The sequence below is a fragment of the Kitasatospora sp. NPDC089913 genome, assembly GCF_044748625.1.
Classification (GTDB): Bacteria; Actinomycetota; Actinomycetes; order Streptomycetales; family Streptomycetaceae; genus Kitasatospora.
On record NZ_JBIVGI010000003.1, the window covers coordinates 265,003 to 322,673 of the forward strand.

Consider the following 57,671-nt stretch of genomic DNA (forward strand, 5'->3'; position numbering starts at 1 on the left):
GGGGGGGGGGGGGGGGGGGGCGGCCCGGGGGGGGGGGGGCGCCCCCCCGGGGGGGGGGGCCGCCCCCCGGGGGGGGGGGGGGGGGGGGCCCCCCCGCCGGGGCCCCCCCCCCACCGCTCGGGTGCCCCGGTCCGGGGGATCCATGCCACCCGGTCGTCGGGAGGTGTGGCCGGCCCCGGGCGGGAAAGGCGAGGCGGCGGACCGGGCGCGGTGGCCCGGCGGTGGAGCGGACGGAGAGCGGGACATGGGGTGGAGTCCGGTACGACTGCTGGTGGCGGTGCTGGCGGCGGTGCTGCTCGCGTACGGCCTGGACCGGGCCGAGCGGGCGGTGGTGCGGCGGGTGTCGGCCGACGGCGGGGCGACGGGGGTGCCGCGGGTGCTGGCCCGGTGCCGGCGGCCGCTGCTGGCGCTGACGGCGTGCCTGCTCCTGCTCGGAGCGCTGCCGTGGATCGACGCGCCGCCCGCCCTGCGGGACGCGCTGCGGCACCTGGTGGTGATCGTGGCGATCGCCGCCGGCGGCTGGCTCGGGGCCCGGGTGGTGGCGCTGCTGGTGGACGGGACCGTGCGGCTCGCCGTGCACCGCCGCGACCCGGCGTGGGCCGGCCGGGCGCGGACCCAGGCCGATCTGCTGGGCCGGATCTGTCAGGCGGTGGTGGCGCTGGCGACGCTGGGCGCGATCCTGATGACCTTCCCGGCGGTGCGCGGGGTCGGGACGAGTCTGCTCGCCTCCGCGGGTCTGGTCGGCCTGGTGGCGGGCGTGGCGGCGCAGAGCACGCTCGGCAACGTCTTCGCCGGGGTCCAGATGGCGTTCGGGGACCTGGCCCGGATCGGTGACGTGGTCGTGGTGGCGGGCGAGTGGGGGACGGTGGAGGAGATCACGCTGACGGCGGTGGTGATCGCGACCTGGGACCAGCGGCGGATCGTCATGCCGATGTCGTACTTCGTGGGCCGACCGTTCGAGAACTGGTCCCGCCGGACCAGCCGGATCACCGGCACAGCGCTGCTCCACCTCGACCACCGCGCGCCGGTCGGGAAGCTGCGGGAGGAGTTCGACGCGTTCCTGTCCGGGCACCCGCTGTGGGACGGCGAGGGCAGCGCCCTCCAGGTGGTCGACACCACGCCCACCACCATCGTGGTCCGGGCGCTCGCCACCGCCGCGAACGGCGAGAACGCCTTCGAGCTCCGCTGCCAGCTGCGCGAGCACCTGATCGGCTACCTGGTCGAGAACCATCCGCACGCCCTGCCCCGGGTCGCCGTGACCGACGCGGCACCCGGCCCGGTCCCCCCGCGGTGGGGGACCGGGCCGGCGGAGGGGCCTCGGAGGGAGGGGCCTCGGCGGGAGGGCGACCGGCGGGAGGACCGGGGTCCGGGAGCGACGCCCTAGACCGGCTCGTTCTCGCCCTCGGCGTCGATGTGGGGCAGGATCCGGTCCAGGAAGCGGGGCGTCCACCAGGCGGAGGCGCCGAGCAGGGTCATCACCGCCGGGACGAGCAGCAGCCGGACGATGGTGGCGTCCACCAGCACGCTGACCGCCAGGCCGAGGCCCATCATCTTGATCACGATGTTGTCGCTGACGATGAAGGCGGCGAAGACGCTGACCATGATCAGCGCGGCGCAGGAGATCACCCGGGCGGTGATCTCCAGGGCGTGCGCGACGGCGTCCTGGCTGCGGCCGGTGCGCAGCCAGGCCTCGTGCACCCGGGAGAGCAGGAAGATCTCGTAGTCCATGCTCAGCCCGAAGACGATCGCGAACATCATCATCGGCACGTAGCTCTCGATCGGGACCGTGCCGTTCACCCCGAGCGCCGGGCCGCCCCAGCCCCACTGGAAGACCGCCACCAGGACCCCGTACGAGGCGGCGATCGACAGCAGGTTGAGCACGGCGGCCTTGACGGCGACCAGCAGGCCGCGGAAGACGGCGAGGATGATCAGGAAGGCGAGTCCGACCACCACCGCGATGATCAGGACCAGTCGGCTCGACACGATGTCCAGGAAGTCCACCTGGGCGGCGGTGTTGCCGGTGACGTAGGTCTTCGCGCCGGTGCCGGCGACCGAGTCCGGCAGCACGGTGTCCGACAGGCGGTTGACCAGGTCGGTGGTGGCCTGCTCCTGCGGCGACGTGGTGGGGACGACGGTGTTGAACAGGACCACGCCGTCCGGGCTGAGCTGCAGCGGGCCGACGCTCGCCGCGCCGGGCAGGCCGGTGAGGGCCTGCTGCACGGCGCTCTGGACGCCCGGCCGGTTCTCGGCGGGCACGGCGCTCTGGTCGACCACGAGGGTCAGCGGCCCGTTCGATCCGGGACCGAAGGCCTCGGACATCAGGTCGTAGGCGCGCCGGTCGGTGAAGTCGGTGGAGTCGGCGCCGTCCCCGATGTGGCCGAGCTGGATGGAGAACAGCGGGATCGCCAGGATCCCGAGCGCGACCACGCCGGCGATCAGGTACCACCAGGGGCGCCCCTCGACCCGGCGGGCGTAGCGGTGCCAGACGCCGGTCTCGGCGCCGTCCTCCCCGTTGCTCTCGGCGATCGGGCGGCCGACGGTGATCCGGTCCATCCGGCGGCCGATCAGCCCCATCAGCGCCGGCAGCAGGGTCAGCGCGCCGAGGACCGCCGACACCACGGTGACGGCGGCGGCGATCCCGAGTTTGGCCATGAAGGAGATGCCGGACACCGACAGTCCGGACAGCGCGATGATCACGGTGCAGCCCGAGACCAGCACCGCCCGGCCGCTGGTGGCCACGGCCTGTCCGGCCGAGGACACCGGATCCACCCCGTCCATCAGGTTCTGTCGGTGCCGGGTGAGCAGGAAGAGCGCGTAGTCGATGCCGACCCCGATGCCGATCATGGTGGCCAGGGTGGGCGCGACGGTCGCGAAGGTCGACAGCGCCGCGATCAGTCCCAGCGCGCCGAGGCCGACCACGGCCGCGAACAGTGCCGTCACCAGCGGCAGTCCGGCCGCGATCGCGCTGCGGAAGCCGATCAGCAGCACGATGATCGCCACCGCGAAGCCGATCACCTCGCTGAGGCGGTCGTCGGGTTCGGGCTGCGCCAGCTCGCCCAGCGGACCGCCGTACTCGACCTGGACGCCGGCCTCGCGCAGCGGGGCCACCGCCGCGTCCACGCCGTTCAGGTAGTCCGGGTCCAGGAGGGTCGGATTGGTGTCGAAACGGACCGTGATGTAGCCGGTCAGACCGTCCGGGGCCAGCGGCCCGCCGGGCGGGGCGGGCTGCCCGGCCGGCGGCAGCGGGCTCTGCGCGCCCAGCACGTGCGGCAGCTGCGACAGCGAGGCGACCACCTGGGACACCTGCGGGGCGAAGCCGGTCAGGGACTGGGCGTCGTGCAGCACCACCTGGGAGCTGGTGCCGGCGGCGGCCGGGACGTGCGCCTGGAGGACCTGCTGGCCCTGCTGCGCCTGGGAGCCGGGCAGCGAGAAGTCGTCCGAGTAGTCGCCGCCGACCGTCTTGTTCGCCGTCTGGACGGCGGCCAGCGCCACGATCCACAGCACGATGACCAGCACCGAGTGGCGCGCGCACCACTCGCCGAGCCGCCGGAGCCCCGAGCGCCTGGCCGGTGGCGCGGCGGCGGAGGGACCGCGGCGGCCGGACGGCGGTGCGGACCGCGGGTCGGGCCGCGGCCCGGAGTTCGGAACGGACTTCGGCGCGGACCGCGGGTCGGGCGTGGGATCGGACGGCGGGTCGGACGGCGGCATGAACGGCTCCCGGTCTTCGGCGCGGTTGCGCATCGATCCGGAGCAGCGTCCCCGGGCCGCCGCGCCGAGCACGCCGTACTCGCCGGTAGTCGCCCCGCCGGCGGTGTCGCCCGCCGACGTCGGTCGGTGTCCCCGCCCGTCGGCGGTGCAGCCCCGCCCACGCCGGTCGGTCCCCCACGCCGGTCGGTCCCCTGCCGCCCGTCGGCGGTTCCGCCCCCGCCGGGGTCGCCGGGGCCGCGCACGGCGACCCCGGCGGCCGGGTCAGGACGCGGTGGGCACCGCCGCCTCCCGCAGCCCGCCCTCGGACAGGTGCAGTCGGCGGGTCACCCCGATCCGTTCCAGGAACCGCTCGTCGTGGCTGACCACCACGAACGCGCCCCGGTAGGCGGTCAGGGCGCTCTCCAGCCGGCCGACGCTCACCAGGTCGAGGTTGTTCGTCGGCTCGTCCAGGAGCAGCAGGTGCGGCGCGGGGTCCGCGCACAGGACGCACGCCAGCGTGGCGCGCAGCCGCTCGCCGCCGGACAGCAGCCCGACCGGCAGCTGGGCGCCGGGGCCCCGGAAGAGGAACCGGGCCAGGAGGTTCATCCGCTCGGCCTCCGGGCGCTCCGGGGCGAACGCGGCGAAGTTCTCGGCGACGGTGCGGTCCGGATCGAGCAGGTCCAGCCGCTGCGACAGCCGGGCGATCCGGCCCTCGGCCCGCCTGGTCGTGCCGCCGTCCGGGGCCAGGCTCCCGTCGAGCAGCCGCAGCAGGGTGCTCTTGCCCGAGCCGTTGGAGCCGGTCAGCGCGATCCGCTCCGGGCCGCGGACGGTCAGGTCGACGCCGGGCCCGGCGAACAGCTCCCGGTCGCCGAGCCGGACCCGCAGCCGCTCGCCGAGGAACAGGGTGCGTCCGGCGGGCACCTGGGTGTCCGGCAGCTCCACCACGATCCGCTGCTCGTCGCGCAGCGCCCGCTCGGCCTCGTCGAGGCGCGCCCTGGCCTCGCCGACCCGGCCGGCGTGCACCTGGCCGGAACGACCGGCGGACTCCTGGGCGCCGCGCTTCATGGTGCCGGCGAAGATCTTGGGCAGCCCGGCGTTCTTCAGGTTGCGGGCGGCGTTGCTCTGCCGGCGCTCGGCCCGCTCGCGGGCCTGCTGCAGCTCCCGCTTCTCCCGCTTCAGCTCCTGCTCGGCGCTGCGGACCGTGCGCTCCGCGGCCTCCTGTCCGGCCCGGACGGCCTCCTCGTACGCGGTGAAGTTGCCGCCGAAGAAGTGCAGCCCGCCCCGGTCGAGCTCGGCGATCCGGTCCGTCCGGTCGAGCAGTTCGCGGTCGTGGCTGACCAGCAGCAGGCAGCCGTGGAAGTCGTCCAGCGCGTCGTAGAGCCGGTGCCGGGCGTCGCGGTCGAGGTTGTTGGTGGGTTCGTCGAGCAGCAGCACGTCGGGGCGCCGCAGCAGCCGGCCGGCCAGGCCCAGCGAGACGATCTGGCCGCCGCTGAGGGTGCCCAGGTCGCGGTCGAGGGCGAGGTGGCCCAGGCCGAGGCGGTCGAGCCGGTCGCGGGTGCGCTCCTCGATGTCCCAGTCGTCGCCGATGGTGGTGAAGTGGCGTTCGTCGACGTCGCCGGACTCCACCGCGTCGATGGCCCGGACCACGTCGGCGATGCCCAGGACCTCGGCGACGGTGAGCCCGGACGTGAGGGGGAGGGTCTGCGGAAGGTGGGCGAGGAGGCCGTCGACGGTCACCGACCCGGCGGAGGGGCGCAGTTCACCGGCGAGGAGCCGGAGCAGGGTGCTCTTCCCGCTGCCGTTCGGGGCGACCAGGCCGGTGCGGCCGGGGCCGACGGCGAAGGAGAGGTCCTGGAAGACGGGGGTGTCGTCGGGCCAGGAGAAGGACAGGTTGGTGCAGACGACGGAAGCGCCGGACATGGCGGTGACCTCGTGGAGTGACGGGGCGGGGGAGGACACACCCGCCCGGGTGTCGGACAAAGGGGAGAAGGGGACGACAGCCGGGCCGCGGCAGCGGTGCTTCGATGCACCGGCGAGCGGCCTGTCGGCTCCGGGTGATCACCCGGAGATGTCGTCGTCCACCACCATGTCCGGTCTCCTTGAGGACGTGGCCCGGGGAAGGGCCACCGAAAAGATCAACGTTCCCGGCAGGCTAACAGCCGGGGATGCCGGTCGCCACCCGATTTCCGCCGGCGGCGACCCGAAGTATCTGATGAACCGTCACCGTCCGTGCCGCACAGGCCCTCTCGACGTGACCGGGCACGCGACGGCATGCTCGTCCCCGTGCGCGGCCCGCGCGCCGCGCGCCTCCGTCACCCGACCGAAGGAGCCCCCCGTGGAACGACTCGTGCTGGACCCGACCGGTCGAAACCGCGATGCCGAGACCGCCGAGCTGTTCGAGCGCGGGCCGGCGACGCCCGTCGACCTCCTGGGAGTGCGGGCCTGGGCGGTGGCCGACCCGGGGCTGCTGGAGGAACTGCTCAAGGACCCCCGGGTGTCCAAGGACGGCCTCCAGCACTGGCCTGACTTCGCCGAGGTCGTCCCCACCTGGCCGCTGGCGATCTGGGTGGCCGCCCGCAACATGTTCACCGCCCACGGTGCGGAGCACCGGCGGCTGCGCCGGCTGGTCGGCACCGCGTTCTCGGTCCGCCGGATCACCGCCATGACCGGGCAGGTCGAGCAGCTGACCGGCGCCCTGCTGGACGACCTGGCCGCGATGCCTCCCGGCACCCCCGTCGACCTGCGCGAGCACCTCGCCTACCGGCTGCCGATCCAGGTCGTCGCCCGGCTGCTGGGACTCCCCGACGCCCTCACGGACAGCTTCCGCACCACCGTCGACCGGGTCTTCGACACCACCCGCACCACCGAGGAGGCCGTCGCCAACATGACGACCTTCTACGCGATGCTGGACGAGCTGATCGCCACCAAGCGCCGCGAGCCCGCAGACGACATGACCTCGCTGCTGATCGCCGCCCGCGACACCGGCGACGGCGAGGACGGGCCGCAGGGGGAGGGCGGGGCGGCGGTGACCGCCGGCGCCTCGGCGCTGACCGAGGAGGAGCTGCGGGACACCCTGCTGCTGGTCGTCTCGGCCGGCTACGAGACCACCGTCAACCTGATCGACAACGCCATCGCCGCACTGCTCACCCACCCGGAGCAGCTCGCCCTGGTCCGGGCCGGCAAGGTCGGCTGGGGCGACGTGGTCGAGGAGGCGCTGCGCCGCGACGCGCCCGTGGCGCACCTGCCGCTGCGCTTCGCCGTCGAGGACATCGAGCTGCCCGGCGGGGTGGTCCTCCGCAAGGGCGACCCGATCCTGGCCTCCTACGCCGCCGCCGGCCGCCATCCCGTCCGCTACGGCGAGGACGGCGCCGTCTTCGACGTGACCCGGCCGGTCAAGGAGCACCTGGCCTTCGGCCACGGCCCGCACTTCTGCCTCGGCGCCCCGCTGGCCCGGCTGGAGGGGGCGACCGCCCTGCGGATGCTCTTCGAGCGGTTCCCGGACCTCGCCCTCGCCCCCGATGCCGACCTGCGGCCGGTCGAATCGCTGATCTCCAACGGGCACCGCGAACTCCCGGTCCTGCTCGGCGGGGTGCGGTAGACCGGCGGGCGGCCGCGCGTCGCGTCCCCGTTCCAGCAAGGACGGGGACGCGACGCGCGGGAGGCCGGGTCAGTGCGCCCGACGGCGCGGCCGACGGCGCGTCCGGCTCACTGCCCCATGACGTACTTGACGGTCGGCCCGGTGGTCCAGCCGCCGTCCACCGCGAGCTCGGCGCCGGTCACGTAGGAGGCGTCGTCCGACAGCAGGTACACCACGGCGGTGGCGATCTCGGGGGCCTCGCCGACGCGGGCCATCGGGGTGTTGGGGTAGTTGCCCTCACCCTGCTGGATGCCGACGGCCGCCGTCATCGGGGTGTAGGTCATGCCCGGGTGCACCGAGTTGACCCGGATCCGCTCGGTGCCCAGCTCGACCGCGCCGATCTTGCTCAGGCCGCGCACGCCCCACTTGGAGGCGCCGTAGCCGGCGGTCAGGGCGAGGCCCATCAGGCCGGCCGCCGAGGAGATGTTGACGATCGAGCCGCCGCCGGCCGCGCGCATCGCCGGGACGACGGTCTTCATCCCGATGAACACCCCGGTCAGATTGACGTCCAGCACCTTGCGGAAGTACGCGACGCTCTCGTCCGCGAGCAGGGTGCCGGTGGAGATCCCCGCGTTGTTGACCAGGCCGTGCACCGCGCCGAACTCCGCCACCGCGTGGTCCACCACGCGCTGCCAGTCCTCCTCGGAGGTCACGTCGTGCCGTACGAAACGGGCCTGCTCGCCGAGCTCGGCGGCGGTGGCCAGGCCGTCCTCCTCCAGGACGTCGGTGATCACCACATTGGCCCCGGCGGCGACGGCGAGCCGGGCCGCCTCGGCGCCGAGGCCGCGGGCGCCGCCGGTGATGATGACGGTCTTGCCGGTCAGGTCGTTCATGACGTGCTCCTGGAGGGGGTGGGGGCGGAGAGCATGGCGGCGGACACCGTCACCAGGTCGGCGAGGAAGGTCTCCTCGTCCGTCAGCGGGGTGGATCCGGTGAGGTACTGCTGCGCCCGGTCGGCCAGCGCCGCGCCGATCAAGGTGAGGGCGAGGTCGAGCCGCTCCAGCCGGATCGGCTCCGGCAGGCCGGAGATCCGCTGCTCGGCCAGCTCGATCAGCCGCCAGTAGCCGCCGCCCGCGAGGGTGGGGTGCGGGGTCCGGGTGCGGACGCCGCTGCTGTGGCTGATCTGGGCCGAGATCCGCAGGCAGTGCCGGCCCTGCTCGGTGCGCAGCTCGGTGGCCTCGGCGGTCACCAGGGCGTCGAGCAGCCCGGGGAGGTCCTGTTCCGCCAGGGCGGGGAGCCTCGGCGCGAGCGCCCGCTCGGTGCGCTCCTGCCGGGCGGCCATGATCGCGTCCAGCAGCCCTTCGCGGGAGCCGAAGTGGTACTGCACGGCGGACGGGTTGCTCTGTCCGGCCAGCCGGACGATGTCCTTGGTGAGCGAAGCCTCGACGCCCCGGGTGGCGAAGAGTTCCTCCGCCGCCCGGATCAGCCTCTCGCGGGTCTCGTGGCCCGCCGACGTCCTTGCCATGGGACCAAGATTAATACTGGGCATTATTAATCGCAAAGCAGGGTCGTCCGTCCCGGTCGGGCCGTGCGGCCGGGGACCGGGGCGTCCCTCGCGCTGTCCCCGACGGCGAGCGGGCCCGCCCGGCCGGTGCGGCCGGACGGACCCGCGAGGTCCCGTTCCCTCGGTCAGCCGTTGTCGTCCTCGCCCTGGTCGTCGCCGCCGCCCCGGTGGTGCCCGACGGAGGCCGCGAAGGCCTGGGAGTCCTCGGCCGCCGGAGCGCCGGGGCCGGTCACCAGGTTGCGGCTGGTCGAGCCGAACACCACCGTGCGGCCCGCGGCGTCCACGAAGGGGGCGTTCGACGCACCGTTGCCGAGCGAGCCGTCGGCGGCCGTGGAGACCCGCTCGGTCCGGCCGGTGCGCAGGTCCTGGCGGTAGATGTCCCACTCCGCGTGCTGCGGGCCGGCCACCAGGTTGTCGGCGGCGGACTCGAAGTAGAGCCAGCGGTTGTCGGCGGTGATCGAGCCGTGGTCCGAGGAGCCGACCGAGCTGGTGCCCGGCAGGCCGCCGCTGACCTTGGTCACGGTGCCCGTCCGCAGGTCCCGGACGTGGAGCACCGTGTGGTAGCGGTGACCGTTGGTCGAGCCGCCGGGCTCGGGCAGGGTGTAGATCGCGCGCCGCCCGTCGGGGCTGATCGTCGCCTCGAAGCTGGAGGCGCCCACCGTGCCGTCGGTGCCCGTGCTGGCGGCGGTGAGACGCCGGCCGGGCACATCGTAGACGTAGTAGGTGGCGGCGGTCGGGTGGGCGGCGAGCGAGGCCGCGGCCCCCTGTGGAACGATCCGGCGCGCGGCCTCGGCGGCGCCCGGGGTCGTCTCCACGTCCTCGGGGGCGGGCGGCTGGTCCTGCGGCAGCAGCTCGGAGAGCGAGGAGAATCCGATGGTGCGGCCGTCGGCACTGATCGTCGGGTGCACCGACAGGCTCTCGCCCGGCTTGCCGTTGAGGTCCCGGGAGATCAGCCGGGTGGTGTGGGTGCGCCGGTCGGTGAGGTAGACGTTGTACTTCCAGGTGTACGGCCGGGCCAAGGAGGGCCCGGCTCCGGCCGTCGGCGGCTCGGTGTCCACCACCGTCGGGTCCAGGTCGGTCCGGGAGGACACGAACGCCACGAACCGGCCGTCCGCGCTGATCGAGGGCGCGTACGAGGAGTGGTACTGGTCGGTGTCGGTCCTGGCCGCGCTGCCGCTGATCAGTTCCGTGCGTCCGGTCCAGCGGTCGCGCAGGTACACCTCGGTGCGCCCGGTCACCCTCGGGTCGGCCGTCACGCCCTCGGAGTCGCTCTCGAAGGCGACGTAACGGCCGTTGGCGTTGATCGCCACGTAGTCGGTGAAGCCGGTCAGCGGCTCGTCGGAGTCGGAGAGGTTGACCCGCTCCGTGCGCCCGTTGCGCAGGTCCGTCACATAGGCGTCGCGCCCGCCCTTGCTGGGCTGCCCCACCAGGTTCGTGCCCCAGGAGGTGAACAGGGCGAAGCGGCCGTCGGCGCTGACGCCCTGGCCGAACGACTGCCCGTCGGGCGCGGTGCCGTTCACCCCGGTGCTGATCTGGACGGTGCCGTGCGCCACCGGCCGGGCCGTGGCCTGGGCCGGAGCGGCGGTGGCGGCGATCACGGCGGCCGCGGCCAGCGCACCGCCGCCCGCGAGCCACCGGTTGCGGGTCGTCCGGGTGGTACGTGTCATCGAGTTTCCCCTCGGATCGCCCGGCCGGGCTCCCTCCCGGTGGCGGGCTTCCCGGCAAAGCCAAGCCCCCACGGTGTCCGGTCGTCAACGATCGAGGGGGAAGGGGAGCGGAAGATACGTCAACTGACTGATAACACAACGTAATGACCCGATCCTGGCACGGTCGGACGCCCCTCGACGGCCGGACCGTCGCGCCGCCCTGACGTCCTCGGCTGTCCCCCGCCCCGCGCGGGCCCCGGGGGAACGCCCTCCCGCCGCCGCCCGGCGGCCGATGTCACAATCACCGCCGCTGCGCAGTCATAGAGGGGAGACCGGGAGAACGGAGTACACCGTGCGGGAGACGAACTGGCGGGCGTCGGCCGGGTGCCGGGGTTCGGACCCCGAACTCTTCTTCCCCATCGGGAGCGGCACCAGCTTCGCGACACTCGCGCAGAGCGACGAGGCGAAGGCCGTGTGCGGCCGCTGTCCGGTGGCGCGGGAGTGCCTGGAGTGGGCGCTGAACGTCGCCGTGGAGGGAGTCTGGGGCGGGACGACGGAGACGGAGCGCCGTGCGATCCGCCGGCGCCGGGCGTGACGCGGGCGGCGCCCTCCGGCCGGTTCTCCGCCCGTCTTTCCGGTCGGTTCTCCGGTCGGTTCTCCGGACGTGGGCTCAGGGGCGGTCCGGGAGGACGGCGACGGCGAGGGGCAGGTGGCCGACGGGGAGGCGGGAGGTGCGGCCGGTGGCGGTGTCGACCACGGTGAGCCCGTCCCGGCCGCCCTCGCGGGTGAAGCCGCCGGACACGTAGGCGGTGCGGGCGTCGGGCGACAGGGTGACGGTCTCGTGCGGGCCGTCGAGGGGGACGAGGCGCTCGCGGCCGTCGGGGGTCCGGACGGTGAGGGACGGTCCGGCGTCGGTGGCGGGGTCGATCGGGCCGGTGCCGACGACGTAGAGGGTGCCGTCGGGGGCGGCGGTGACGCCGTGCTGATGGGTGTTCGCGGTCATCGGCTCGACGTCGACCCGGCCGGTGGACGGGTCCACGACGGCGAGCCGCTCGCCCTCGAAGGGGAGCAGCAGCGCGCCGTCGGACGGGCGGACGGCGGCGTAGTGCGGCTTGAGCCAGGAGCCGAGCCCGCCCTCGGTGCCGTAGGGCGCGACCTCGATCCGGCGGGTGGCCCAGGTGGCCGTGTCGACGGTGGTGACGTCGAAGGAGTCGTGGTCGGTGACGTAGACCCGGCGGCCGTCCGCGGAGACGTCCACGTCGAAGGGCCGGCGGCCGACCGCGACCACCTGGACGACCGTCCGGGTCGCGGTGTCGACGACCTCCAGGGTGCCGTTGCCGCCCGGCACGTTGACGCCGACGTAGGCGCGGGAGCCGTCCGAGGAGAGGGCGATGCCCATGCCGCCGCCCCGGTACTCGCCGGTGGTGACCGGCCCGGTGCGGGTGGTGTGGGGGACCAGGGCGGTCCGCGTGCGGGCGCGGGTGTCGACGACGGCGACGCCCTCGGCGGTGGCGACCCAGGCGGTGCCGTCGGGCGCGACGGCGAGGCCGTACGGGGCGGTGCCGACCCGGACGGAGCCGAGGTCGGCGGCGCGGCCCGGGCGGGAGGGGTCGACGAAGGTGACGGTGTCGGCGCCGAAGTCGGTGACGAGCAGGGTGGGGGAGGGGGCGACGGAGCCGGCGGCCGGCGTGGGCGTGGCTGCTGTGGGTGCTGTGGATGACGCGGTGGGGGCGGACGGCGGCGTGGCCGTCGGCTCCGGGGTGCTGCAGGCGGAGAGCAGGACGGCGGTCAACGCGGTCAGCGCGGTCAGCGCGGTCGGGGCAGCGGTGCGGGTGCGTGCGGCGCGGGTGGTCACGGATCCTCCTCGGGCTGGGCCGCCCCCAGCCTCCGTCCTCGGGCCCCCGCGGGGAATCGGCTGCCCGGCCCGTCCGGGGGCGACGGCCGGTGGACCGCGGTGTCGTCCGATCGGTCGATCCCCCGCGCGGGAATCGGCGGGACACTGGGGGTTTCCCGTGCTCAACGCCCCCGTACCGAGAGGCAGACCACATGGCCGCCCCCGCCGTCACCGTGTTCCGCGACGTCCGCCCGTACGGCGCCGGACGGGCCGTCGACCTGGTCGCCGTCGACGGCCTGCTGGTCGACCGGCTGCCGGAGGGCGCCGAGCCGGAGGTGGTCGACGGCGCGGGCCGGATCGCGCTGCCCACCCTGGTGGACGCCCACATCCACCCGGACAAGAGCGCCTGGGGCGAGCCCTGGTACAGCCGCCGCCCGGCCGGTTCGCTGCCCGAGTACGTGGACGGCGACGTCGACCTGTACCGCCGTCAGTCCACCCCGCTCGCCGAGCGCGCCCACCGGCTGCTCGCCCACGCCGTGGCCTGCGGCACCCGTGCCGTCCGGGCGCACGTGGACGTCGCGCCGGCCTTCGGCCTGGCCGGGGTGACCGGTCTGGCCGAGGTGCGGGAGCGGTTGGCCGGTGCGCTGGACCTCCAGCTGGTCGCCTTCCCGCAGCACGGCGTCCGCCGCACCCCCGGGGCGGGGACGCTGCTGGCCGAGGCCGCGGCGGGCGGGCTGATCGACGCGGTCGGCGGCATCGACCCGGCCGGCTTCGACGGCGGTCCGGACGGCGAGGGCCCGGCCCAGCTCGACCTGGTCTTCGGCCTGGCCGAGCGGTACGGGCTGCGGCTGGACGTCCATCTGCACGACCGGGGCGACCGGGGGCTTGCCCCGCTGCGCGACATCGCCGCGCGGACCAGGGCCGCCGGTCTGGCCGGCCGGGTCGTGGTCAGCCACGCCTTCTGCGTGCCGGAGCTGGGCGGCGAGCAGCTCGACGAGCTCGCCGAGCTGCTCGCCGAGTCCGGCGTCGGCCTCACCACCGTCGCGCCCTCGGCGCACCAGGTGCTGCCGTTCCGTGAACTCCGGGCGCACGGCGTGCGGGTGGGCCTCGGTTCGGACGGGGTGCGGGACTCCTGGAGCCCGTACGGCAACGCGGACATGCTGCACCGGGCCCACCTGCTCGGCTGGACGACCGACGCCCGCACGGACGAGGAGCTGGCCGGGTGCTTCGCGCTGGCCGCCGACGGCGGTGCCGAGCTGCTCGACCTGCCGAGGGCGACCCTGGAGCCGGGGTCGCCGGCGGACTTCATGCTGGTGTCCGGCGAGTGCCTCCCGCAGGTCGTCGTGGACCTTCCGCCGCGCGAGCTGGTGGTCCGGGCCGGGCGGGTGGTCGCCCGGGACGGCCGCTACCTGGGCTGAGGGAGGGCCGCCGTCCGGGCCGGGGCGGAGGGAGGCCGCCGCCCGGGCAGCGGCCTCCGCCTCGGCACCTCACCCGGCGCTGTGCGGGGGCTCCGCGGTGGTGAAGTGACCGCCGATCAGCCGGGCGTCGACATGGCCGGGGTCCAGCTCGCCGTGTTCGGCCAGCACCGCCTCGGCGAACCGCTCGGCGTCGTCCCGCGGGCGGTAGCCGAGGGCGCGTGCGGACGAGAGGTCCCACCAGGCCCGGGTGTTGGCGCTGATGCCGTTGACCACGGTGTGGCCGGTGCCCGGGGCGGTGAGCGCCGCGTGCACCAGGCGCGCGCAGTCGTCGGGGCTGAGCCAGGTGGCGAGCATCCGCACGGACCGGGGGCGGGCGAAGCACGAGCCGATCCGCAGCGAGACCGTCCGGACGCCGTACTTGTCGGCGTACAGGGCGGCCAGGTTCTCCCCGAAGGCCTTGGACAGGCCGTAGTAGGTGTCGGGGCGGGGCGGGACGTCGGAACCGATCGGGACGGCGCCGGTCAGCGGATGGAAGCCGACGGCGTGGTTGCTGCTCGCCAGCACCACCCGGCGCACCCCCTCCCGGCGCACGGCCTCGTACAGGTGGTAGGTGCCGCGGATGTTGGCGTCGAGGATCGCCTCGAAGCCGTCCTCGACGGAGATCCCGCCGAGGTGCACCACGGCGTCGGCACCGCGCACGGCGGCCCGGACGGCCTCCGCATCGCCCAGGTCGAAGCGGAGCGCGTCGGGGTCGCCGGGAACCGGCAGCCGGTCGGCGCAGACCAGCCGGTGGCCCAGGGCGGGCAGGCGCTCGCGCAGGAAGGTGCCGACGCCGCCCGCGGCGCCGGTGAGCAGAACGGTCCCGGTCATGGTGCTCCGATCTCGGCGACGGGTGCGGTGCTGGGTGCGGCGACGGGTGCGGCGACGGGTGCGGCAGGCGCGGAGGGTCCGGCCGCGGGCGCGGCGGGTCCGGCGGCGCGGAACTCGGCCGCCAGGACGGCCGCCAGCGGCAGCCGGTCGGCGGGCAGCAGGCCCAGGTGGTAGAGGCTGAGCCGGCTCGCCCCGGCCGCCCGCAGCCGGCGGACATGGCCGGGCAGCAGGCCCGGATCGGTCGGCGCCAGCAGCGTGACGTACGCGTCCACCACCGGATGGCGCAGCGCGGTACGGCGTACCAGTTCGGCACTCTCCGGACCGGTCGGCCAGCAGGGCACCAGCACGGCGTCCACCTCCCCGGCCGCCGCGGCGGTGAGTCCGGGCGACGGGCCGGTGGCCCACGGGTCGGGGTGGGCGTGCAGGGTGACCGGCACCCCGGGCACGGCGTCGCGTACGGCGGCGACGGCCCGGCCGCGCAGCGCGTCGGTGGCCGCGTGCCGTACGGCGAGCACCACCTCGTCGACCTCGGCGGGCGGAGCGGCGCCGGTCCCCGCCGACCGGCGGAGCTGCCCGACGACGAGGTCCGGGTCCGTCCCGGCCGACCGCCACCCCGCACGGCAGCCCTCGCAGCAGCACACCGACAGGGCCCGCAGGGCCGTCGGTCCGTAGGCGCCGTCGGTCTTCTCGTGGCACCCCGCGTGCACCGCGCCGAGCTGGCCGGCGGACTCCAGCGACACACCGCGCACGGCACCGGCGGGCAGGTCGTGCAGGGCCTCGGCGGCCAGGGTCGCGCAGTGGTCGCGGACCTCGGCACGGGAGGGGCAGAGCGCGTACGGGTAGGGCTCGCCGAAGCAGTTCACCACGGCGAGGTCGGGATGGAGCCGGCCGAGCCGGCTGTTGTGGGCGAGCACGATCCAGGCGGTGACGGGCAGTCCGGCCCCGGCGAGCGCGGTCACGGCCGCGCGGCCCGGATCCTCCCCGGGCAGCCAGTCGGCGCCCCGGGGCACCAGCCGGTGGCCCGCCCAGGCCGGGGAACGCACCGGCCGGTGGAGCGCGCCGTGGTGGGCGTCGACGAACCGCCGCCGGGGGTGGTGCGGGGTGGCGGCACGGGTCGAGTGGTAGCTGAGCGCCAGGGTGACGGCGTCGGCGCCGGTGGCCCGGGCCCGGTCGGCGAAGCCGGGGTCGCCGAGGACGTCCCAGGGGTAGGCGTGGACGGAGACGTGCGGGTTCACCATCGGGGACGCCTCTTCCGGTAGCCGGGTTCGAACCGGGCCCGGTACGCGGTGTCGTCGCGCTCCCGGACGCCGCACCGCAGGTAGTTCTCGTGCAGCCGGGCGAGCGCGTCCGGATCCAGCCGGACCCCGAGGCCGGGCCGGTCGGGCACCCGCACCGCCCCGCCGGCGATCCGCAGCGGCTCGGCGACCACGTCCACCCCGCCCTGCCAGGGGGTGTGGGTGTCGGCGGCGTAGGTGAGCTCCGGCAGGGCGGCGCCGAGCTGGGTCATCGCGGCGAGACTGATCCCGAGATGGCTGTTGGAGTGCATCGAGACCCCGACACCCCAGGTGCGGCAGACGGCGGCGAGTTCGGCCGAGCGGCGCAGCCCGCCCCAGTAGTGGTGGTCGGCCAGGACGACCCCGACGGCCCGGGCGCCGAACCCGGGCGGGAGGTCCTCCGGGGCGACCACGCACATGTTGGTGGCGAGCGGCATGGGGACCCGGCGCGCCACCTCGGCCATGCCGGCGATGCCGGGTGTCGGATCCTCCAGGTACTCCAGCAGGCCCTCGGTCCGCTCGCCCACCCGGACGGAGGTCTCCACCGTCCAGGCGGAGTTGGGGTCCAGCCGCAGCGGGTGGTCGGGGAAGGCGGCGCGCAGTTCGCGGATCGCCTCGACCTCCTCCTCCGGCGGCAGCACCCCGCCCTTGAGCTTGAGCGAGCGGAACCCGTACTGCTCGACCAGCTGACCGGCCTGCTCGACGATCCCGCCCGCGTCCAGCGCCTCCGGGAACGGGTCGCCGTCCCGGTCCGGGAGCGGCCCGGGCTGCGCCGGGTGCGCGGCCCAGCGGTAGAAGAGGTAACCCGCGTAGGGGACTTCGTCCCGGACCCGGCCGCCGAGCAGATCGGCGACGGGCCGGCCGGTCAGCTGCCCCTGGAGGTCCAGGCAGGCGGTCTCGAACGGGCCGAGCACCTTCAGGGTGGTCCGTGTCGGGCTGGAACCGCCGGTCAGACCGTGCCGGTCGGGCGCGTCGGCGGCGCCGAGCACCCCGGCGATCCGGCGGAGCAGGCCGTTGGTGTCGAACGGGTCGAGACCGGTGACGGCGGGCGCGGCACGGCGCAGCAGGGCCAGGTGCGGTGCGTCGCCGTAGGTCTCGCCCAGGCCCACGAGGCCGTCCTCTCCGCGGAGTTCGACGATCGCGCGCAGCGCCCACGGCTGGTGGACGCCGGCCGAGTTGAGCAGCGGGGGATCCGGGAACGCGACGGGGGTGACGACCACCTCGCGGATCCTCATCGGGCGGCCCCGTCCACGGCGGGGGCCCCGCTGAGGGCGGCGGCCCCGTCCACGGCGGCGGCCCCGTCCACGGCAGCCGCCTCGTTCAGGGTGGCGAGCGCGGCCCGGCCGCGGGCGAGGATCCCGGCCAGCTGCTCCACGTGTTCGGGGGCGGCGTCGACCAAGGGGGGCCGGACCGGCCCCAGGTCGAGGCCGCCGAGCCGGGCACCGGCCTTCACCAGGGCCACGGCGTAGCCCGGGACCAGGTCGCGCAGCGCGACGAAGGGCAGGTAGAACTCCGCGAGCAGGGTGCGGACGGCGTGCTCGTCGCCGCGCTCGACGGCACGGTGGAAGGCGAGGGCGAGGTCGGGTGCGAAGCACAGGACGGCGGAGGAGTAGCTGTCGACGCCGATCGCCCGGTAGGCCTGGACGGTGAGTTCGGCGGTGGGCAGCCCGTTGAGGAAGCCGAAGGCGGCGGCCCTCGGGTGGCCGCTGGTGCGGACGGCGGTGACCAGGCGGAGCATCGCGTCGACGTCGCCGAGGCCGTCCTTGACGCCGGTGACGGTGGGGATGTCGAGCAGGGCGACGGCGGCGGCCGGGTCGAGCACGGCGTTGGCCCGCTGGTAGACGACCAGGGGCAGGGCGGTGGCCTCGGCGACGTAGCGGACGTGCCGGACGAGGCCGCCGGGGGTCCCGGCGACCAGGTACGGAGGGAGCAGCAGTAGACCGTCGGCCCCGGAGGCGGCCGCGGCGAGAGCGAACTCGCGGGCCAGCCGGGGGCCGCCGCCGCAGCCCGCCACGACGGGGACGCGGCCGTCGACGACCCGGACGGCCGTGGCGACCACGTCCCGGTACTCCTCGGGGCCGAGGGCGGTGAACTCGCCCGTGCCGCAGGCGACGAACAGGGCGGCCGGGGCGGCGGCGAGCTGCCGTTCCAGGTGTTCGGCGTAGGCGGCGAGGTCGATCTTGTCGTCCGGGGTGAACGGGGTGAGCGGGAAGGAGAGCAGGCCGTGCAGGCGCATGGGGATTCCTGTCTGACGGTCCGATGACCGGATCAAGTGGAGAGGCGGAGGGGTGAGGGAGGAGTGGGACGGTGAGGGGCGTCGGGGCGCGCGCTCAGCCCTTGACCGCGCCGGAGGTGAGGCCGCGCATGAACTGCCGCTGCATGGCGAGGAAGGCGAGCACGCTGGGCAGCAGGGCGAGCAGGGCGGAGGCCAGCAGTACCCCGATGCCGACCTCCTCGTCGGAGCGCAGGGTGCGCAGCGCCAGCGGCAGGGTGAACTGCCGGGCGTCGGTGGCGACCAGCATCGGCAGCAGGTACTGGTCCCAGATCATGGTGAAGCCGAAGATGCCGATCACCCCCAGCGCGGGGCGGCACAGCGGCAGGACGACGGACCAGAAGATCCGCAGGTCGCCGGCGCCGTCGAGGCGGGCGGCCTCCTCCAGCTCGACCGGGATCTCCTTCATGAACTCCGCCGTGACCAGGATGGAGAACGCCCACGCCCCGACCGGGAGGATCATCCCGGCGAGGGTGCCGATGAGGTCGAGGTCCGAGAGCACCATCGAGAGCGGGAGGGCGAGGATCTCCTCCGGCAGCATCATCGTCCCGAGGATCAGCAGCAGGACCAGCCGCGCGCCCGGGAAGCGACGGCGGGCGATCGCGTAGGCGGCGCTGACGCTGACCGCGATCTGGAGCAGCAGCCCGCCACCGACCACGACCAGCGAGTTGGCGAGGTAGCGCAGTACGTCGCGGTCGAACGCGGCCCGGAAGTTCTCCAGCGTCGGGTGGGTGGGCAGCAGGGTGAGCGCGGTCGGGTCGGTGACCTCGGAGAAGGAGCTGGCCAGCAGGGCGAGCAGCGGCCCGGCGAAGACCAGCACGAGCAGCGCGTACAGCGCGGTGCGGGCGAGGACGGCGAGCGCTCCGCGACGGGCGGTGAGGCCGAGGGCGGTGTCGGTGGTGGAGACGGCGGACGTGGTGGTGGTCGGTTTCTTCATCGGCCCGCCCTCCCGGCGCTGTGCCGCTCGCCGCGCGGATCGCCGCGTCGTGCCCGCAGGGCCAGGGTGAGTACGACGGTGGCACCGAGCAGCACCATGGAGCCGGCCGCGGCCACCCCCAACTCGTTGCGTTCCAGGCCGAGTTTGTACACGAGTGTCATCAGGACCTCGGTGGATCCGTTCGGGCCGCCGTTGGTGAGCAGGAAGATCTCGGTGAAGACCCGCAGCCCCCGGATGGCGGCCAGGGTGAGCAGGACGGCGAAGGCCGGCCGAAGGGCGGGCAGGGTGACGTGCCACAGGCGGCGCAGGGTGCCGGCCCCGTCGACGGCGGAGGCTTCGTACAAGGTGCGGTCGACGCCGGCCAGGGCCGCCAGGAAGATCATCATGTCGTAGGGCGCGCCCCGCCACACCCCGACGCCCATCACCGACCAGAGCGCGGAGTCGGGGCCGTTGAGGAACTGGGAGGGGCCGAGGCCGAGCCAGCCGAGCAGGGTGTTCACGGCGCCGCCCGCCGCCGGGTGGTACAGGATCCGCCAGACCTCGGCGACCACCGCCATCGCGGTGACCACCGGCAGGAAGACCGCCGTCCGGACGATCCACAGGTGGCGGGCGGTGCCCTCCAGCACCAGGGCCAGCCCCAGCCCCAGGGCCAGCGAGCCGCCGGTCTGGCCGGCGGCCAGCAGGACGGTGTGCCAGATCGCCTGGAGGAAGGCGTCGTCGGTGACGACCTGGTGGTAGTTGGCGCCGCCCACCCACCGGTCGCCCAGGTACGGGCGGACCTCGTGGAAGCTCATCTCCAGGGCCCGGGCCATCGGCAGGAACTTGAACAGGCCGAACAGCAGCAGCGCGGGGGCGAGGAACAGCCAGGGGGTGAGGCCGCCGGTCAGCCGGTGCCGCCACGGCCGCGGGCGGGCCCGTCCGGCGGGCGCCGGGGACCGGCCCGCCGGCCCGCGCCCGGCCGCTGGTGCGGCGGCCGGTGCGGCGCCGTCGCCGGGCACCGCCGTCGGTCCGGCCGGTCCGGCGGTGACGTCGGCGGCCGCCATCAGGAGCCGGCTCCCTGCTTCTCGAGCTCGGTGGCGAAGGTGCCGGCGAGCTTGCCCAGCGTGGCCTTCGGGTCGGCCGCGCAGTCGGCGGCGAGCGAGTTGAGGGCCTCGGCGGACGCCTGCCGGAACGGCGTCCACTCCGGCACGGCGGGCACGTAGCGGCCGGCCTCGCGGTACGCCTTGTCGAAGACCTGCCAGCGCCGGTCGGTGCGCACCGACGCCAGGTCGACGTCCTGGTTGACCGGCAGCCGGACCACGTTGCCGTCGGTGTCGCCGGCCATGCCGGTCTTCTGGCCCTCGGTGCCGATCAGGTACTCGGCGTACTTCCGCTGGCCGGCGGTGTTGTGCGAACCGGCCATCAGATAGATGTTCTCGCCCTCGGCGAGCACGGCGGACCGGCCGCCCGGGGCCGGGCCGGCCGGGAGTGCGACGATCTCGTACTTGTCCTGGCCGAGGCTCTTGTCGAAGCGGGCCAGGTTGTAGGGGCCGGTGAAGTAGATGCCGCCCTTGCCGGTCTCGAACAGCGGGTGTGCCTGGGTGGTCTCTGTGGTGACGGCGCCCGGGGCGACGTTCTTGTCCGTGCAGAACTGCTTCTGCAGCCACTGGGCCGCCGCGAGCGAGCCCGGGCTGTCGACGGCGGGCTTCAGGCTCCCGGGGGATCCGGTGAAGTAGTCGCCGCCGTCGGCCCAGAGGAAGCTGGAGAAGTACCAGTCCAGGTAGCCGCGCTTGGTGCTGCCGGGGACGACGTAGCCGTAGGTGTCGGCCTTGCCGTTGCCGTCCGGGTCGCGGGTGGTGAACGCCGTCGCGAGGGCGTCGAGCTGGTCCCAGGTGGTGGGGACGGGCAGGCCCAGCTTCTCGCGCCAGTCGCGGCGGACGAACAGCGCGAAGGTCTGGGCCGAGAACGGGACGCCGTAGTACTTGCCGTCGGCCCCCTTGGCGGCGTCCCAGGCGGCGGGGACCAGACGGTCGCCGCCGGCCAGCGCGGCGCGGTCGACGGTCCGCACCAGTCCCTGCTTCACCAGGGTGCCGAGCTGCGCGGTGTCGTTCACGATCAGGTCCGGCAACTTCTTCTGGGCGGCGGCCTGCTGGAGCTTGGTCTCGAAGTCGTCGAAGAGCGCCGTGACGCGGGTGGGCACGCCGGTGGCGGCGGTGAACGCCGCGGCGAGGCTCTGGTGGGTCTTCTCGGTGTTGGAGCCGGGGGGCTTGCGGACCCAGATCTCCAACGGGGACTTGTCGTCGGAGGCTCCGGTGGTTCCGGAGCTGCCGGAGCCTCCGGAACCGCAGCCGGCGACGGTGGCCAGGACGAGAGCGGAGGCCGTGAGGGCCGTCCGGAGGCGTGCGAGTCTGCTGAGCATCGGATTCCCGTCTACATATATGGACAGAATCTCTGGATATGGCAGCACTTCAAGGAGAAGTTAACGTCCGGTACCATGACCGTCAACACTGCTGAACCACCCAACCGGACGGTGGACATGACCCCAGCCCAGTCGGACGTCGCGACGGTGAAGTCGGCCGAGCGCACGGTACGGATCCTGGAGGCACTGGCGGCCTCCCCGACCCGGCTGACCCTCGCGGAGCTGCAGGAACGGCTCGGTTATCCGCGGAGCAGCCTGCACGCCCTGGTCCGCACCCTGCGCGAGGTCAAGTGGGTGGAGGCCGACGAGGGCGGCTCCGCGTTCGGCGTCGGACCGCACGCGCTGCTGGCGGGCACCGCCTACCTCGACCGCGACCCGGCCCTGCCGTACGCGCTCGACGCCCTGGAGGACCTGCGGGCCGAGATCGGCTACACGGTGCACTTCGCCCGGCGTGACGAGGCGTACGTGCTCTACCTGGCGAGCCGGGAGTCGCGCGACAGCATCCGGGTGATCTCCCGGGTGGGCCGTCGGCTGCCGGCGCACATCACGGCTCTCGGGCAGGCCCTGCTGGCCGAGTTGACCACCGAGGAGGTGGACGCCGTGCTGCCCCGCACCCTGGAGACCTTCACCGAGGAGACCATCACCGACCGGGTGGAGCTGCACGCCGAACTCGCCGAGGTCCGGGACCGGGGCTGGGCCCTGGAGTCGGAACAGGGCACCGTGGGCATCGCCTGCATCTCTGCCCCCGTCCCGTACCGGATCCCCGCCACCGATGCGATCAGCTGCTCGATGCCGGCCGAACTCGCCTCGTCCTTGGAGGTGGACCGGGTGGCGAGGGCGGTGGTGGCGCACACCACCGCCCTCGCCACCACCCTCCGGCGGCACGGGATCAGATGATCCGGCGGGAGGCCCGACGATCGCCGGCCCGCGGGCGGAGGGGGTGTCCCGGCCGCGGCCGGGACACCCGGATCAGGGTGTGACGGCCACGTTCGTCAGCCCGGAGACGGCCCCGGTCACGGTGTTGGAGGCGTACACCGTGTTCGGCCGGCCGGTGCAGGCCGAGGGCGAGGTGATCCTGATCGCGTAGGCCCCGACCCCGCCCAGGTCGGAGGTGTTGCCCCGCCAGACGTTGCCGCAGCCGTTGGGGAACGACGGCGAGGTGGACGGGTTGTGGGTCTCGTACCCGTTGGCGAAGGTCCCCGGCGCGGCGAAGGAGCCCCGGTTGTTCTCGATCAGATAGCCGGTGCCCTTGACGTCGACCCAGGAGTCCGCCGAGTTCTCGCCCGAGACGCCCCGTCCGTCGAAGGTGTTGCCGCGGACGGTCCCGTCAGAGGTGCCCTCCTTGATGTCGATCGCCTCGGCCGCGACGTACGGGCCGATCCGGTTGTTCTCCACCAGCACCCGGTCGGAGCGGTCCACCCCGCCGGTGTTGCCGTGGCAGGCCCAGTTCGAGGAGGCGGAGCCCAGGTAGACGCCCTCGCCGTAGCCGGGCTGGACCAGACCGGTGTACTCGATCACCGAGTTGCGGATCACCCCGTCCGCCGAGGAGCGGCGGAAGTGCACACCCTCCTCGTCGGTGTGGTGGACGTACACGCCGTCCAGCACCACGTGCGGGGAGTTGTCCAGGACGACCCCCTTCTTGGAGTCCTTCACGGTGAAGCCGGTGAGGTTCCAGTACGGCGCGGCGGAGAGCCAGAGGCCGTAACCGGAGTCCCAGCCGGTGGTGGGCTCCGGGCAGGCCGGTGCGTCCCCGACGGGACCGTCGTTGACCAGGACGGCGGTGCGGGGGCCGGTCAGGGTGATGGGCGCGGACGCCGTCCCGGCCCGCCGGGCCAGGAAGGCGCCGTGGTACTCACCCGGTGCCAGGCGGATCGTCTGCCCCGGCGAGGCCGCCGCGAGGGCGGCGGTCAGCTGGGCGGCGGTCGCGACGTTCACGACCGGGCCGGACGGACCGGTGGGCGTGGCCGTGGGGGTGGCGGTCGGTGTGGCGGTGGGAGTGGGTGTCGGAGTGGATGTCGGGGTCGCGGTGGGCGTCGGCGTCGGTGTCACGGGCCCCGAACCGCCGTTGCAGGGGGCTCCGTTGACCGTGCAGCCGGACGGCAGGCCGGGCCCGCCGGCGTTGAAGCCGAAGCTCTCCTCCTGACCGGGGGCGATGTCCCCGTTGTAGGAGACGTTGGTGAAGGTGTGACGCTGCCCGGCCTGGGTCCGGGTGGAGGACCAGCTGCTGGTGACCGTCGTCCCGGCCGGCAGGTCGAACGCGACGGACCAACCGTGCGTGGTGGTCGCGCAGTTGTTCTTGACGTAGACGTTCATGCCGTACCCGCCGGCCCAGACGGAGGTCTGCGCCGTCCGTGCCGTGAGGCAGCCGCCCGGCGTGCCGGTCGGCGACGCGGTGGGGGAGGCCGTCGGCGACGGGTCGGTACCGCCGGTGGACTTGAGGAACAGCGAGGCCGCCGCGTCCGTCCGGGTGGCGTCCACCCCGTGGCCGCCGGTGTAGTCCAGCTGCTCCCGTCCGGCCCAGTCGGGGATCGCCGTGCCGCCCTGGTCGAGGGCCTTGAAGGCGCTGCCGCTCCAGCCGAACTGGTAGATCCGGTGCCGGTCGGGGTAGTAGGCCGTGTACCCGGCGCCCGCCGTCGTCTGCTTGGACATGGCGTTGTTGAAGAAGACGTTCCGCGGGCCGGTCGAGCCGGACCACTTGACGGCCTTCTTGCCGGCACCCCACCAGATCGGGAACCAGGTGGACGCGTCGGGCCCGCCGCCGCCCTCCTCGCCGCAGTTGGAGGCGCAGTTGCCGGAGCGGTGCTCGTACGGCACCGTCACGGTGTTGAGTTCGATCAGGTTGTTGCGCTCCCAGCCGCCGTGCAGATTGACGTCGGAGTCGAAGTCGTTGCCGATCGCGACGTTGCCGGAGGAGGACCACTGGAAGGTGAAGTGGCGCAGGTTGCGCGAGGTGTTGCCCGCGTAGAGCGAGTCCCAGACCCGGGAGCCGCGGAAGTAGCCGTTGCCGCCCTTGCCCTTGTTCCAGGAACCGTCCAGCTGGTTGCCGACGATCTGCAGGTGGTACGCCTCCTCCGTGACGATCGGGTGGGAGCCCGTCATCTCGGTGCGGATGCCCTTCACCCAGGAGTCCGCCGCCCACTTGAAGACGATGCCGTGGATCTCGTCGGCCGGTGACATGTTGCCGTAGTCGTGCACGGCCGCCGCCCGGTCGAGACCGGGCATGTCCTGGGTCAGCGAGAAGCCCTCGAAGCCCACGCCGACCACCGGGTCGACCAGCGGCGCGGCCTTGGAGTCGTACACGGCGCCGTCGATCGGGGCGGATCCGTCCGACACCGAGGTCACCGGGACGTCGTACTCCAGCGGCTTGTCCAGGGTGATGGTCCGACCGGCTGTGTCCACCGCCTTGACGGTGAAGATCTGCTGGCGCATGTGCATGTTGAGCAGCGGGCCGTCGGCCGGCCGGATGTCCTGCTGGGCGTAGAACTTCAGCGAGTTGGCGGCCCGGACGTTGACCAGGCCGCCGACCTTGAGGTCGGTCAGCGCGCCGGACGGGGCGAGCGGGACGACGGTGTCGCCGGTCCGGGCGGCGAAGCCCGGGTCTCCCGCCTTCTCGCGCAGCTTGACCCCGGCCTTCCAGTGCACGTTCACCGTGCCCTCGAAGATGTCCTTGCGGTTCGCCGGTGCCGCCGCGTAGTCCGCGGCGTAGGCGGGGTTCACCGCGCGGGACTGGACCCGGAAGACGCCGCGGCCGGGCCAGATCCAGCCGCCCTTGCCGGCGCCGGAGGTCATCGCGTCCTCGTCCCAGTCGGAGCCGTCCGGGGTGAGGGTGTCGTAGCGGGTGTCGGCGTTCGGGCGGAACACGATCCGGGTGCCGCCGGCGCCGCTGCCCGCGCCGCGCAGGATCAGGTAGTCGGCGTCGACGCCGATCTGCCGGGACAGGTCGAGGGTGCCGGCCGGGAGGGTGATCAGCGAGAGCTTGCCGTAGCCCGCGCCCGGGGAGCAGCTGCCGCGGACGTAGTCGATCGCGGACTGCAGCCCGGCCGAGTCGTCCGCGCCGTCGTCGGGCTTGACGTTGTACTTCGAGGCGAGCTGGGCGGGGGTGATCCGGCAGGCGGTGTCGGTGGTGGTCTCGGAGGCGCCGGGCAGGTCGGCGCCGCCGCGGTAACCGGCTTTCGACCAGTCGTAGAGCCCGGTGACGGGGGCCCGCCGATTGGCCCTGGACAGGTCGAGCGCGGTGAGCGCCGCGTCGGCCGGGGCCTGCGGCCCGGCCTGGGCCCCGCCGGGAGCGCCGGTCGGCGGGGCCGCGCCGGCGGCGACGGCGATGACGCCGGACGCCAGCAGCAGAGCCGTCGCACTGGTCAGTGCGACGAACGATCGCGTGGACAAGGGACCTCCAGAAAAAGGTGGGGGTGAGGTGCCGGTCATCATGGTGATGACACCCGTCCACCAGGTCAATGGCTATCCAAAATCGTGATTTGAGTCCACATATGTGGATGACGTCCCGGTGATCCGCGAGTGGCCCTTGACCGTCCGCTCGGACCCTCCGTACCGTCGGGGCGCAGCCGTCCAGGAACTTGACGGTCATTCACATCCGTGGACACCATCGGAGGACCGACCATGTCGAGCGCCGATCCCGGCCGTACCGCATCCACCCCTGCCACCCCGTTCGCCGCATCCGGCCCATTCGCCGCGCCCACCCCGGCCACCGCATCCACCCCGGCCGAGGTGGACCGTGCGGTCCGCGCCGCCGACGCCGCCCGTCCGGCGCTCGCCGACCGCCCCCGCCGGGCCGCGCTGTTGCGCACCGCGGCCGCGCTGCTCGCGGCGGCCCAGGACGAGATCATCGCCACCGCCGACGCCGAGACCGGCCTCGGCGCTCCCCGGCTCGGCGGCGAACTCACCCGCACGCACGACCAGTTGCTCGCCTTCGCCGAGCACGCGGAGAGCGGCGCCCTGCTGGACGCCACCATCGACCACGCCGACCCCGCCGCCCGGCCCGCCCCCCGGCCCGACCTGCGCCGGATCAGGGTGCCGCTGGGCGTGGTGGCGGTGTTCACGGCGGGCAACTTCCCACTGGCCTTCGGCGTTCCGGGCGGTGACACCGCCAGCGCGCTGGCGGCCGGCTGCCCCGTGGTGCTCAAGGCGCACCCCGGTCACCCGGCGACCGGCGACCTCTGCGCCCGGCTGCTGCGCCTCGCCGCCGCGAGGACGGGCCTGCCCGAGGGCGTGGTCGGAGTCGTCCACGGCCTCGACGCGGGCCGGACCCTGGTCGAGCACCCGCTGACCGCCGCCGTCGGCTTCACCGGCTCGCTGCGCGGTGGTCGGGCCCTGCACGACCTCGCGGCCGCGCGCCCCCGGCCGATCCCCTTCCACGGCGAACTCGGCAGTCTCAACCCGGTCCTCGTCACCGAGGCGGCCGCGGCCGCCCGCGGCCCCGAACTGGGCGCGGGTCTCGCCGCCTCCTTCACCCTGGGCCTCGGACAGCTCTGCACCAAGCCCGGTCTGGTCCTGGTCCCCGAGGGTCCGGCGGGCGACACCGTGGTGGCCGCCGCCGCGGTCGCGGCCGACGGCGTGCCGGCGGGTCGTCTGCTGGACGGGCGGATCGACTCCTCCTTCCGGTCCGCGGTCCGTGCGATGTCCGAACTCCCCGAGGTGGAAACGGTGTCGGCGGACGTGGTGGACCTGGCCGCACCCGACGCCGTCCGCCCCCGGCTGCTCGCCGTACCGGCGGCCCGCCTCGCCACCGGGGACAGCCACCGGGCCCTGCTGGAGGAGTGCTTCGGGCCGCTCGTGGTGCTGGCCCGTTACCGGACCCCCGCCGAGGCCGCCGCCGTGCTCGCCCGGATCCCCGGCAGCCTCACCGCCACCGTCCACCTCGCGGAGGACGAACGCGGCACCGGGGCGGCCGAGTTGATCGAACGGCTGACCGCGCTCGCGGGCCGGGTGGTGGTGGACGGCTGGCCGACCGGCGTCGCCGTCACCGCGGCCATGCACCACGGCGGCCCCTACCCGGCCGCGACCACCGCCGCCACCTCGGTCGGCACGGCCGCCGCCGAACGCTGGCTGCGGCCGGTCGTCTACCAGAACACCCCGCAGGCCCTGCTCCCCCCGGAGCTCCGGGACGACAACCCGCTGGGGGTGCCCCGTCGGGTGAACGGTCGTGCGCAGCTCTGACCCGGCATCGGAGGCGCCGGCCCTCCCGGGGCGAGGCCCGTCGTGGGGGCGGCCCTTCGTGGGTGTGGCCCGCAGGCCCTGGTGCCGGGCCGTCGCCGGGGACGGGTCGGTGCCGGGCGAGCGGGCGCCGCAGGGTCGGCCGGACCAGGTGGACGGGATCGACCGTCAGTGGCCCCGCGACGGCCCCGACCGCCCCGGGGACGGGGCGCGGAGTCCGGCAGGTGGAGCGGCGAGGAGGCGCGGAGACCGGGACCCCGGCGGTCCCGGGGCATCGCCCCGGGCGGCCGACGGGGCCGGCGGCGTCGGGCAGGGCGCCGCCGGCCCACGGCCCAGGGGCACCTCAGCCCTGGTACTGGACGACGATCTTCGTGAACTCGTACGGCGACTGCGCGACGCCGCTGCACGCGTCGGCGTCGGTGCCCGACCCGCAGGAGCGGTCGCGGTTGACCGACCAGAACGAGAACCGTGCGAGGTGGTGCTGCTGGGCGTAGCCGAGGATGGTGCGGAAGTCCGCGGTGGACACCGTCTCGCCGGCCTCGTCGGTCTTCCCGTTCATCGAGGACACCCCGATGTGCCGGTAGGCGGCGTCGTCGCTGTAGCCGTAGGCGCTCTTGACCGCGGCCTTCAGGCCTTCCAGGGCGCCGACGGACGCCTGCCCCATGGTGCCGGTGTGGCCGCCGAAGTCGAACGGCATGACCACCCAGCCGTCGTTGGCGAGGCCGGCGGCGGCGCCGCGCTTGATGAGGTCCTTGCCGGTGGCGTCCGGGCCGGTCGGCGTGGTGCCGAGGGTGATGTAGGTGACGATCCCGGGGTTCTTGGACTTGACGATCTTCAGTGCGTCGACCACCCGCTGACGGACCGTCGCGTTCCCGAACTCGGTGTTCTCGATGTCCACGTCGAAGGCCTTGAGCTTGTAGGCGTCGATCACCTTCTGGTAGGCCCCGGCCAGCGCGCTCGCGCTGGAGCACTTCTCGCCCAGCTTGTTCCCGCTCCACCCGCCGACCGACACGACCACGTCGCCGCCGGCCGCCCGGATCGACTTGATCGCGGCCTCGTCGGACCCTCCGGTGAGCGGTCGGCTGCCGTCCCACTTGGGGTTGCACCCGCCGTCGGAGAGGATGAAGGCCAGCGTGAACCACTTGACGCCGGTCGCCTTCATCACGTCGGTCGGCTTCTGCGGGCTGCCCCAGCCGAGGTACTCGTAGGGTGCGGCGGCCATGCCCGGCACGGCCGCGACGCCGGGGGCGGCCGCGGCGGAGGCCACCGGGGCCAGCAGGAGGGCGGCCGGACCGAGGGCGGCGACCAGCAGCGGGGCGGTGAGGCGGACTCCGATGGTCTTGCGCATGCCAACTCGCTTTCGTCGATCCACCGCACGGGTTGACGGCAAATCAGGGGTGGGAGGGGCGGGAGGGCGGCCCGGGGCGGCCGGTGACGCGCCGCCGCGGGTGTCTCACAGAATCGGGGCACGGGGCGCCGGGGTCAATGGCTTTGGTTAGGAAAGTTTCCGAATGATTGGTCGGTGGACCGACCGGTGCCGGGATTCGTCCCGGGGCCGCCGTACGGGGGTGGGGGGCTCGGCCGGCCGCGCCACCGGACCGCCGGGCACCGGAAACCACCCGGTCCGCCCGGGCATCGGCCGTCCCCGGGGCGAGCCGGCCGGTCCGTGCGACGATCCGGTTCGCCGCGCCCGGGACGATCACCGCGCGCCCCGCCTCCACGCCACGCAGCACCGCGCGCGCCACCGCGCCGGGATCGGCCGGGCGGAGCGCCGGCCGATCCCGGCGCGGTGGCGGAGTTCCGCAACGGGGCCACCCCGGCGGTCGCCCCGACCGCCGGGGTGGCCCCGGCCAGGGTCCAGGAGCCGGGCCCTGGTCAGCCGAGCGGGCGGGGGTCGGGCCGGATCGCGTCCACGTGGGCCTCGCAGGCGTCCTCGGTGCCGGTGAAGCCGGTGGGGTGCCAGCCGGCGGGGGCGGGGCGGTCGGCGGGGTAGAGGGCGTACTGCTGCTGCTCGTTGACCAGGACGGTCCACTGCACGGCGGGCTCCGGGGGTCGGTGGACGGGAGGTGGGGACGGGAGGGCCGGGCGGGTTCCGGTCAGCGGAAGCCGCCGTCGATCCGCAGCACCTCGCCGGTGAGGTAGCCGGCCCGGTCGGAGAGCAGGAAGGCGACCAGGTCGGCCACCTCCTCCGGACGGCCGAGGCGGCGCAGCGCGACCTGGTCGAGCGCCTGGTCGACGGCCTCCTCCGGCAGTTGCGCGACCAGGTCGGTGTCGATGTAGCCGGGGGCGACCACATTGGCGCGGATGCCGAAGCGGCCGACCTCCTGGGCGAGCGAGCGGGTGAAGCCGATGATGCCGGCCTTGGTCGCCGCGTAGTTGGTCTGGCCGGGGCTGCCGGCGATGCCGGCGACCGAGGACAGGTTGACGATCGCGCCGTGGCGGCGCAGCGCCATGCCGTCGATCACCGCGCGGCAGGCGTGGTAGACGCCGCTGAGGTTGACCTGGAGCACGTCCTGCCAGTCCTGGTCCTCCATCAGCAGCAGCGGGGTGTCGCGCAGGATCGCCGCCGAGGTGACCAGCGCGGTGATCGGTCCGAGCGCGTCCTCGGCGCCGTCCACCAGCTCGCGGACGGCGTCCGGGTCGGCGACGTCGGTGCGGCGGACGTAGGCGGCGCGGCCGAGGTCCAGCAGCTCCTTCTCGAGCGAGCGGGCGGCGTCGGTGTCGGCGCTGTAGCAGAGCGCGATGTCGTACCCGTCCTCGGCCAGCCGCAGGGCGGTGGCGCGGCCGATGCCGCGGGTGCCGCCGGTGATCAGCGCGACGGGGTCGGCGGTCCGGTTCATCGAGAGGCCTTTCGGGTCGGGCGGGCAGGGGAGAAGGCGGGCGGGGGAGAGGACGGGCGGTCAGGCCGTCGGGCGGTCGCGGACACGGCGCCGCAGCTCGGCCAGCGGCAGGTCCGGCCGGTGCGTCAACAGCTCCAGCACGAAGGGCCACTGGCGCATCATGGCCGCCGTCGACCGCGGGTCGATCCGCTCCGGCGAGTACAGCCACAGGCCGCGCAGCCCGGCCTCGGACTCGTGCATCATCAGGTAGAGGTCGGCGTTGTGCGGGCGCATCTCGGTGACCAGCTCCGGGATCACCTCGGCGTCGCCGACGTCGAGGCTCAGCGGCGACGCCGTCAGACCGTGCAGGTCCAGCGGGTCGCCGGCCACGTTCAGCAGGTTGAACAGCAGCCGCAGCGGGTTGTGGTCCTCCCCGGAGTCCTTGCGGAGCTGCCGCAGCGGGACCTCCTGGTGCAGATGGGCGTCCAGCACACCGGACCGGACGGCCGCCAGGAGCTCTCGGACGGTGGCGTCGGCGGCCGGGCGGGGACGCACCACGACCGGGTTGATGAAGAAGCCGATCATCTGCTCGGTCTGCGGGTGCTCCCGGCCGGCCAGCGGGAAGCCGACCGCGAGGTCGCCGACCGCCGTCCCGTCCGACACTCCGTCCGACACCCCGTCGGCCGTTCCGCCCGGTGCCCCGTCCGCCGCCTCCCCGCCCTGCGCGTAGCTCTGCAGCAGCAGGTGGAAGCCGGTGAGCAGCAGCATGAACAGGGTCACGCCCTCGCGCTGCGCCGCCTCCTTGAGGGCCGCGGTGAGTCCGGGCTCCAGGACGAAGCCGCTGGTGTACCCGCTGACGGCGTCGGTCCGCTGGTGCTCCGGCGCCTCGAACCGGGGGAGCGCCGGCAGGTCCGCCAACAGCCCCTCCCAGTGGGCGAGGTGCTCGTCCAGCTCGCCGTCCGCGAGCCGCCGCCGCTGCCAGGCCGCCCAGTCCGGGTACTGGACGGACGGCGTGGGCAGGTCCGGTTCGCGGCCCAGCACCTGGGCCGCGTACAGCTCGCCGAGCTCGCGGCCGAGCAGCGCGTAGGACCACAGGTCGACCACGATGTGGTGCAGCACCAGCACCAGCACCCACTCGCCGGGGGCGGTGGCGATCAGGGTGCCGCGCACCAAGGGGCCCTCGGCCAGCCGGAACGGGCGGTCCACCTCGGCCGCGACCAGCCGGCGCACCGCCTCCCGGCGGTCGGCGGCGGGCTCCCCGCGCAGGTCGACGGTGGCGAGCGGCCAGCCGCCGACGGGGTCGGTCAGCTGGCGCCAGTCGCCGGGCCCGTCCTCGACGATCCTGGTCCGCAGCGCCTCGTGGCGCGCCACGACGGTGTCGAGGCTCGCCCGCAGCGCCGCCGGGTCGAGGGTGCCGGTGAGGACGGTCGCGGTGATCACGTTGTGGTGCGAGGATCCCGGGTCGACGGGCTGGTGGACGATGTCCGACTGGGCGAAGGACAGCGGCACACCGTGGGTGCGGTCGGCGGGCGGCACCGGGCCGCCCGCCCGGGCCGCCCGCGCGGGCCGGTGGCGCCGGCGGGTGGTGGGCCCCGCGGGCGGCGGCCCGCCGGCACCGGGCAGGGCGGCGCAGCCGGTCACGGCCCTGAGGGCGGCGAACCAGAGTTCGGCCAGTTCGCGCACCTCGGGCTCGGTCAGCGGGCCCTGTGCCCAGGTCCAGCCGGCCGCCAGCCGGGGGCCGTCGGGGCTGTCGTAGGTGACGGCGTTGAGCTCCACGGGGTGGGTGAGCAGGCCGACCGGCGCGTTCGGCGCGTCCGGGGCGTCCGGGGCGTCCGGGGCGTCCGGCGCGTCCGGGGCGCCCAGGGCGAGTGCCGCGTCGGCGGTGACCGGCGCCCAGGGGGTGTCCGGACCGGCGTCGGCGAAGCGTCCGAGGTAGTTGAACGCGACCTGGGGGGATGGCAGTTCGGCCAGTGCCGGGGCGGTCGCGGGGTTGAGCCGGCGCAGCAGCCCGTGGCCGAGGCCGTCGCCGGGCAGTGCGGCCAGCTGTTCCCGGACCCGGACGACGGCGGCGGCCAGCTCCGCCCCGGCCCCGGTGACCCGGGGCCAGTCCAGCGGACCGGGGGCGAGCCGGACCGGCTGGACGCTGGTGAACCAGCCCACGGTGCGGGACAGGTCGACGCCGTCGGCGAGGTCCTCCTGGCGGCCGTGGTTCTCCACGGAGACCAGGACGCCCTCGGCCGGCGGGTCCAGCGGTGCGCGGCGGCGGCGCCACTCCTCCAGGGCGACGCCGAAGGCGGCCAGCAGGACTTCCTGCACACCGGTGTGGAAGGCGCCGGGCGCGGTGCCGAGCAGTGCGGCGGTGTCCTCGGGCGGCAGGGTGAGGACCAGCCGTCCGGTGCCGGTGACGGATCCGGCGACCGTCTCGGCGGGCAGCAGGGCCGGGGCGCCGGTCAGCAGGCGCTGCCACTCGGGGAGTTCGGCCAGCCGGTGCGGTGCCGCGGCCTCGGCGGCCAGCAGCTCGGACCAGCGGCGCACCGAGGTGCCGACCGGCGCCAGCAGCACCGGCCGGCCCGCGAGGACGGCCTCGCCGGCGGCCCGGAGGTCCGGCAGCAGGATCCGCCAGGAGACGCCGTCCACCACCAGGTGGTGCAGGACCAGCAGCAGCCGGCCGGGGGCGTGCTCCCCGGCGTCCAGCCAGACCGCCCGGAGCATCACCCCGGCGGCCGGGTCCAGGCGTCGGCGGGCGTCGGCGGCCCCGGCGGCCGTCAGCGCCCGCAGGTGTTCGGCGTCCGCTCCGGCGGCGTCCGTCCGGACCAGGTGGTCGGCGACCCGCACCGAGCCGACCGGGCCGGTCTCCAGGCCCCAGCGGCCGTCCGGCCCCGTGGTGAGCCGGGAGCGCAGCACCGCGTGGTGGTCCACCAGCGCCTGGAGCGCGGCGGTCAGCCGCGGCAGGTCCAGCACCCCGGCCGGGGGGACGGCGATCACCGCCTCCTGGCTGAACCCGCCGATCGGGGCGTCCACCTCGCGCAGCCACTCGACGATCGGGGTGGGCCCGACCGCGCCGACGCCGTCGTCCTCGGGTCCGGCCGCTCCGTCGGCGGCGACGGCCACGGCTGCCAGCGCGCCCACCGACTGATGGGCGAGGACGTCCCGGGCGCTGATCACCAGCCCGGCGCTCCTTGCCTGGGAGACCACCTGGATCGCCTGGATGCTGTCGCCGCCGAGGTCGAAGAAGCCGTCCCCGGTGCCCACCTCGGGCAGCCCGAGCACCTCGGCGAAGATCGCGCACAGGGTCTCCTCGACCGGGGTGCGCGGCCGGCCGGACCCGGCGCCCGGGGCGTGGCCGGGGGCGGGCAGCCGCTCGCGGTCCACCTTGCCGTTGGTGGTGAGCGGCAGTTCGGCGAGCACCACCACCGCGGCCGGGACCAGGTACGGCGGCAGCCGGTCGGCGAGCGCGGCCCGGACCGCCGCCGGGTCGGGCGCCGCCCCCGGCCGGGGGACCAGGTAGCCGACCAGGGTGCGCTGCCCCGGCCGGTCCTCCCGGACCGTCACCACGGCCCGGGCGGTGTCCGGGTGGGCGGACAGCGCGGACTCGATCTCGCCCAGTTCGATCCGGAAGCCGCGGACCTTCACCTGGTGGTCGGTGCGGCCGAGGAAGTCCAGCCGGCCGTCCGCCCTCCACCGGACGAGGTCCCCGGTCCGGTACATCCGGGTGCCGGGTGCGCCGAACGGGTCGGGCAGGAAGCGGCGCGCGGTCAGCCCGGGCCGGCCCAGGTAGCCGCGGGCCAGGCCGGCGCCGGCCACGAACAGCTCGCCGGGCACCCCGGCGGGCACCGGACGCAGGCCCTCGTCCAGGACGTACACCCGGGCGCCCGCGATCGGTCGGCCGACCGGCGGGGCACCGGTGCCCGGCGCCAGCGGGCCGGTCAGGGTGGCGCACACGGTGGTCTCGGTCGGCCCGTAGGCGTTCACCATCCGCCGGTCCGCGGACCACCGGTCGACCAGCTCGGCCGGGCAGGACTCGCCCGCGACCACCAGGGACAGCCCGGCGGGCAGCCCGCCCTGCGGCACGGCGGCCAGCACACTGGGCGGCAGGGTCGCGTTGGTCACGCCGTAGCGCTCGCAGGTCCGGGTCAGCGGCTCGCCGGGGAGGAGGTCCTCCTTGGGGACGACCACCAGCGCGGCGCCGGTCAGCAGCGCGTCGCAGCGCTCCGCCACCGAGGCGTCGAAGCTCGGCGAGGCGAACTGCAGCACCCGGCTGTGCCCGTCCAGCCCGAAGCCCTCGGCCTGCGCCGCGACCAGGCCGGGGATGCCGGTGTGGGTGACCACCACGCCCTTGGGGGTGCCGGTGGATCCCGAGGTGTAGATGATGTACGCCGCGTGTCCCGGGGTCAGCGGCCCGGAACGGTCGGCGTCGGTCGGCGCGGCGGCGGGCCGGGCGGCCAGGTCCGCGAGCACCTCGGGCCGGTCCAGCCGCAGCACCGGGACCTCGCCCTCCGGCAGTGCGGCGGCCGATCCGTCGTCGGTCAGCACCAGCACCGGGCGGGCGTCGTCGAGCAGGAAGGCGATCCGCGCCGCCGGGTAGTCCGGGTCGACCGGCAGATAGGCCGAGCCGGCCTTGGCCACGGCCAGCATGGCCACCACGGACCGGGCCGAGCGGCCCAGTGCCACCGCGACCGGTCGTTCCGGGCCCGCGCCGCGGGCGATCAGCAGACGGGCCAGCCGATTGGCCTCCGCGTCCAGCTGGGCGTAGGTCAGCTCCCGTTCGGGGTCGACGACGGCGGTCCGCTCCGGGGTGCGGGCCACCTGGGCCTCGAACAGCGCGGGCAGGGTGGCGGGCTGTCGGGGAGCGGGGAACGCGGTGCCGGCCCAGTCGGCCAGCAGCCGGTGCCGCTCGTCGGGCGAGAGCAGTTCGGCCTCGGCGACCGGGCGGTCCGGCGCGGCGCACACCGCAAGCAGCATCCGCCGCAGGCGTTCGGCCAGCAGCTCCACGGTCGCCGGGTCGAAGACGTCGGCGTTGTACTCCACCACGCCGTCGATCCCGGCGGGCGCGCCGTCGCCGGGGGCACGGCGGCCGGTCAGCGAGAACACCAGGTCCGTCCGGGCCCCGCCGCTGTCCACCGGCACGGCCTCCTCGGCCAGACCGGGCAGGCCGAGCACCGCGTCCGGGACGTTCTGCCAGGCGAGCAGCACCTGGAACAGCGGGTGGTGCGCGGTGGAGCGGGCCGGGCGCAGCGCGTCGACCAGGAACTCGAACGGGACGTCCTGGTGGGCGTACCCGTCCAGGCCGCGTTCGCGGACCCGGGCCAGCAGCTCCCGGAAGGTCGGTGCCCCCGACAGGTCGGCGCGCAGCACCAGGGTGTTGACGAAGAAGCCGACCAGGTCCTCGGTGGCGGCGTCGGTGCGGCCGGCGACGGTCGCACCGACCGGGATGTCGTCACCGGCGCCGAGCCGGTGCAGCAGGGCGGCCAGGGCCGCGTGCACGACCATGAACTCGCTGGCGTCGTGGCGGCGCGCGAGCGTGGTGACGGCGGTGTGCAGTTCGGCGTCCCAGTGCAGGGCGACGGTGCCGCCCCGGTGGGTGGCCGAGGCCGGGTGCGGGCGGTCGACGGGCAGTGCGATCCGGTCCGGCAGTCCGGCCAGGGCCTCGCGCCAGTAGGCGAGTTGGCTGTTGCGCAGGCTGTCCCGGTCGTCCTGGCCGCCGAGCAGCCGGTGCTGCCACAGGGTGTAGTCGGCGTACTGGACCGGCAGCGGCGCCCACTGCGGCGGGCGGCCGCCGAGGCGCGCGGTGTAGGCGGTGGCGAGGTCGCGCCCGAGCAGGGCGACGGACCAGCCGTCGGCGGCGATGTGGTGCACCACCAGGACCAGGGTGTGCCGCTCCGGGCCGTGCACCAGCAGTTCGGCGTGCAGCGGGATCCGGCGGGCGAGGTCGAAGCGGTGCCGCGCGGCGGCGCGTACGGCGGCGGCGGTACCGGTCCCGGGCGGTTCGGTCCCGGTCCCGGGCGGTTCCGTCCCGGCCTCCGGAACCTCGGTCACGGTCAGCGCCGGGCGGGTGTCGGCCGGGTCCAGCACGTGCTGGCGCGGCACGCCGCCGGTGTCGGGGAAGACGGTGCGCAGCGCCTCGTGCCGCTCGACCACGTCGGCCAGCGCGGCCTGCAGGGCGCCGGTGTCCAGGGGGCCGGTGAGCCGCACCGCCATCGGGATGTTGTAGGTGGCGGAGGGGCCTTCCAGCCGGTCGAGGAACCACAGCCGGCGCTGGGCGAAGGAGAGCGGCAGCTCGGCCGGCCGGGGCTCGGGGGCCAGCGCCGGGCGGGCCGCCCCGGGGGCCCGGTCCGGGTCCTCGGCGGCGAGACGGCCGGCCAGTCCGGCCACCGTCGGGGTCTCGAACAGCGAGCGGACCTGGACCTCGGCACCCAGGGTGGCCCGGATCCGGGAGACCAGCCGGGTGGCGAGCAGAGAGTGGCCGCCCAGGTCGAAGAAGCTGTCGTGGACGCCGACCGCGGGTACCCCGAGCACCTTGGCGAACAGCGCGCAGAGCGCCTCCTCGCGCTCGTCGCGCGGTGCGACGTACACCGCGTCGAGGTTGCGGCGGTCGCCGTCGGGCGCGGGCAGGGCCTTGCGGTCGGTCTTGCCGTTGGGGGTCAGCGGCAGCGCGTCCAGCAGGACGAACGCGGACGGGACCATGTAGCCGGGCAGGCGTTCGGCCAGGGCGGAGCGCAGTACCGGGACGAGACGGCGGGCGAGCCGGCGCCGGGTGCCGCTGACCAGGCGACCCCAGTCGGGTTCCGCCGCCGGTGGCCGCACGGTGCCCGGGAGGGCGGTTCCGGGCCGGGCGTCGGCCTCGAGCCGGCGGGCGAGCAGGGTGAACGCGCCGTCCGGGCCGTGTTCGGACCAGTCGAGGTCGATCCGGTAGCCGAGCGCCTCGCCGAGGGCCCACAGCTCCTCGGGGTCGACGGCCCCGGGCCGGTCCGCGCGCGGTCCGGGGCCGTCGACGAGCCGGTCGAGGGTGTCGGCGAGCTCGCGGAGCCGGGCGTTGGGCACGCCGCGGACGGCGAGCAGTGCGGGCCGCAGGGCCCTCAGACGCTCGCCCAGCGCGGCCACGGTCAGGCCCTCGGCGGCCCAGTCCAGCGGCTCGGCGTCCGGTGCCCCCGGTGTCTCCGGTGCTTCTCCCGGCTCGGCGGCCGGTCCGGTGGTGAGGACGACGTCGTAGCGGAACCGGGTCAGCTCGTTGGCGGTGGCGGCCCGCTTGGGCAGCACCCGGACCTCGCGGAGGGCCGGGAAGCGGCTCGGCAGGGCGGTGAACAGCGCCGGGTCGAAGACGAGTTCCTCGTCCTCGGCCAGTCGGCGGCGGGTCCGGGCGAGCAACTCGGCGTCCGGCAGGCCCGGTTCGGCGTGGGCGAGCTGGACCGACAGGTGGAAGGACTCCAGCAGCGGCAGGCTGCGGATGTCGCCGAGGAACAGCGAGCCGCCCGGGGCGAGCCGGGGCAGCGCGCCCTCGATCACCCGCAGCAGGTAGCGCTCGTCCGGGAAGTACTGGACCACCGAGTTGAGCACGATCACGTCGAAGAGCCGCTCGGGCAGCCGGTCGAGCCGGTCGGCCGCGCAGAGGTGCAGCGCGACCTCGCCGAGGCTGTCACCGGCGCGGTCGACGACCTCCTGCAGACCGGTGAGGGCGACCTCGGAGATGTCGGTGCCCCAGTAGCGCTCGACCTGCGGGGCGACCCGCTGGAGGATCAGGCCGGTGCCGCAGCCGATCTCCAGCACCGAGCGGGGGCGCAGGCCGAGCACCCGCTCGGCGGTGCGGTCGGCCCATTCGCGCATCTCCCCGGCCGGGATCGGCTCCCCGGTGTAGCTGCTGTTCCAGCCGCGCAGGTCCTCGGCCGGAATGCCGGGGTCGGCGGGGGTGCCGGGGTCGGCGGGGGTGGCGAAGGCGGGGGCCGGGGCAGGGACGGCGGGAGCGGGGGCCGGGGCGGTGTCCGGGTCGTCGTAGGCGGTGTCCCAGATCCGGCGCCACTCCTCGACCTGGTCCGGCCACTCCTCCGCCGGGCCGGGGCCCCCGTCGGCGGCCGGCACCACGTACGCCACCAGCCGCTGGTCACCGGGGACGTCCTCGCGGACCGTCACCACCGCGTGGCCGACCTCGGGCCGCAGGGCCAGCTCGCTCTCGATCTCGCCGAGCTCGATCCGGAAGCCCCGCACCTTCACCTGGTGGTCCAGCCGCCCGAGGAACTCGATGCCGCCGTCCCGCCGGCGGCGCACCAGGTCCCCGGTGCGGTACAGCCGGTCCTGCGGCCCCGCCCCGAACGGGTGCGGCACGAACCGCTCGGCGGTCAGCTCCGGCCGGCCCAGGTAGCCCCGGGCCAGGCCGGCGCCGCCGATGTACAGCTCGCCGGGCACCCCGGGCGGCGTCAGCCGGCCCTGCTCGTCCAGCACGTGCAGTTCGGTGTTGGCGATCGGCGCGCCGATCGAGATCGGGCCGTCCCCGACCTCGGCCACCGCCGACCAGATGGTGGTCTCGGTGGGCCCGTACATGTTCCACAGCTCCACCCCGCCGTCCCGCAGCCGCCGGGCCAGTCCGGCGGGCAGCGCCTCGCCGCCCGCCAGCGCCTTCAGCCCGGGCGCACCCGGCCAGCCCGCGTCCAGCAGCATCCGCCAGGTGGACGGGGTGGCCTGGACGACGCTCGCCCCGGAGGCCGCCAGCAGGCGCGACAGCTGCTCGCCGTCGGCGGCCGCGCCGCGCTCGGCGACCACCACCCGGGCGCCGGTGACCAGCGGCAGCAGCAGTTCCAGCAGCGAGATGTCGAAGGAGTGGGTGGTGACGGCGAGCAGGGTGTCCTCGGCCGTCAGGCCCGGTCGCTCCCGCATCGAGCGCAGGAAGTTGGCCAGCGCCCGGTGCGGGACCTGCACGCCCTTCGGCCGCCCGGTGGAGCCCGAGGTGTAGATGACGTAGGCGAGGTCCTCCTCGGCCACCACCGGGTCCTCGGCCGGGTCCTCGGCCGGTTCCGCGGTGGCCCGCTCGCCCCGCTCGCCCCGCCCGTCGGGCTCGTCCGCCCCGTCCAGGCAGAGCACCTCGGCGCCGGTCGCGGGCAGCCGCTCCGCCACCGGCCGCTGGGTGAGCAGCACCGGCAGGCCCGAGTCGGCCAGCATGTGGGCGATCCGCTCCGGCGGGAACTCCGGGTCGATCGGGACGAACGCGCCGCCCGACCTCAGCACCGCCAGCAGCGCCACCACCAGGTCGACCGAGCGCTCGGTGCACACGCCCACCAGGACGTCCCGGCCCACGCCGTGCCGGCGCAGGCGGCGGGCCAGCAGGCCGGAGCGCCGGTCCAGTTCCGCGTAGTCCAGCGCCTCGGCGCCGCAGCGCACCGCCTCGGCGTCCGGGGTGCGGGCGGCCTGCTCGGCGAACAGCCGGTGGACCGGGGACCGGTCGGGCCACTCCCGGTGGGTGTCGTTGCCCTGCTCGCGCAGCCGCCGTTCCTCCTCGGCCGTGAGCATCGGCACCGTGCCCACCGGGCGGTCCGGACCGTCGATCAACTGCTCCACCAACAGCCTCAGGTGGGCGGCCAGTTGGTCGACGGTGGCGGCGTCGAACAGGTCGCTGTTGTACTCGAACCGGCCGCTCAGGCCCTCCGGCCGGTCGAAGACCTGGAGTTCCAGGTCGAAGCGGGCGGTGCTGCCGGCGACCTCGATCGGCTCCAGGTGCAGGCCCGCCACGTCGAAGGAGGGCATCGCGATGTTCTGGAACACGAAGGAGACCTGGAACACCGGGGTGCGGGAGAGGTCCCGGCGCGGGTGCAGCTCCTCCACCAGCCGCTCGAACGGCAGCTCCTGGTGGGCGAACGCGCCCAGGCACACCGGCCGCACCCGGCCCAGGAGTTCACGGAAGGACGGGGCGCCCGACAGGTCGGTGCGCAGGGCCAGCATGTTGGCGAAGTAGCCGATCAGCCGCTCGACCTCGGGGCGGCCCCGGTTGGCGACCGGCACGCCGACGACCACGTCCTCCTCCCGGGTGTAGCGGTGCAGCAGCACCTGGAAGGCGGCGAGCAGCGTCATGAACGGAGTGACGCCCTCGGTCCGGCTGAACTCCCTGACCCGGTCCATCAGTTCGGCGGAAAGGGCGAACGGGCGGGAGCCGCCGCGGGTGCTCTGCACGGGTGGGCGGGGACGGTCGGTGGGCAGTTCCAGGGCGGCCGGGGCCCCGTCCAGCGTCCGCCGCCAGTACTCCAGGTCGGCCCGCGCGCCGTCGCCCTCCAGCCGCTTGCGCTGCCACACCGCGTAGTCGGCGTACTGGACGGGCAGTTCGGGCAGGGCGGGCTCGGTGCCGCCCGCACAGGCGCCGTAGAGCGTGACCAGCTCGTCCAGGAACACCGAGGTGGACCAGAGGTCGCCGGCGATGTGGTGGATGGTCAGCAGCAGCACGTGCTCGTCGGCGGCGAGCCGCAGGAAGCGCATCCGCACCAGCGGGCCGGTGGCCAGGTCGAACGGGCGGGCGAACTCCTCCCGGGCCAGGGACTGCACGCCCTCCTCGCCGTCCGGCCCGGCCAGGTGCTCGCACGGCACGACGGCGAAGCCGGGCTCGGCGCCCTCGGTGACCACCTGGACGGGCTCGCCGTCCACCTCCCGGAAGGTGGTGCGCAGCGCCTCGTGGCGGCGGGCGATCGCGGAGACGGCGCGCCGCCAGACGTCCAGGTCGAGCGGACCGCGGATCCGGGTGGCGCCGCAGACGTTGTAGGCGGTGTCGCCCGGTGTCAGCTGGTCCAGGAACCACATCCGCTGCTGCGGGAAGGAGGCCGGGAACCGGTGCTCCCGGGGCCGGGCGGCGGCGGCCTTCTTGCGGCGCAGGCGTTCGGCGAGGAGTGCGCGCTTCTCGGCGGCGGAGAGCGTCGTGGGGTCGGGGGTGGTCATGGCACGTCCGTCCTCGGGTGTTCCGGCGGTGTCGCGGGCGGGGGCGCTCATGCCTGGTCTCCCGGGCCGGCGGTGTCCTCGGTGTCCTCCTCGGCCAGCAGGGCCTGGAGGCGGGCCTCCACCTCCTCGTCGGACAGGCCGGCGAGGTCGTCGAGTTCGTCCAGGTCGTCCAGGTCGTCCGTACCGTCGAGGCTGTCGGGGCCGTCGTGTCCGGCGCTCGTCCGCCCGGCCCCGGCGCGACTCAGGGCCTCGATGGTGTCCCCGTCGCCGCCTCCGTCGCCGCCGCCCCCGGCCAGCAGGTCGACGGTGTGGGCGACGGTGGGGGAGTGGAAGAAGTCCCGCAGGTCGAGCTCGGTGCCGAAGCGGCTCCGGATCCGGGTGTTGATCTGCACCGCGGCCAGCGAGTGGCCGCCCAGGGCGAAGAAGTCGTCGTGCACGCCGACCTCCTCGACGCCCAGCACCTCGCGCCAGAGCGCCGCGACGGCCTCCTCCCGCTCGGTCGCGGGTGCCACGAACGGGGTCGCCAGCTCGGGCCGGGGGTGGCTGCCGCCGAGCGGGGCCAGCTGCTCCAGCTCACGGGCCAGCAGCGCCGGGGTGATCGAGCGGGCCAGCCGCCGCAGTGCCGTGAAGTCCTGCGGGGTGACGACCAGGTGGGCCGGGAGCTCCGGCTGTGCCAGGACCCGGGCGAACGCGGCCCGGCCCTCCGCCTCGCCGAAGCCCTCGGCGAGCGCGGCCAGCGCCCCGGCGGCTCCCGTCCCGGTGGTCCCGGCCGTCGCGGTGCGCCCGGCGGCCCCGGTGCTCCCGTCGCCGGTGTCCGCGCCGGCCGCTTCCGCCTCCGCGACGGTCTGTCCGATCTGGGTCAGCAGCGCCTCGACGTCATTGATCCGCTTCACCGTGAAGTCGGTCACCGCGACCAGCAACCGGCCGTCCGGGTCCAGGAGTTCGAGGTCGCAGGTGAGGGTCTCCCCGGTCGACCCGGCCGGGTGCTTGATCTCCACCGCGACCTCCACCGTGCCGGTCAGCGGGTGCAGGATCCGCAGGCTGCGATAGGTCAGCGGGAGGTAGTACGGGTCCTCCGCGTGCAGCCGGAAGACGCCGCCGGCCATGTCGAGCAGGGCCGGGTGCAGCGGGTAGTCCGCCAGGTCGGCGAGGAAGGCCTCGTCCAGCCGGAGCGTGGCCAGCATCCGCCGTCCGCCGGTGCGGATGGTCTTCAGCACCTGCCAGCGCGGTCCGAACCAGAAGCGCAGCGGCCCGCCGCCCTCCTCGAAGCGCTCCACCCCGAGCCGGCGCCGGATCTCCTCCTCGGTCTCCAGGACCTCCGTCACCTCGCAGCGCTCCGCCACCTCGGCCAGGTCGCGGACGACGTCGGGGCCGCGCTCGTGGAACGAGGCCGAGCCGGTCGCGTGCTCGCGCCACGGGGCGTCCGCCGCCGGGCGGCTGCGGACGGTGAAGTGCGGTCGGCCGTCGCGCTCCTCGACCGTGGTGAACACCGTCCGGGTCTGCCCGTCGGGGACGATCACGGGCGTCATGAACAGCACGTCGTGCAGCTCGGTCTCACGCCCCCCGGCCTGCCCGGCCAGGGCGGCCCGCACCAGTTCGAGGTAGGCGGTGCCCGGCACCAGGCCGTGGCCCATCAGCCGGTGGTCGTCGACGATCCAGCTGTCCGCGGTGGAGAGCACCGTCTCGTACACGACGGTGGTGCCCTCGGCGCGGACCGGGCGCAGCAGCGGGTGGCCGGTGTCCGGTCCAGTGGCCGATGCCCGGGCGGTGAGACCGGCGGCCATGCCGACGCCCTCCCAGGTGCCCCAGCCGAGCGCCGTGACCGGACGGCCCTGCCGGCGCCGCCACTGGGCGAAGGCGTCCAGGAAGGCGTTGGCCGCGCCGTAGTCGCTCTGGCCGGGGCCGCCCAGGACGGCGCTGACCGAGGAGCAGAGCAGCAGGAAGTCCAGCGGGTCGTCCGCGCACAGCCGGTCCAGCAGCAGGGTGCCGACGGTCTTCGCCGCCAGGACCGCGTCGGCGTCCGCCCGGGTCCGGCGGGCGAGCATGCCGGTGGACGGTGCCCCGGCCGCGTGCACCACGCCGTTCAGCGGGCCGAACCGGGCGCGCAGGGCGGCCAGCGCGGCGCCGAGTTCGCGCTCGTCGGTGACGTCGGCCCGCAGCAGCGCGATCCGTGCGCCGCGCTCCCGGAGTCGGGTGAGCCGGCGGATCCGGGCGCCGGTCGGGTCCTGCTCGCCGTGCTCCTCCAGCCAGGCCGGCCAGTCCTCCTCGGCGGGGAAGTCGGAGCGGCCGAGCAGGCCGAGCACCGGTGCCCTCACGCCCTCGGCCAGCTGTTCGGCGAGGGCCAGGCCGACGCCGCCGAGGCCGCCGGTGACCAGGTAGACGCCGCCGTCGCGGGGGTGCGCCGGAAGGTCGGTCGGTACCCCGGTCGCGTCCCGGGCCGGTGCCTCGGTCGTCTCCCCGGCCGGTCCGTCGTTCGCGCCCCCGGCCGGGAGCGGGAGCGGGTCGAACTCCCGCACCCACCAGTGCCGGCCGCGCAGGGCCAGCTCGCGCTCCTCCGGGTCGCGCAGCAGCAGCTCGAGCACCGCGCGCACCGCCTCCTCCGCGGGGGCGGCCGGGTCGGCGCCGGTGACGTCCAGCAGGCGGCAGCCGACGTCCGGCAGCTCCTGGGGGATCACCGTGCAGGGGCCGGCCAGCATGGCCTGCTCGGGCCGCAGCGGCTCGTCGCCGGTGACGCCGTGGACGCCCCGGCAGAGCACGTCGACGGTGACCGGGACGGCGGGGCGGGCGTCGGTGAGGGCCTGGGCGAGGGCGGCCAGGCTGTCGGGGCCGAGCCGGCGGGCGGCGTTCAGCCGGGCCTCGTCCAGTGCCTCGCCGTTCAGCACGTCGCCGTCGGACAGGTCGTCACCGAGGCTGAACAGGTGCACCAGGCGCAGCGAGTCCGCGCCGCGGAGGTCCAGCGTGCCGAGCAGTCCGGCGGCCTGGGCACGGTCGTCCGGGTCCAGCGACCAGGCGTCGGTGCCGCGGGCGTGCGGGCCGGGGACGCGCAGCCCGTCGGTGCGCTCCGAGCCGTCGGTGGTGCCGACCCGGACCACGGCGGCGCCGCCCTCGGCCAGCCGCCCGGCCAGTGCGGCGCCGAGGCCGGTGTTGTCGCCCAGCACCACCCACAGCGGCCCGCTGCCGGGACCGCTCCTGCCGGTCCGGACGGCGGGACCGGTCCGCGGGGCGAGGCGCCGCCAGCCGGGCGTGCGGAACCAGTCCTCGACCGGGACCGGCCCGGTCGCGGTCGCCCCGTCGGCGGCCGCGGGCGTTCCCGGGGCGGCGCCGTCCGGCTCCACCCAGTAGCGTTCGCGCTGGAAGGCGTAGCCGGGCAGCCGCAGCACCCGCCCGTCGGCGCCCGGCCGCAGCACGTCCCGGTCGACCGGGACGCCCGCGCTCCACAGCGCGCCCAGGCCCCGGCGCAGCACGAGCGCGTCGTCCTCCCGCTCCTGCGGGTGGCGCAGCGAGCCGATCACCGTCCGGCCCTCCTGCCAGGCGCCGTGGCGGCGGACGAAGTCGCCGAGGGTGCGGCCGGGGCCGACCTCCAGCAGCACCCAGGACGGGTCGGCGAGCAGCAGTGCCGCGGCGTCGGCGAAGCGGACCGGCTGGCGCAGGTGACGGCCCCAGTACTCGGGGTCGGTCGCCTCCCGCTCGGTGATCCAGGTGCCGGTGACGTTGGAGCAGAACGGGATCCTCGGCGGGTCGAGCCGCACCGAGCGGACCGCCTCGACCAGCGGGCCGACGGCGCCGTCCATGGCGGGGGAGTGGAAGCCGTGCGAGGTGTGCAGCCGGCGGCAGGGGACGTCGGCCTCCTTGAGCCGTCGCTCCAGCCCGTCCACCGCGTCGGCGGGGCCGGAGACGACGCTCAGCCCGGTGGAGTTGAGGGCGGCCACGGCGAGGCCGGCGCCCTCGGCCAGCCAGGGCGCGAGGTCCCGCTCGGACAGGAAGACGGTGAGCATCGACCCGGCGGGCATCGCCGCGACCAGCCGGCCCCGGGCCGCCACCAGCCGCACCGCGTCCTCGAGTCCGAACACGCCGGCCAGGCAGGCGGCGACGTACTCGCCGACGCTGTGGCCGACCATCGCGTCCGGCCGCACGCCCCAGGCCGCCCACTGCCGGGCCAGCGCGTACTCCACCAGGAACAGCGCGGGCTGGGCGTACTCGGTACGGGTCAGCCGCTGTGCCGCCGCCCCGGCCGCCCCGGGGGCGGGGAACAGCAGGGTGCGCGGGTCCTCGCCCAGCTCGGCGGCGAACAGCTCGGCGCAGTGGTCGAGTTCGGCGGTGAACACCGGCTCCCGGCGGTACAGGCCGCGGGCCATGTCGACGTACTGGGTGCCCTGGCCGGGGAACAGGAACGCCACCCGGGCGCCCTCGGCGGCCTCCGTCGTGGCGGCGGCGGTCACGGCGCGCAGCGCGGCCACCGCCCCGGCCCGGTCCGGGGCCACCGGGGCGGCGCGCCGGCCGAAGGCGCGCCGCCGGTGGGTGAGGGTGTGGGCGAGGTCGTCGAGCCGCAGTCCGGGGTGGGCCTCCAGGTGGTCGGCGAGCCGTCGGGCGCCCTCGGCGACGGCCTCGGCGGTGCGGCCGGAGAGCGGGAGCAGGACCGGCGCGGTCTCCTCGTCGCCGCCCTCCTCCGCCGGCGCCGGCGTGGGGGCCTCCTCCAGCACCAGGTGCACATTGGTGCCGCCGATGCCGAAGGAACTGACCCCGGCCCGGCGCGGACGCTCCCCCCGGGGCCACGGCCGCAGCCGGTCGTTGACGAAGAACGGGCCGGACTCCAGGTCGAGTTCGGGATTCGGCTTGGTGAAGTGCAGGGACGCCGGGATGGCCTCGTGCCGCAGCGCCAGCACCGTCTTGATCAGCGCGGCGACCCCGGCGGCGGCGTCCAGGTGGCCGATGTTGCTCTTCACCGAGCCGATCGCGCAGTAGCCGGTCTCCTCGGTGTCCTCGCGGAAGGCCCGGGTCAGCGCGGCGATCTCGATCGGGTCGCCGAGCGCGGTGCCGGTGCCGTGCGTCTCCACGTAGCCGACCGAGCCCGCGTCGACCCCGGCCATCGCCAGCGCCTCGGAGACCACCGCGGCCTGCCCGTCGACGCTCGGCGCGGTGTAACCGGCCTTCAGCGAACCGTCGTTGTTGACCGCCGAGCCCAGCACCACGGCGTCCACCGGGTCGCCGTCGCGCCGTGCGTCGGTCAGGCGGCGCAGCACCACCACGCCGACGCCGTTGCCGGGCACGGTGCCGCCCGCCGAGGCGTCGAACGGCCGGCAGTGCCCGTCGGGGGAGAGGATGCCGCCCGGCTCGTACTGGTAGCCCTGCTCCAGCGGGGAGCCGATCGACACCCCGCCGGCCAGGGCGAGGTCGCACTCGCCGTTCAGCAGGCTCTGGCAGGCCAGGTGGACGGCGGTGAGCGAGGTCGAGCACGCGGTCTGCACGCTCATCGCCGGGCCGGTCAGGCCCAGCTTGTAGGCGGCCCTGGTGGCCAGGAAGTCCTTGTCGGAGGCCAGCAGCGTCTGGTACGGCCCCGCCGACTCGAAGACCCGGCGGTTGGCGGTGACGTTGTGCAGCAGATAGGTGTTCATCCCGGCGCCGGCGAACACGCCGATCCGGCCCTCGAAGTCCTCCGGCACGCAGCCGGCCGACTCCAGGGCCTCCCAGGCGCACTCCAGGAACACCCGGTGCTGCGGGTCCATGATCTCGGCCTCGCGCGGGTTGTAGCCGAAGAAGGCCGCGTCGAAGCGGTCGGCCCCGGCGAGCACCCCCTTGGCCCGGACGTAGCCGTCCCGGCCGGACACCTCCGGGTCCACCCCGGCGGCCCGCAGCCCGGCCTCGGAGAGCACCTCGATCGACTCCCGGCCCTCCTCCAGGTTCCTCCAGAAGGTGTCGACGTCGGGGGCACCGGGGAAGCGGCCGGCCATCCCCACGACGGCGATCTGGTCGAGTTCTTCGGACATCTCCGGCATCGGGGTCACCTGTCGCTCTCTCACATCGCGCTCTCAGGAACGGGCACGGCGCACGGCCGCCTGTTGCCGCCGGGCACCGGCCCGGCGTCGGTTCTCCGCGCGCTCGCGCGCGGCCGCGCCGGGGGCGGCGGACGGATCCGCCCCGGACCGGCTCAGATGGGCGGCCAGCGAGGCCACCGTGGGGTGCTGGAACAGGTCGACCATCGACACCCGGTGGCCGAGGTCCGCCGCGAGCAGCGACCGCAGTTCGGCCATCAGCAGCGAGTGCCCGCCGAGGTCGAAGAAGTTGTCGTGGGCACCGACCCGCTCCACCCCCAGCACCGTGCGCCACAGCCCGGCCAGCGACCGTTCCAGCCCGGCCCCGGGCGCGGTGAACGGTGCGCCCGCCGCCGGGGCGTGCTCGCCCGGCTCGGGCAGCGCGTTGCGGTCCACCTTGCCGCTCGGGGTGAGCGGCAGCGCGTCCAGCACGGCGAAGGCCGCGGGCACCATGTACCCGGGCAGCCGGCCGCGCAGATGGGCGGCCAGCTCGGCCGGCCCGGGCGGCGCCCCGGCGTCGGCGGCGGTCAGATGGGCGACCAGCCGGACGTCCCCGGTCCGGTGCGGACGGGCCGTCACCACGGCCTCGCGCACCCCCGGGTGCTCGGTCAGCACGGCCTCGATCTCGCCGAGCTCGATCCGCAGGCCGCGCAGCTTCACCTGGTGGTCCAGTCGGCCGAGGTACTCCACCGCACCGTCCTCGCGGAACCGTGCGAGGTCCCCGGTGCGGTACAGCCGCGCCGCCGGGTCCGGGTCGAACGGGTCCCGGACGAAGCGCTCGGCGGTCAGGTCGGGCCGGTTCAGATAGCCCCGGGCCAGGCCCCGGCCGCCGATGTGCAGCTCGCCGGGCACCCCGACCGGCACCGGCCGCATCGCCTCGTCCAGGACCAGGATCCGGGTGTTGGCGATCGGCCGGCCGATCGGCACCGGCCGTCGGGGGTCGTCGTCCGGCCCGCAGGTCCAGTGGGTGACGTCGACGGCTGCCTCGGTCGGGCCGTACAGGTTGTACAGGGCGGCGGCCGAGCGGGCCAGGAAGCGGTCCTGGAGGTCGCGCGGCAGCGCCTCGCCGCTGCACACCACCCGGCGCAGGCTGACGCACTCCTCCACCGGCTCGCGCAGGAAGGCCTGCAGCACCGACGGCACGAAGTGCACCGTCGTCACGCCCTCCTGCCGGATCGTGCGGGCCAGGTAGCCGGTGTCCCGGTGTCCCTCCGGCCGGGCCAGCACCAGGGTCGCGCCAGCCGCCAGCGGCCAGAAGAACTCCCACACCGACACGTCGAAGGAGAACGGCGTCTTCTGCAGCACCCGGTCCGTGGCGTCCAGCCGGTAGGCGTCCTGCATCCACAGCAGCCGGTTGCGGATCGCGGCGTGCACGTTCATGACGCCCTTGGGGGTGCCGGTGGAGCCGGAGGTGTAGATGACGTAGGCGAGGTCCTCGCCGCCGACGGCGACCTCCGGGGCGGTGTCGGGCTCGTCGCCCGGCCCGGCCTCGAACTCCTCCACGCACAGCACCTCGGCATCGACCGCCGGCAGCCGCCCGAGCACCCGGCGCTGGGTGAGCAGCACCGGCACCCGGGCGTCCCGCGCCATGTGCTCCAGCCGGGCCGCCGGCAGCTCCGGGTCCAGCGGCAGATAGGCGCCGCCGGCCTTGAGCACCGCCAGCAGCGCCACCACCAGCTCCGGCGCGCGTTCCATGCCGACGCCGACCACGGTGTCCCGGCCGACGCCGAGCCGGCGCAGCCGGTGCGCGAGCCGGTTCGCCCGCCGGTCCAGCTCCCGGTAGCCGACCGAGCGGCCCTCGAAGCGCAGCGCCACCGCCTCCGGGGACAGCCGGGCGCGTTCCTCGAAGGCCTGGTGGATCCAGCCGGACCCGTCCGGCCACTCCCGGGCGGTGTCGTTGAACTCCACCAGCACCCGGTGGCGTTCGGCCTCCGTCAGTAGCTCCAGCCGCTCCACCGGGCACTCCGGATCCGCCACGGCCTGCTCGGCGAGCCGGCCGAGACGTTCCGCCAGCCGGGCGACGGTGGACTCGTCGAACAGGTCGCGGTCGTACTCGAACCAGCCGCTCAGTCCGCCGTCCCGGTCGAAGGCCTGGAGCTCCAGGTCGAACCGGGCGCCGCCGCCGCGTACCGGCACCGGCTCCAGCCGGGCGCCGCCCAGGGTGAGGTCCGGCACCGCCTCCCGGCCGTAGGCGAAGCTCACCTGGAACACCGGCGGCCGGCTGAGGTCGCGGGCCGTGCCCAGCTCGCCGACCACCAGCTCGAACGGCACCTCCTGGTGCTCGTAGGCGTCGAGGCAGGACGCCCGCACCCGGTCCAGCACCCCGGTGAACGAGGGCCCGCCGCCCAGCTCGGTGCGGATCGGCAGGGCGTTGACGAAGTAGCCGATCAGCGGCTCCAGTTCGGGCCGGTCGCGGACGGCGACGGGCACTCCCACCACCACGTCCTGGGAGCGGGCGTACCGGGACAGCAGCACGGTGAACACGGCCAGCAGCGCCATGTAGGTGGTCGCGCCCCGGCGGTGGGCCAGCTCCGACAGCCCGCGCAGCAGCGGCTCGGGCAGCTCGAACGGCAGTGTGCCGCCGTTGAAGCCCTGGACGGCCGGACGCGGTCGGTCGGTCGGCAGCTCCAGGGCGGCCGGCGCCCCGGCCAGCCGCTCCTTCCAGTACGCCGACTGCTCCGACCAGCGGCCCTGTTCGTGCTGCTCGCGCTGCCAGAGCGCGAAGTCGGCGTACTGGACCGGAAGCTCGGGCAGCGGCGAGGGCAGGCCGGCCGCGAACGCCTCGTACAGCGCGACGAGTTCGGCCAGCAGCACCCAGAACGACCAGCGGTCCGAGACCAGGTGGTGCAGGGCCAGCACGAGCACCGACTCGTTCTCGCCGGTGCGCAGCAGGTGCAGCCGCAGCGGCGGCCCGGTCTCCAGGTCGAACGGCTCGCCGACCGCGGCCGCCGCGATCCGCTCGTCCAGCCCGGCCGGGGTGAGGCCGGCCTGCCGCAGGTCGGTCACGGGCAGTTCGGGCTCGACGGACGGCCGCACCACCTGGACGGGGCGGCCCTCGCGCAGCGCGAAAGTGGTGCGCAGCGCCTCGTGCCGGCGGACCACCTCGCGCAGTGCCGCGTGCAGCACCCGGGCGGCCACCGGGCCGCGCACCCGCACCGCGCCCGGCACCACGTAGGCCGGGTTCGCGGGCCGGACCTGCTCCAGGAACCACATGCCCTGCTGGAACAGCGAGAGCGGGAAGACGTCCTCGGCGGGGGCTGCCGGGGCCGCGGGGGCCGCGGGGGCCGCCGGGGCCGCCGGGGCCGGAGGGGCCGTGCCGTCGGCCGCCCGCCGCTCGGCGAGCAGGCGCTCCAGGTGCGCCCGCTGCTCCGGGGTGAGCGCGGCGAGGCGCTCGTCGAGCTCAGTCATCGATCCGCTCCGACTCCCCAGTGACCTGCTCCAGGAGGGCGAGCAGCTCGGCGGTGGGGTCGGTGGCGGTGCCGGGGGCGGTGACGGCGCCGGGGACGGGGGCGTGGTCGGTGGAGCGGGCCGCCCGGCGGATCGGCGCCGCCTCCCCGGTGGCGGTGGCGGCGGGCCCGGCGGCCGCCAGTCCCTCGACCACCTGCCCGGCCAGACTGCGGACCGTGGCGCCCTTGAGGAACTCGGCGACGGTCACCTTGACGCCCAGCCGGCCCTGGATCTCGTTGCGCAGCTCCACGGCCATCAGCGAGTCCAGGCCGAGGGTGGACAGCGGCGCGTCCGCGTCGACGGCGGCCGCGCGCGAGCCCAGGGCGGCACGCACACTGGCGGTCAGTCCGGCGACCAGGGTCTCGACCCGCTGCTCGGCGGGGGCGGCCAGCAGTTCGGCGCTGGTCGGCAGCGCGCTCGCCGCGGCCCGGCCGGGGGCACCGGGCAGCCGGCGGGCCGGGGCCGTCCGGGCGGAGGAGGGCCGCTCGGTCCGCTCGGCGCGTGCGGCTCGTTCGGTGCGCGCCGGGCCTTCGGTGCTCGGGACGCGTTCGGCCCGCTCGGCCCGCGGGGCGGGGCGCCGCACGGGCGCCGCGGCGGAGCCGTCGCCGCTCGGCTCGTGCCAGCAGCGGGTGGCGGCGAACGGGTAGTGCGGCAGCGACGTCCGGGCCCGCCGGTACTCCCGGTCGAACCCCGCCCAGTCGACCTCGGCCCCCTCGGCGTACAGCTGCCCGAGGCTGCCGAGCAGGACCTCCCAGTCGTCGTACTTCGGCCGCAGGCTGGGCAGCATCAGCACGTCGTCACCGGTCAGCACCTCGCCGACCAGGCCCAGCAGGGTCGGCGCCGGACCGACCTCCAGGAAGGTGCGGTGGCCGAGCTCGTACAGCGCCCGCACCCCGTCGGCGAACAGCACCGGCTGCCGGGCGTGCCGCAGCCAGTAGTCGGTGTCCAGCGGCTTGTCCCACGGCCACAGCCCGCCGGTCAGGTTGGACAGCAGCGGCACGGCCGGTGCGCCGAACGGGACCTTCTCCAGCGCCGCCCGCAGCGGCTCCAGCACCGGCTCGACCAGCGGGGAGTGCGAGGAGGTGGAGATGCGCAGCCGCCGCACCTCGGCGCCGCGCGCGGCGAAGGCCGCGCAGACCTCGTCGACGACCTCCCGCACCCCGGAGACGGTGGTGTTCGCCGGGCCGTTCACCGCGGCGACGGCGACCAGCGCCTCGTCGTGGCGGGCGAGTTCGGCGGCCACCTCGGCCGCCGGGGCGGCGATCGCCGCCATCGCGCCGGACTCGGCGAGCCGCTGGAGCAGCCGGCCGCGCTCGGCGACCAGCCGCAGGCCGTCCTCGAGCGACAGCGCGCCGGCGAAGCAGGCGGCGGCGTACTCGCCGAGGCTGTGGCCGATCACGGCGGCCGGTTCCACCCCCCAGGAGCGCCACAGTCCGGCCAGCGCGTACTCCACCGCGAACAGCCCGGGTTGGGCGAACTCCATGGTGTTGATCAGCTCGCCGTCCGCCGCCGAGTCCGGGTACACGGCGGCGAGCAGCGGCGCCGGCAGCACGTCCCGCAGGATCTCGTCGCAGCGGTCCAGGGTGCGCCGGAAGAACGGCTGCGTCTCGTACAACCGCCGGGCCATGCCCGCGCGTTGCGGCCCCTGTCCGGTGAAGAGGAAGACCGGTTCGGCCGCCGGTCCGGATCCCGCCGGGGTGCCCCCGGACCGGCCCAGCAGCAGTCCCTCGCCCGGATCGTCGCGGACGAAGTCCGCCAGCCGCTCGGCGAGTTCGCCGGGAGTCGCGCCCACGGCGGCGAGGCGGTGCGGGAAGTGCGAGCGGCCGGTGTTCGCGGAGAAGCACAGGTCGGCCGCGTCCGCGGGACCGGCCTTCGCCAGCCGGTCCTGGTAGCGGCGGGCGAGCTTCAGCAGGGCGCCGCCGCTGCGCGCCGACAGGGCGAGCACCGACAGCGGGCGGTCCTCGCCCGGTCCGTCGGCCGTCCCCGCGCCCGCCCCGGCGTCCGTCCCGCCGCCCGGCGGGACGGCCGGGGCGTCCGGTGCCTGCTCGACGATCAGGTGCGCGTTGGTGCCGCTGAAGCCGAAGCTGCTCACGCCCGCCAGCCGCCGCGCCCCGCCTGACCCGGACCCGGATCCGGACCCGGCCTCGGCCGGCCACGGGGTGAGCGCGGTCGGCACGGCGAAGGTCGTGCCCTCGAAGGAGATGTGCGGATTGAGCTCGGCGAAGTGCAGATTGGGCGGGATCTGCCCCCGGTCCACGCAGAGCGCGGCCTTGATCAGCCCGGCGATCCCGGCCGCCGCCTCCAGATGGCCGAGGTTGGTCTTCACGGCGCCGAGGTGCAGCGGCGCGCCCTCGGCGCGGCCGTAGACCTCGGCCAGCGCGGACACCTCGATCGGGTCGCCCAGCTTGGTCCCGGCGCCGTGGGTCTCGATGTAGCCGACCCGGTCCGGACCCACCCCGGCGGCGGCCAGCGCCCGGCGGAAGACCTCGCGCTGCGCGGCGCCGTTGGGCGCGGTCAGTCCCGAGCTGCGCCCGTCCTGGTTGACGGCCGAGCCGCGGATCACCGCGAGCACCCGGTCGCCGTCGCGGCGCGCGTCCGAGAGCCGCTTGAGCACCACCACGCCGCAGCCCTCGCTGCGCACGAAGCCGTTCGCCGCCGCGTCGAAGGTCTTGCAGCGGCCGTCGTCGGCCAGCATCTCCGGGAACTGCGAGAACGAGATCGCCGCGTCCGGCGCGACCACCGCGTTGACGCCGCCCGCCATCGCGAGGTCGCACTCGCCGAGGCGGAGGTTCTGGCAGGCCTGGTGCACGGCGACCAGCGAGGAGGAGCAGGCGGTGTCCACCGAGACGCTCGGCCCGCGCAGGTCCAGCAGGTAGGAGAGACGGCCGCTGGCGATGCTGTGCGCGACGCCGGTGGACGCGTGGGCGGTGATGTCCTGCGGCTCGCGGAACAGCAGCCCGGCGTAGTCGTTGCTGCAGATGCCGAGGAACACCCCGGTCCGGCTGCCCGCCAGCGCGTCCGGCGCCTGCCCGGCGTCCTCCAGGGCCTCCCAGGCGACCTCCAGCACCAGCCGCTGCTGCGGGTCCATCGACACCGCCTCCCGGCGGGAGATGCCGAAGAACTCGTGGTCGAACCGGTCGATGTGGTCCAGGAAGCCGCCCCAGCGGGTGCTGTGCTTCCCGGGGGTGCGCGGCCGCTCGTCGTAGAACGCCTCGACGTCCCAGCGGTCGGCCGGGATCGCGCCGATCGTGTCGGTGCCGGCGGTCAGCAGCTCCCAGTACGAGTCCGGGTCGGTGACCCCGCCGGGGAAGCGGCAGCCGACGCCGACGATGGCGATCGGCTCGGTCCTGGCCCGCTCGTGCTCGTCGATCCGGCGCTGCATCCGCTCCATGGTCAGATAGGCGCGCTTCATCGCCGTCGTCGAGCCGGTGCGGTCCTCGGGCGTGTCGCCCCGGGTGGTGTGCTCGCGCGTGGTCATCGTCCCTGCCCCCGGTCGGTCGGATCGGCACTGGTGTCGAACTGCTCGGTCTTGGCGAGGAGGAGGGCCTCCAGTTCGCGTTCCGACAGCCCGTCGAGGTCCTCGGGGCCGACGGGGCCGTAGGGGTCCGCGGGCCCGTGGAGGTCGACCTCGGCGCCGTGGAACCGGTGGAGGCCGGCGTCCGGGCGGTGCGGGCGGTCGGGGCGGTGCGGGTGGTGCGGGGCTTCGGCGTCCTCGGCCCCGGCGGCGGCCTCCAGCAGGATCCCCATCCGTTCGGCGAGGAACGGCACCAGGGCGTCCAGCGTCGGGTACTGCCAGCCCAGCGTGGCGGGCAGCGGGACGCCGAGGGACAGCTCCAGCCGCGAACGCAGCTCCAGGGTCCGCATCGAGTCGAAGCCGAGGCCGGCCAGCGGCGCCGAGCTGTCGATCGCCGCCGGGTCCGGCGCCCCCGGGCCGTCCAGCACCCGGGCGGCCAGCTCCCGGCAGTGCCGGACCAGCAGGGCCCGGCGGCGCCGGCCCGGCTCGACCGCCAGCAGCTGCCGCCGGAGCGCCTCCCCGCCGTCGGAGTCCGCCGCCGCGGCGCCGGTCCCGGGAGAGCCGCCCTGTGCGGTGCCCGCGCCGCCTGCCGAGCGGACGATCGCGGCCGGGCTGCCCAACAGCCGGGCGAGGGAGGACAGTCCGGCGCCGTCCACGCTCAGCGCGGGCAGTCCGACGGCCCTGCGGTACCCGGCGAGCGCGTCCAGGCAGGCACCGAGCGCCGTGGCCCGGCCGGGTGCGGAGGCCGGGTCGGACAGCACCAGGAAGTCCAACGGCCTTTCGGCGGTGGCGAGATGGAGCCGCCAGGCGTCGGCGGCCGGGCCGGCCGCGGTCAGCGGGTCGTCCTCGTCCTCCGCCGGTCCGTCGCCGTCCGCCGCATCGGTCGTGGCGAGGTGCGCCGCCTCGGCGCCCGCGAGGTGCACCACCCCGGCCAGCGGCGCCGCCGGGGTGTCGAACGCGGCCACCGCGGCGGCCACCTCCTCGGCACTGGACGGATCGGCGACCGGCAGCACCGTCTCCACGCCCCGGGCGCGCAGTTCGGCCACCACCGGCTCCGCGGCGGCGTCCGCGGCCGAGCCGGGGGAGCCGAGCAGGGCGATCCGCCGTGCCCCCAGGTCCGCCAGCCGGCGGGCCGCGGCCAGCGCCACCGGGGTGGTGCCCCCGGTGACCAGGTAGCCGGCCCGGGCCCGGACCACCGAGCGGGTCGGCGGCACCGCCAGTTCGGGCTCCGGCTCCGGACGCAGCACCAGCTTGCCGGTGTGCCGGGCCTGCGCCATCGCCGCGAACGCCTCCCGGGCCCCGGCGAACGGGTGGACGGTGACCGGCAGCGGCCCGAAGCCGCCGTCCTCGAACCCCCGCACCACCTCCTCGAACAGCTCGGCCAGCAGTTCCGGTTGCGCGTGGAAGGTGTGGTCCAGGTCGACCGCGAACAGCGCTCGGTTCGCCTTCAGCCCGCCGAGGCCGATCGGACTGTCGTCGTGGATGTCGCGCTTGCCCAGCTCGACGAACCGCCCGCCCGGCGCCAGCAGCGCCAGACCGCGCCGCAACGCCTCCCCGGTCAGCGAGTTGAGCACCACATCGACCCCGCGCCCGCCGGTGGCCGCCGCGACCTCTGCCGCGAAGTCCGTCGAGCGGGAGTCCGCCACCAGCTCCACGCCGCCGAGTTCGCGCAGGAACCGGCGCTTGGCGGCCGTGCCCGCGGTGGCGAACACCCGCGCCCCGCACCGCCGGGCCACCGCCAGCGCGGCCAGGCCCACACCGCCGCTCGCCGAGTGGACCAGCACCGTCTCGCCCTTCCGCAGCCGGGCCAGGTGCCGCAGCCCGTAGACGGCGGTGAGGTAGGCCACCGGCACCGCCGCCGCCTGCTCGTCGTCCAGTGCCGACGGCCTCGGCGCGACCAGGTGCTCCTCGGTGGTGGTCCAGGACGCGAGCGCGGACGGCGCGACCGCCATCACCCGGTCGCCGACCCGGAAGCGCTCGACCCCCGGGCCGACCGCGCTCACCCGGCCCGCGCACTCGACCCCCAGCGGGACGGTGCCGGCCGCGCCCGGGTAGGCGCCCATCGCCTTGAGCACGTCGCTGAAGTTCAGCCCCGCCGCCGCGACCTCGATCTCCACCTGGCCGGGGCCGGGCGCGGTCCGCTCCCAGCGGGTCGGCGTCAGGCTCTCCAGCAGACCGGGCCGGACCGCCAGCAGCCGCTGGTTGGTGTCCAGCTCAGGATCGAACGGCCGCCGCTGCCAAGCGGGTTCGGTGCCGTCGGCGGAGTCCTGCGGCACCCGGACCGGTGTGTACGCGAGCGGTCCGCGCAGCGCGGCGGAGAACTCCCCGGCCGGGCGCAGCAGCACGTCCAGCAGCCGGGCGGCGTCGTCCCGCGCCGGGTCCGGGTCGAGGTCCACCAGCAGCGGGCGGGGCGCGTCCGTCCCGGCCGGGGCCACCTCGGCCGCACCCCACAGCAGCGCCTGCACCGGGTCGGGCGCCCCGTCCCGCTCGGTCACCCGCTGCCCGCCCCGGGTCAGCAGCACCAGGCGAGGGGCTCCGGGCAGCCCCTCGGCGGCCAGTTCCCGGACCAGCGGCGGGGCCGGGCGGAGGGCGTCCTCGCGCGCCGCCGGGAGCGGGAACGGCACCGGGCCCCGCGGCGCCGGTCCGGCGGCCGCGTCCAGGCCCCAGGCGTACAGGACCCCGGCCCACGGCTCGTCGCCGGCCGCGCGCAGCTCCTTGAGCAGAGCGGCGAGGTCCTCCGGGCGGGCCGGGTCGAGCTCGTACCGCAGCGGGTCGATCCGCCGGGAACGGCCGCCCGGGGTGACGGTCACCCAGCTGCCGCGCCGGGCGACGAGTTCGGCGCCCAGGGCGCCGGCCGTGCCCGCGCGGTCGGCGAAGAGCAGCCAGCGGCCCGGTGCGCCGGCCGGCGCGCCCGTGCCGTGCCCGGCCTCGGCCCACTCCAGGGCGAACAGGGCGCGCCCGGTCCCCTCCTCGGCGGGCTGCTGCCGTTCCACCGCGGGCGCGGGCGCGGGCGCGTCGGCGGCCGCAGGCGCCGCGGCTGCCGACGCCTCGGGCGCCTCGGGCGCGTACCGGCGGCGCTGCCACGGGTAGTTCGGCAGATCCAGCACGGCCCTGGGCAGGCCGGCGAACCCGCCGTCGGCCTCGTCCCGGTCGTGCTGCGCACGCTCGGCGAGCACCACTCCGGACGGCGCGCCGCCCTCGGCCAGCCCGCGCAGCGCCCGCAGCGCGGCGGCCCGGTCGGCGGCGGCGATCCGCGCCCGCCAGCGGTGCCGGGCCCGCCCGGCACCGGCCGTGTAGGCGAACGCCGGG

Annotated in this window: 28 protein-coding genes (1 of these 28 running past the window's edge); 6 read left to right on the forward strand and 22 right to left on the reverse strand. The window is 75.5% G+C overall.

Annotated elements, in window-relative coordinates; all coding sequences use genetic code 11:
• The first annotated feature begins 244 nt into the window (after nucleotides 1-244).
• Complete coding sequence (locus ACIPYS_RS07690) at nucleotides 245-1,384, forward strand: mechanosensitive ion channel family protein (RefSeq protein WP_093863878.1); 1,140 nt, start codon at nucleotides 245-247, stop codon at nucleotides 1,382-1,384.
• Here the strand turns inward: ACIPYS_RS07690 and ACIPYS_RS07695 are convergent.
• Together ACIPYS_RS07695 and ACIPYS_RS07700 are read right to left on the reverse strand one after the other, a co-directional pair.
• Nucleotides 1,381-3,708: an MMPL family transporter gene (locus ACIPYS_RS07695; RefSeq protein ID WP_400744506.1), complete on the reverse strand. Its 2,328-nt coding sequence runs from the start codon at nucleotides 3,706-3,708 to the stop codon at nucleotides 1,381-1,383. The two genes, ACIPYS_RS07690 and ACIPYS_RS07695, sit on opposite strands and share 4 nt — an antisense overlap.
• A 261-nt stretch (nucleotides 3,709-3,969) precedes the next feature.
• Nucleotides 3,970-5,607, reverse strand: coding sequence for an ABC-F family ATP-binding cassette domain-containing protein (locus ACIPYS_RS07700; protein WP_400744509.1), 1,638 nt, complete (start codon nucleotides 5,605-5,607; stop codon nucleotides 3,970-3,972).
• 415 nt (nucleotides 5,608-6,022) lie between these two features.
• Between ACIPYS_RS07700 and ACIPYS_RS07705 the strand changes: the two genes are divergently transcribed.
• A complete protein-coding gene (locus ACIPYS_RS07705; RefSeq protein WP_400744512.1) occupies nucleotides 6,023-7,285 on the forward strand; it encodes a cytochrome P450 in 1,263 nt (420 codons plus the stop codon).
• Nucleotides 7,286-7,392: 107 nt separating this feature from the next.
• Here ACIPYS_RS07705 and ACIPYS_RS07710 read toward each other — a convergent pair whose 3' ends face one another.
• From ACIPYS_RS07710 to ACIPYS_RS07720, 3 genes are all read right to left on the reverse strand, one after another.
• Complete coding sequence (locus ACIPYS_RS07710; protein WP_400744516.1) at nucleotides 7,393-8,157, reverse strand: glucose 1-dehydrogenase; 765 nt, start codon at nucleotides 8,155-8,157, stop codon at nucleotides 7,393-7,395.
• Nucleotides 8,154-8,789: a TetR family transcriptional regulator gene (locus tag ACIPYS_RS07715; RefSeq protein ID WP_400744518.1), complete on the reverse strand. Its 636-nt coding sequence runs from the start codon at nucleotides 8,787-8,789 to the stop codon at nucleotides 8,154-8,156. The genes ACIPYS_RS07710 and ACIPYS_RS07715 overlap by 4 nt, the downstream gene beginning before the upstream one ends.
• A gap of 164 nt (nucleotides 8,790-8,953) precedes the next feature.
• Nucleotides 8,954-10,495 carry a TolB family protein gene (locus tag ACIPYS_RS07720; RefSeq protein WP_400744521.1) on the reverse strand — a complete coding sequence of 514 codons (1,542 nt, stop codon included), beginning with the start codon at nucleotides 10,493-10,495 and terminating at the stop codon, nucleotides 8,954-8,956.
• A gap of 331 nt (nucleotides 10,496-10,826) precedes the next feature.
• On the opposite strand from ACIPYS_RS07720, the gene ACIPYS_RS07725 reads away from it, so the two are divergent.
• Nucleotides 10,827-11,069: a WhiB family transcriptional regulator gene (locus tag ACIPYS_RS07725; protein WP_231978084.1), complete on the forward strand. Its 243-nt coding sequence runs from the start codon at nucleotides 10,827-10,829 to the stop codon at nucleotides 11,067-11,069.
• Between the two features lie 75 nt (nucleotides 11,070-11,144).
• Here ACIPYS_RS07725 and ACIPYS_RS07730 read toward each other — a convergent pair whose 3' ends face one another.
• On the reverse strand, nucleotides 11,145-12,329 hold the full coding sequence (locus ACIPYS_RS07730) for a hypothetical protein (RefSeq protein ID WP_400744525.1): 1,185 nt from the start codon (nucleotides 12,327-12,329) through the stop codon (nucleotides 11,145-11,147).
• Between the two features lie 191 nt (nucleotides 12,330-12,520).
• Between ACIPYS_RS07730 and ACIPYS_RS07735 the strand changes: the two genes are divergently transcribed.
• The gene (locus ACIPYS_RS07735; RefSeq protein ID WP_400744528.1) at nucleotides 12,521-13,726 is read left to right on the forward strand and encodes an amidohydrolase; all 1,206 of its coding nucleotides are present in this window, start codon (nucleotides 12,521-12,523) and stop codon (nucleotides 13,724-13,726) included.
• Between the two features lie 69 nt (nucleotides 13,727-13,795).
• Here ACIPYS_RS07735 and ACIPYS_RS07740 read toward each other — a convergent pair whose 3' ends face one another.
• From ACIPYS_RS07740 to ACIPYS_RS07770, 7 genes are all read right to left on the reverse strand, one after another.
• Entirely contained in the window at nucleotides 13,796-14,596 is an 801-nt protein-coding gene (locus ACIPYS_RS07740; RefSeq protein ID WP_093863886.1) for an NAD(P)-dependent oxidoreductase, read from the reverse strand.
• Nucleotides 14,593-15,834 (reverse strand): hypothetical protein, encoded by a 1,242-nt coding sequence (locus ACIPYS_RS07745; RefSeq protein WP_400744532.1) that lies wholly within the window; start codon nucleotides 15,832-15,834, stop codon nucleotides 14,593-14,595. The genes ACIPYS_RS07740 and ACIPYS_RS07745 overlap by 4 nt, the downstream gene beginning before the upstream one ends.
• The gene (locus ACIPYS_RS07750) at nucleotides 15,828-17,105 is read right to left on the reverse strand and encodes a glucarate dehydratase family protein (protein WP_400744534.1); all 1,278 of its coding nucleotides are present in this window, start codon (nucleotides 17,103-17,105) and stop codon (nucleotides 15,828-15,830) included. Before ACIPYS_RS07750 ends, ACIPYS_RS07745 begins: the two co-directional genes overlap by 7 nt.
• On the reverse strand, nucleotides 17,102-18,106 hold the full coding sequence (locus ACIPYS_RS07755) for a 5-dehydro-4-deoxyglucarate dehydratase (RefSeq protein WP_400744536.1): 1,005 nt from the start codon (nucleotides 18,104-18,106) through the stop codon (nucleotides 17,102-17,104). The genes ACIPYS_RS07750 and ACIPYS_RS07755 overlap by 4 nt, the downstream gene beginning before the upstream one ends.
• Before the next feature lie 94 nt (nucleotides 18,107-18,200).
• Nucleotides 18,201-19,079 carry a carbohydrate ABC transporter permease gene (locus tag ACIPYS_RS07760; protein WP_093863889.1) on the reverse strand — a complete coding sequence of 293 codons (879 nt, stop codon included), beginning with the start codon at nucleotides 19,077-19,079 and terminating at the stop codon, nucleotides 18,201-18,203.
• Complete coding sequence (locus tag ACIPYS_RS07765) at nucleotides 19,076-20,122, reverse strand: carbohydrate ABC transporter permease (protein WP_400744540.1); 1,047 nt, start codon at nucleotides 20,120-20,122, stop codon at nucleotides 19,076-19,078. The genes ACIPYS_RS07760 and ACIPYS_RS07765 overlap by 4 nt, the downstream gene beginning before the upstream one ends.
• Nucleotides 20,122-21,477, reverse strand: coding sequence for a sugar ABC transporter substrate-binding protein (locus ACIPYS_RS07770; protein WP_093863891.1), 1,356 nt, complete (start codon nucleotides 21,475-21,477; stop codon nucleotides 20,122-20,124). The genes ACIPYS_RS07765 and ACIPYS_RS07770 overlap by 1 nt, the downstream gene beginning before the upstream one ends.
• A 117-nt stretch (nucleotides 21,478-21,594) precedes the next feature.
• Here ACIPYS_RS07770 and ACIPYS_RS07775 point away from each other — a divergent pair, with 117 nt between their 5' ends.
• Nucleotides 21,595-22,374: an IclR family transcriptional regulator gene (locus tag ACIPYS_RS07775; RefSeq protein WP_173862200.1), complete on the forward strand. Its 780-nt coding sequence runs from the start codon at nucleotides 21,595-21,597 to the stop codon at nucleotides 22,372-22,374.
• Between the two features lie 72 nt (nucleotides 22,375-22,446).
• Here ACIPYS_RS07775 and ACIPYS_RS07780 read toward each other — a convergent pair whose 3' ends face one another.
• Nucleotides 22,447-25,863 carry a cellulose binding domain-containing protein gene (locus ACIPYS_RS07780; RefSeq protein WP_400744544.1) on the reverse strand — a complete coding sequence of 1,139 codons (3,417 nt, stop codon included), beginning with the start codon at nucleotides 25,861-25,863 and terminating at the stop codon, nucleotides 22,447-22,449.
• 231 nt (nucleotides 25,864-26,094) lie between these two features.
• Here ACIPYS_RS07780 and ACIPYS_RS07785 point away from each other — a divergent pair, with 231 nt between their 5' ends.
• Nucleotides 26,095-27,651 (forward strand): aldehyde dehydrogenase family protein, encoded by a 1,557-nt coding sequence (locus ACIPYS_RS07785; protein WP_400744547.1) that lies wholly within the window; start codon nucleotides 26,095-26,097, stop codon nucleotides 27,649-27,651.
• 340 nt (nucleotides 27,652-27,991) lie between these two features.
• On the opposite strand, the gene ACIPYS_RS07790 is transcribed toward ACIPYS_RS07785, so the two are convergent.
• From ACIPYS_RS07790 to ACIPYS_RS07825, 8 genes are all read right to left on the reverse strand, one after another.
• Nucleotides 27,992-28,996: a chitinase gene (locus ACIPYS_RS07790; protein WP_400744550.1), complete on the reverse strand. Its 1,005-nt coding sequence runs from the start codon at nucleotides 28,994-28,996 to the stop codon at nucleotides 27,992-27,994.
• A 527-nt stretch (nucleotides 28,997-29,523) separates the two neighbouring features.
• Nucleotides 29,524-29,685 (reverse strand): MbtH family NRPS accessory protein, encoded by a 162-nt coding sequence (locus ACIPYS_RS07795; RefSeq protein WP_159425166.1) that lies wholly within the window; start codon nucleotides 29,683-29,685, stop codon nucleotides 29,524-29,526.
• A 59-nt stretch (nucleotides 29,686-29,744) separates the two neighbouring features.
• A complete protein-coding gene (gene fabG / locus ACIPYS_RS07800) occupies nucleotides 29,745-30,488 on the reverse strand; it encodes a 3-oxoacyl-ACP reductase FabG (RefSeq protein WP_400744554.1) in 744 nt (247 codons plus the stop codon).
• A gap of 60 nt (nucleotides 30,489-30,548) precedes the next feature.
• On the reverse strand, nucleotides 30,549-41,423 hold the full coding sequence (locus tag ACIPYS_RS07805) for an amino acid adenylation domain-containing protein (RefSeq protein ID WP_400744557.1): 10,875 nt from the start codon (nucleotides 41,421-41,423) through the stop codon (nucleotides 30,549-30,551).
• Nucleotides 41,420-47,365 (reverse strand): SDR family NAD(P)-dependent oxidoreductase, encoded by a 5,946-nt coding sequence (locus ACIPYS_RS07810; RefSeq protein ID WP_400744560.1) that lies wholly within the window; start codon nucleotides 47,363-47,365, stop codon nucleotides 41,420-41,422. Before ACIPYS_RS07810 ends, ACIPYS_RS07805 begins: the two co-directional genes overlap by 4 nt.
• Nucleotides 47,366-47,398: 33 nt before the next feature.
• Complete coding sequence (locus ACIPYS_RS07815; RefSeq protein ID WP_400744563.1) at nucleotides 47,399-50,809, reverse strand: amino acid adenylation domain-containing protein; 3,411 nt, start codon at nucleotides 50,807-50,809, stop codon at nucleotides 47,399-47,401.
• Nucleotides 50,802-54,326, reverse strand: a complete 3,525-nt coding sequence (locus ACIPYS_RS07820) for a type I polyketide synthase (RefSeq protein ID WP_400744566.1) — start codon at nucleotides 54,324-54,326, stop codon at nucleotides 50,802-50,804. Before ACIPYS_RS07820 ends, ACIPYS_RS07815 begins: the two co-directional genes overlap by 8 nt.
• Nucleotides 54,323-57,671: the 3' portion of a beta-ketoacyl synthase N-terminal-like domain-containing protein gene (locus tag ACIPYS_RS07825; protein ID WP_400744569.1), read on the reverse strand. It continues 1,484 nt past the right edge of the window; the window shows 3,349 of its 4,833 coding nt (coding positions 1,485-4,833); its start codon lies off the right edge, out of view; it ends in the stop codon at nucleotides 54,323-54,325. The genes ACIPYS_RS07820 and ACIPYS_RS07825 overlap by 4 nt, the downstream gene beginning before the upstream one ends.

Coding starts and splice junctions, on each gene's coding strand:
- ACIPYS_RS07690 (WP_093863878.1), top strand. CDS start 245: ATGGGGTGGAGTCCGGTACGACTGCTGGTGGCGGTGCTGGCGGCGGTG.
- ACIPYS_RS07695 (WP_400744506.1), bottom strand. CDS start 3,708: ATGCCGCCGTCCGACCCGCCGTCCGATCCCACGCCCGACCCGCGGTCC.
- ACIPYS_RS07700 (WP_400744509.1), bottom strand. CDS start 5,607: ATGTCCGGCGCTTCCGTCGTCTGCACCAACCTGTCCTTCTCCTGGCCC.
- ACIPYS_RS07710 (WP_400744516.1), bottom strand. CDS start 8,157: ATGAACGACCTGACCGGCAAGACCGTCATCATCACCGGCGGCGCCCGC.
- ACIPYS_RS07715 (WP_400744518.1), bottom strand. CDS start 8,789: ATGGCAAGGACGTCGGCGGGCCACGAGACCCGCGAGAGGCTGATCCGG.
- ACIPYS_RS07720 (WP_400744521.1), bottom strand. CDS start 10,495: ATGACACGTACCACCCGGACGACCCGCAACCGGTGGCTCGCGGGCGGC.
- ACIPYS_RS07735 (WP_400744528.1), top strand. CDS start 12,521: ATGGCCGCCCCCGCCGTCACCGTGTTCCGCGACGTCCGCCCGTACGGC.
- ACIPYS_RS07740 (WP_093863886.1), bottom strand. CDS start 14,596: ATGACCGGGACCGTTCTGCTCACCGGCGCCGCGGGCGGCGTCGGCACC.
- ACIPYS_RS07745 (WP_400744532.1), bottom strand. CDS start 15,834: ATGGTGAACCCGCACGTCTCCGTCCACGCCTACCCCTGGGACGTCCTC.
- ACIPYS_RS07750 (WP_400744534.1), bottom strand. CDS start 17,105: ATGAGGATCCGCGAGGTGGTCGTCACCCCCGTCGCGTTCCCGGATCCC.
- ACIPYS_RS07755 (WP_400744536.1), bottom strand. CDS start 18,106: ATGCGCCTGCACGGCCTGCTCTCCTTCCCGCTCACCCCGTTCACCCCG.
- ACIPYS_RS07760 (WP_093863889.1), bottom strand. CDS start 19,079: ATGAAGAAACCGACCACCACCACGTCCGCCGTCTCCACCACCGACACC.
- ACIPYS_RS07765 (WP_400744540.1), bottom strand. CDS start 20,122: ATGGCGGCCGCCGACGTCACCGCCGGACCGGCCGGACCGACGGCGGTG.
- ACIPYS_RS07770 (WP_093863891.1), bottom strand. CDS start 21,477: ATGCTCAGCAGACTCGCACGCCTCCGGACGGCCCTCACGGCCTCCGCT.
- ACIPYS_RS07775 (WP_173862200.1), top strand. CDS start 21,595: ATGACCCCAGCCCAGTCGGACGTCGCGACGGTGAAGTCGGCCGAGCGC.
- ACIPYS_RS07785 (WP_400744547.1), top strand. CDS start 26,095: ATGTCGAGCGCCGATCCCGGCCGTACCGCATCCACCCCTGCCACCCCG.
- ACIPYS_RS07790 (WP_400744550.1), bottom strand. CDS start 28,996: ATGCGCAAGACCATCGGAGTCCGCCTCACCGCCCCGCTGCTGGTCGCC.
- fabG (WP_400744554.1), bottom strand. CDS start 30,488: ATGAACCGGACCGCCGACCCCGTCGCGCTGATCACCGGCGGCACCCGC.
- ACIPYS_RS07805 (WP_400744557.1), bottom strand. CDS start 41,423: ATGAGCGCCCCCGCCCGCGACACCGCCGGAACACCCGAGGACGGACGT.
- ACIPYS_RS07810 (WP_400744560.1), bottom strand. CDS start 47,365: ATGCCGGAGATGTCCGAAGAACTCGACCAGATCGCCGTCGTGGGGATG.
- ACIPYS_RS07815 (WP_400744563.1), bottom strand. CDS start 50,809: ATGACTGAGCTCGACGAGCGCCTCGCCGCGCTCACCCCGGAGCAGCGG.
- ACIPYS_RS07820 (WP_400744566.1), bottom strand. CDS start 54,326: ATGACCACGCGCGAGCACACCACCCGGGGCGACACGCCCGAGGACCGC.